This is a genomic window from Aeromonas sp. R5-1, assembly GCF_040908265.1.
Lineage (GTDB): Bacteria > Pseudomonadota > Gammaproteobacteria > Enterobacterales > Aeromonadaceae > Aeromonas > Aeromonas caviae.
Genome location: NZ_JBFODJ010000110.1, coordinates 1 through 53962, shown reverse-complemented (window position 1 = coordinate 53962; position 53962 = coordinate 1). Strand labels below are relative to the sequence as shown.

The 53962-nt window shown below is 62.5% G+C and carries 62 protein-coding genes and 1 other RNA gene (1 of these 63 cut by a window edge); 26 read left to right on the top strand and 37 right to left on the bottom strand.

Translation table 11 applies throughout. The features are described from left to right. A protein-coding gene (locus AB5Y64_RS15710; protein ID WP_368204205.1) for a hypothetical protein crosses the window boundary here: on the top strand, positions 1 to 124 show its 3' end. 533 nt of this gene lie to the left of the window's left edge; the window shows 124 of its 657 coding nt (coding positions 534-657); its start codon lies beyond the left edge, outside the window; its stop codon occupies positions 122 to 124. 70 nt (positions 125 to 194) lie between these two features. Here AB5Y64_RS15710 and AB5Y64_RS15705 read toward each other — a convergent pair whose 3' ends face one another. Together AB5Y64_RS15705 and dcuC are read right to left on the bottom strand one after the other, a co-directional pair. Continuing rightward, positions 195 to 1334 (bottom strand): M20 family metallopeptidase, encoded by a 1140-nt coding sequence (locus AB5Y64_RS15705; protein WP_368204204.1) that lies wholly within the window; start codon positions 1332 to 1334, stop codon positions 195 to 197. A gap of 140 nt (positions 1335 to 1474) precedes the next feature. Next, positions 1475 to 2851, bottom strand: a complete 1377-nt coding sequence (gene dcuC, locus AB5Y64_RS15700; protein ID WP_069652810.1) for a C4-dicarboxylate transporter DcuC — start codon at positions 2849 to 2851, stop codon at positions 1475 to 1477. Between the two features lie 285 nt (positions 2852 to 3136). Between dcuC and AB5Y64_RS15695 the strand changes: the two genes are divergently transcribed. The 7 genes from AB5Y64_RS15695 (at position 3137) to AB5Y64_RS15665 (ending at position 9334) form a co-directional block, all read left to right on the top strand. After that, a complete protein-coding gene (locus AB5Y64_RS15695) occupies positions 3137 to 3451 on the top strand; it encodes a hypothetical protein (RefSeq protein WP_010674057.1) in 315 nt (104 codons plus the stop codon). 375 nt (positions 3452 to 3826) lie between these two features. Further along, positions 3827 to 4177 carry an ArsC family reductase gene (locus AB5Y64_RS15690; RefSeq protein WP_069652812.1) on the top strand — a complete coding sequence of 117 codons (351 nt, stop codon included), beginning with the start codon at positions 3827 to 3829 and terminating at the stop codon, positions 4175 to 4177. Between the two features lie 22 nt (positions 4178 to 4199). Continuing rightward, complete coding sequence (gene dapE / locus AB5Y64_RS15685) at positions 4200 to 5327, top strand: succinyl-diaminopimelate desuccinylase (RefSeq protein WP_368204203.1); 1128 nt, start codon at positions 4200 to 4202, stop codon at positions 5325 to 5327. A 29-nt stretch (positions 5328 to 5356) separates the two neighbouring features. After that, positions 5357 to 6043 (top strand): M15 family metallopeptidase, encoded by a 687-nt coding sequence (locus tag AB5Y64_RS15680; RefSeq protein WP_029314223.1) that lies wholly within the window; start codon positions 5357 to 5359, stop codon positions 6041 to 6043. Beyond that, positions 6043 to 6189 (top strand): hypothetical protein, encoded by a 147-nt coding sequence (locus tag AB5Y64_RS15675; protein WP_010674048.1) that lies wholly within the window; start codon positions 6043 to 6045, stop codon positions 6187 to 6189. The genes AB5Y64_RS15680 and AB5Y64_RS15675 overlap by 1 nt, the downstream gene beginning before the upstream one ends. Before the next feature lie 268 nt (positions 6190 to 6457). Next, on the top strand, positions 6458 to 8185 hold the full coding sequence (locus tag AB5Y64_RS15670) for a potassium/proton antiporter (RefSeq protein ID WP_368204201.1): 1728 nt from the start codon (positions 6458 to 6460) through the stop codon (positions 8183 to 8185). A 45-nt stretch (positions 8186 to 8230) separates the two neighbouring features. Beyond that, complete coding sequence (locus AB5Y64_RS15665) at positions 8231 to 9334, top strand: beta-N-acetylglucosaminidase domain-containing protein (protein ID WP_368204199.1); 1104 nt, start codon at positions 8231 to 8233, stop codon at positions 9332 to 9334. Positions 9335 to 9476: 142 nt separating this feature from the next. Here AB5Y64_RS15665 and AB5Y64_RS15660 read toward each other — a convergent pair whose 3' ends face one another. Further along, entirely contained in the window at positions 9477 to 10109 is a 633-nt protein-coding gene (locus AB5Y64_RS15660) for a LysE family translocator (protein ID WP_048207271.1), read from the bottom strand. A gap of 164 nt (positions 10110 to 10273) precedes the next feature. Between AB5Y64_RS15660 and AB5Y64_RS15655 the strand changes: the two genes are divergently transcribed. The 3 genes from AB5Y64_RS15655 to AB5Y64_RS15645 all read left to right on the top strand — a co-directional run bounded on the left by AB5Y64_RS15655 (position 10274) and on the right by AB5Y64_RS15645 (position 12898). Beyond that, entirely contained in the window at positions 10274 to 11896 is a 1623-nt protein-coding gene (locus AB5Y64_RS15655; protein ID WP_368204197.1) for a methyl-accepting chemotaxis protein, read from the top strand. A 178-nt stretch (positions 11897 to 12074) separates the two neighbouring features. Continuing rightward, complete coding sequence (locus AB5Y64_RS15650) at positions 12075 to 12605, top strand: DUF1523 family protein (RefSeq protein WP_010674042.1); 531 nt, start codon at positions 12075 to 12077, stop codon at positions 12603 to 12605. After that, the gene (locus tag AB5Y64_RS15645; protein ID WP_039039881.1) at positions 12602 to 12898 is read left to right on the top strand and encodes a helix-turn-helix domain-containing protein; all 297 of its coding nucleotides are present in this window, start codon (positions 12602 to 12604) and stop codon (positions 12896 to 12898) included. Before AB5Y64_RS15650 ends, AB5Y64_RS15645 begins: the two co-directional genes overlap by 4 nt. A gap of 96 nt (positions 12899 to 12994) precedes the next feature. Here AB5Y64_RS15645 and AB5Y64_RS15640 read toward each other — a convergent pair whose 3' ends face one another. Both AB5Y64_RS15640 and rihA read right to left on the bottom strand, forming a co-directional pair. Beyond that, entirely contained in the window at positions 12995 to 13471 is a 477-nt protein-coding gene (locus AB5Y64_RS15640; protein WP_045525252.1) for a hypothetical protein, read from the bottom strand. 29 nt (positions 13472 to 13500) lie between these two features. Then, the gene (gene rihA / locus AB5Y64_RS15635) at positions 13501 to 14436 is read right to left on the bottom strand and encodes a pyrimidine-specific ribonucleoside hydrolase RihA (RefSeq protein WP_043154549.1); all 936 of its coding nucleotides are present in this window, start codon (positions 14434 to 14436) and stop codon (positions 13501 to 13503) included. Positions 14437 to 14597: 161 nt separating this feature from the next. Between rihA and AB5Y64_RS15630 the strand changes: the two genes are divergently transcribed. After that, positions 14598 to 15362: an RluA family pseudouridine synthase gene (locus AB5Y64_RS15630; protein ID WP_368204195.1), complete on the top strand. Its 765-nt coding sequence runs from the start codon at positions 14598 to 14600 to the stop codon at positions 15360 to 15362. 121 nt (positions 15363 to 15483) lie between these two features. Here the strand turns inward: AB5Y64_RS15630 and udp are convergent, their stop codons facing one another. After that, a complete protein-coding gene (gene udp / locus AB5Y64_RS15625; RefSeq protein ID WP_010674037.1) occupies positions 15484 to 16239 on the bottom strand; it encodes a uridine phosphorylase in 756 nt (251 codons plus the stop codon). 392 nt (positions 16240 to 16631) lie between these two features. Between udp and yiaY the strand changes: the two genes are divergently transcribed. The 3 genes from yiaY (at position 16632) to AB5Y64_RS15610 (ending at position 18990) form a co-directional block, all read left to right on the top strand. After that, a complete protein-coding gene (gene yiaY / locus AB5Y64_RS15620) occupies positions 16632 to 17783 on the top strand; it encodes an L-threonine dehydrogenase (RefSeq protein WP_041212682.1) in 1152 nt (383 codons plus the stop codon). 132 nt (positions 17784 to 17915) lie between these two features. Continuing rightward, positions 17916 to 18254, top strand: coding sequence for an outer membrane protein assembly factor BamE (locus AB5Y64_RS15615; protein WP_029314185.1), 339 nt, complete (start codon positions 17916 to 17918; stop codon positions 18252 to 18254). A gap of 100 nt (positions 18255 to 18354) precedes the next feature. Then, positions 18355 to 18990 carry an NAD-dependent epimerase/dehydratase family protein gene (locus tag AB5Y64_RS15610; RefSeq protein WP_041212681.1) on the top strand — a complete coding sequence of 212 codons (636 nt, stop codon included), beginning with the start codon at positions 18355 to 18357 and terminating at the stop codon, positions 18988 to 18990. A gap of 68 nt (positions 18991 to 19058) precedes the next feature. Here the strand turns inward: AB5Y64_RS15610 and AB5Y64_RS15605 are convergent, their stop codons facing one another. Then, on the bottom strand, positions 19059 to 19415 hold the full coding sequence (locus AB5Y64_RS15605; protein WP_102948158.1) for an RnfH family protein: 357 nt from the start codon (positions 19413 to 19415) through the stop codon (positions 19059 to 19061). After that, positions 19408 to 19842, bottom strand: coding sequence for an SRPBCC family protein (locus tag AB5Y64_RS15600; protein ID WP_010673974.1), 435 nt, complete (start codon positions 19840 to 19842; stop codon positions 19408 to 19410). The genes AB5Y64_RS15605 and AB5Y64_RS15600 overlap by 8 nt, the downstream gene beginning before the upstream one ends. A gap of 248 nt (positions 19843 to 20090) precedes the next feature. Between AB5Y64_RS15600 and smpB the strand changes: the two genes are divergently transcribed. Together smpB and ssrA are read left to right on the top strand one after the other, a co-directional pair. Continuing rightward, positions 20091 to 20579, top strand: a complete 489-nt coding sequence (gene smpB / locus AB5Y64_RS15595) for an SsrA-binding protein SmpB (protein ID WP_010673973.1) — start codon at positions 20091 to 20093, stop codon at positions 20577 to 20579. A 122-nt stretch (positions 20580 to 20701) separates the two neighbouring features. Continuing rightward, positions 20702 to 21061: a transfer-messenger RNA gene (ssrA, locus tag AB5Y64_RS15590) on the top strand. A 280-nt stretch (positions 21062 to 21341) separates the two neighbouring features. Here ssrA and AB5Y64_RS15585 read toward each other — a convergent pair. After that, on the bottom strand, positions 21342 to 21617 hold the full coding sequence (locus AB5Y64_RS15585; RefSeq protein WP_225160059.1) for an FCD domain-containing protein: 276 nt from the start codon (positions 21615 to 21617) through the stop codon (positions 21342 to 21344). On the opposite strand from AB5Y64_RS15585, the gene AB5Y64_RS15580 reads away from it, so the two are divergent. Together AB5Y64_RS15580 and eda are read left to right on the top strand one after the other, a co-directional pair. Next, positions 21573 to 21923 (top strand): PfkB family carbohydrate kinase, encoded by a 351-nt coding sequence (locus AB5Y64_RS15580; RefSeq protein ID WP_307773820.1) that lies wholly within the window; start codon positions 21573 to 21575, stop codon positions 21921 to 21923. The genes AB5Y64_RS15585 and AB5Y64_RS15580 overlap by 45 nt on opposite strands. 78 nt (positions 21924 to 22001) lie before the next feature. Next, on the top strand, positions 22002 to 22526 hold the full coding sequence (gene eda, locus AB5Y64_RS15575; protein ID WP_234823660.1) for a bifunctional 4-hydroxy-2-oxoglutarate aldolase/2-dehydro-3-deoxy-phosphogluconate aldolase: 525 nt from the start codon (positions 22002 to 22004) through the stop codon (positions 22524 to 22526). A 133-nt stretch (positions 22527 to 22659) separates the two neighbouring features. Here eda and AB5Y64_RS15570 read toward each other — a convergent pair whose 3' ends face one another. Then, positions 22660 to 23100, bottom strand: coding sequence for a GNAT family N-acetyltransferase (locus AB5Y64_RS15570; protein WP_042880882.1), 441 nt, complete (start codon positions 23098 to 23100; stop codon positions 22660 to 22662). Positions 23101 to 23282: 182 nt separating this feature from the next. Here AB5Y64_RS15570 and AB5Y64_RS15565 point away from each other — a divergent pair, with 182 nt between their 5' ends. Continuing rightward, positions 23283 to 23783, top strand: coding sequence for an SRPBCC domain-containing protein (locus tag AB5Y64_RS15565; protein ID WP_010673967.1), 501 nt, complete (start codon positions 23283 to 23285; stop codon positions 23781 to 23783). Between the two features lie 72 nt (positions 23784 to 23855). On the opposite strand, the gene AB5Y64_RS15560 is transcribed toward AB5Y64_RS15565, so the two are convergent. Together AB5Y64_RS15560 and AB5Y64_RS15555 are read right to left on the bottom strand one after the other, a co-directional pair. Continuing rightward, a complete protein-coding gene (locus tag AB5Y64_RS15560) occupies positions 23856 to 24362 on the bottom strand; it encodes a GNAT family N-acetyltransferase (RefSeq protein ID WP_010673966.1) in 507 nt (168 codons plus the stop codon). A 152-nt stretch (positions 24363 to 24514) separates the two neighbouring features. Then, on the bottom strand, positions 24515 to 25705 hold the full coding sequence (locus AB5Y64_RS15555) for a GNAT family N-acetyltransferase (RefSeq protein ID WP_368204192.1): 1191 nt from the start codon (positions 25703 to 25705) through the stop codon (positions 24515 to 24517). Between the two features lie 260 nt (positions 25706 to 25965). On the opposite strand from AB5Y64_RS15555, the gene AB5Y64_RS15550 reads away from it, so the two are divergent. From AB5Y64_RS15550 to AB5Y64_RS15540, 3 genes are read left to right on the top strand one after another with little or no spacing between them, the layout of a single operon-like run. Beyond that, complete coding sequence (locus tag AB5Y64_RS15550; protein WP_368204190.1) at positions 25966 to 26784, top strand: DUF3100 domain-containing protein; 819 nt, start codon at positions 25966 to 25968, stop codon at positions 26782 to 26784. Then, positions 26781 to 27230 carry a hypothetical protein gene (locus AB5Y64_RS15545; RefSeq protein ID WP_042016367.1) on the top strand — a complete coding sequence of 150 codons (450 nt, stop codon included), beginning with the start codon at positions 26781 to 26783 and terminating at the stop codon, positions 27228 to 27230. Before AB5Y64_RS15550 ends, AB5Y64_RS15545 begins: the two co-directional genes overlap by 4 nt. Further along, a complete protein-coding gene (locus AB5Y64_RS15540; RefSeq protein ID WP_368204188.1) occupies positions 27230 to 28411 on the top strand; it encodes a M20 family metallopeptidase in 1182 nt (393 codons plus the stop codon). Before AB5Y64_RS15545 ends, AB5Y64_RS15540 begins: the two co-directional genes overlap by 1 nt. 66 nt (positions 28412 to 28477) lie before the next feature. Here AB5Y64_RS15540 and AB5Y64_RS15535 read toward each other — a convergent pair whose 3' ends face one another. The 4 genes from AB5Y64_RS15535 to AB5Y64_RS15520 form a co-directional block, all read right to left on the bottom strand. Next, positions 28478 to 29437, bottom strand: coding sequence for a LysR substrate-binding domain-containing protein (locus tag AB5Y64_RS15535; protein WP_010673960.1), 960 nt, complete (start codon positions 29435 to 29437; stop codon positions 28478 to 28480). After that, entirely contained in the window at positions 29437 to 30075 is a 639-nt protein-coding gene (pdxH, locus tag AB5Y64_RS15530; protein WP_134996668.1) for a pyridoxamine 5'-phosphate oxidase, read from the bottom strand. The genes AB5Y64_RS15535 and pdxH overlap by 1 nt, the downstream gene beginning before the upstream one ends. A gap of 157 nt (positions 30076 to 30232) precedes the next feature. Beyond that, positions 30233 to 30556: a hypothetical protein gene (locus AB5Y64_RS15525; RefSeq protein WP_010673958.1), complete on the bottom strand. Its 324-nt coding sequence runs from the start codon at positions 30554 to 30556 to the stop codon at positions 30233 to 30235. Beyond that, on the bottom strand, positions 30553 to 32520 hold the full coding sequence (locus AB5Y64_RS15520; RefSeq protein WP_319883289.1) for a reprolysin-like metallopeptidase: 1968 nt from the start codon (positions 32518 to 32520) through the stop codon (positions 30553 to 30555). Before AB5Y64_RS15520 ends, AB5Y64_RS15525 begins: the two co-directional genes overlap by 4 nt. Before the next feature lie 211 nt (positions 32521 to 32731). On the opposite strand from AB5Y64_RS15520, the gene AB5Y64_RS15515 reads away from it, so the two are divergent. Further along, positions 32732 to 33943, top strand: coding sequence for an RsmB/NOP family class I SAM-dependent RNA methyltransferase (locus tag AB5Y64_RS15515; RefSeq protein WP_368204186.1), 1212 nt, complete (start codon positions 32732 to 32734; stop codon positions 33941 to 33943). Between the two features lie 67 nt (positions 33944 to 34010). On the opposite strand, the gene AB5Y64_RS15510 is transcribed toward AB5Y64_RS15515, so the two are convergent. Further along, the gene (locus AB5Y64_RS15510; protein ID WP_010673955.1) at positions 34011 to 34355 is read right to left on the bottom strand and encodes a Grx4 family monothiol glutaredoxin; all 345 of its coding nucleotides are present in this window, start codon (positions 34353 to 34355) and stop codon (positions 34011 to 34013) included. A gap of 287 nt (positions 34356 to 34642) precedes the next feature. Here AB5Y64_RS15510 and sodB point away from each other — a divergent pair, with 287 nt between their 5' ends. After that, complete coding sequence (sodB, locus tag AB5Y64_RS15505; protein WP_010673954.1) at positions 34643 to 35227, top strand: superoxide dismutase [Fe]; 585 nt, start codon at positions 34643 to 34645, stop codon at positions 35225 to 35227. Between the two features lie 109 nt (positions 35228 to 35336). Here the strand turns inward: sodB and AB5Y64_RS15500 are convergent, their stop codons facing one another. The 20 genes from AB5Y64_RS15500 to cheY form a co-directional block, all read right to left on the bottom strand. After that, the gene (locus AB5Y64_RS15500; RefSeq protein ID WP_029314176.1) at positions 35337 to 36149 is read right to left on the bottom strand and encodes a VacJ family lipoprotein; all 813 of its coding nucleotides are present in this window, start codon (positions 36147 to 36149) and stop codon (positions 35337 to 35339) included. A 78-nt stretch (positions 36150 to 36227) separates the two neighbouring features. Then, positions 36228 to 37490: a c-type cytochrome biogenesis protein CcmI gene (gene ccmI / locus AB5Y64_RS15495; RefSeq protein WP_103243520.1), complete on the bottom strand. Its 1263-nt coding sequence runs from the start codon at positions 37488 to 37490 to the stop codon at positions 36228 to 36230. Continuing rightward, positions 37487 to 37969: a cytochrome c-type biogenesis protein gene (locus tag AB5Y64_RS15490; protein ID WP_103243521.1), complete on the bottom strand. Its 483-nt coding sequence runs from the start codon at positions 37967 to 37969 to the stop codon at positions 37487 to 37489. Before AB5Y64_RS15490 ends, ccmI begins: the two co-directional genes overlap by 4 nt. A 10-nt stretch (positions 37970 to 37979) precedes the next feature. Next, positions 37980 to 38510, bottom strand: a complete 531-nt coding sequence (locus AB5Y64_RS15485) for a DsbE family thiol:disulfide interchange protein (RefSeq protein ID WP_103243522.1) — start codon at positions 38508 to 38510, stop codon at positions 37980 to 37982. Continuing rightward, positions 38507 to 40462 carry a heme lyase CcmF/NrfE family subunit gene (locus AB5Y64_RS15480; RefSeq protein ID WP_109112098.1) on the bottom strand — a complete coding sequence of 652 codons (1956 nt, stop codon included), beginning with the start codon at positions 40460 to 40462 and terminating at the stop codon, positions 38507 to 38509. The genes AB5Y64_RS15485 and AB5Y64_RS15480 overlap by 4 nt, the downstream gene beginning before the upstream one ends. A 79-nt stretch (positions 40463 to 40541) precedes the next feature. Next, on the bottom strand, positions 40542 to 41033 hold the full coding sequence (gene ccmE / locus AB5Y64_RS15475) for a cytochrome c maturation protein CcmE (protein ID WP_052815847.1): 492 nt from the start codon (positions 41031 to 41033) through the stop codon (positions 40542 to 40544). After that, positions 41030 to 41236: a heme exporter protein CcmD gene (ccmD, locus tag AB5Y64_RS15470; RefSeq protein ID WP_039039901.1), complete on the bottom strand. Its 207-nt coding sequence runs from the start codon at positions 41234 to 41236 to the stop codon at positions 41030 to 41032. The genes ccmE and ccmD overlap by 4 nt, the downstream gene beginning before the upstream one ends. Before the next feature lie 2 nt (positions 41237 to 41238). Then, positions 41239 to 41979 carry a heme ABC transporter permease gene (locus tag AB5Y64_RS15465; protein ID WP_010673946.1) on the bottom strand — a complete coding sequence of 247 codons (741 nt, stop codon included), beginning with the start codon at positions 41977 to 41979 and terminating at the stop codon, positions 41239 to 41241. Between the two features lie 166 nt (positions 41980 to 42145). Then, positions 42146 to 42814 carry a heme exporter protein CcmB gene (ccmB, locus tag AB5Y64_RS15460; RefSeq protein WP_010673945.1) on the bottom strand — a complete coding sequence of 223 codons (669 nt, stop codon included), beginning with the start codon at positions 42812 to 42814 and terminating at the stop codon, positions 42146 to 42148. Positions 42815 to 42817: 3 nt separating this feature from the next. Then, positions 42818 to 43453, bottom strand: coding sequence for a cytochrome c biogenesis heme-transporting ATPase CcmA (gene ccmA / locus AB5Y64_RS15455; protein WP_039039903.1), 636 nt, complete (start codon positions 43451 to 43453; stop codon positions 42818 to 42820). Between the two features lie 219 nt (positions 43454 to 43672). After that, complete coding sequence (locus AB5Y64_RS15450) at positions 43673 to 44059, bottom strand: DUF2802 domain-containing protein (RefSeq protein WP_010673943.1); 387 nt, start codon at positions 44057 to 44059, stop codon at positions 43673 to 43675. A 71-nt stretch (positions 44060 to 44130) separates the two neighbouring features. Beyond that, positions 44131 to 44619, bottom strand: coding sequence for a chemotaxis protein CheW (locus AB5Y64_RS15445; RefSeq protein ID WP_010673942.1), 489 nt, complete (start codon positions 44617 to 44619; stop codon positions 44131 to 44133). A 69-nt stretch (positions 44620 to 44688) separates the two neighbouring features. After that, complete coding sequence (locus AB5Y64_RS15440; RefSeq protein ID WP_134996663.1) at positions 44689 to 45555, bottom strand: chemotaxis protein CheW; 867 nt, start codon at positions 45553 to 45555, stop codon at positions 44689 to 44691. Continuing rightward, positions 45552 to 46346 carry a ParA family protein gene (locus tag AB5Y64_RS15435; RefSeq protein WP_010673940.1) on the bottom strand — a complete coding sequence of 265 codons (795 nt, stop codon included), beginning with the start codon at positions 46344 to 46346 and terminating at the stop codon, positions 45552 to 45554. Before AB5Y64_RS15435 ends, AB5Y64_RS15440 begins: the two co-directional genes overlap by 4 nt. 4 nt (positions 46347 to 46350) lie before the next feature. Next, the gene (locus AB5Y64_RS15430) at positions 46351 to 47259 is read right to left on the bottom strand and encodes an OmpA family protein (protein ID WP_319894986.1); all 909 of its coding nucleotides are present in this window, start codon (positions 47257 to 47259) and stop codon (positions 46351 to 46353) included. A gap of 2 nt (positions 47260 to 47261) precedes the next feature. Continuing rightward, a complete protein-coding gene (locus AB5Y64_RS15425) occupies positions 47262 to 47999 on the bottom strand; it encodes a flagellar motor protein (protein WP_319894984.1) in 738 nt (245 codons plus the stop codon). A gap of 2 nt (positions 48000 to 48001) precedes the next feature. Beyond that, positions 48002 to 49117, bottom strand: a complete 1116-nt coding sequence (locus tag AB5Y64_RS15420) for a chemotaxis response regulator protein-glutamate methylesterase (protein WP_368204182.1) — start codon at positions 49115 to 49117, stop codon at positions 48002 to 48004. 31 nt (positions 49118 to 49148) lie between these two features. Further along, the gene (locus tag AB5Y64_RS15415) at positions 49149 to 51299 is read right to left on the bottom strand and encodes a chemotaxis protein CheA (RefSeq protein WP_124244013.1); all 2151 of its coding nucleotides are present in this window, start codon (positions 51297 to 51299) and stop codon (positions 49149 to 49151) included. Positions 51300 to 51310: 11 nt separating this feature from the next. Continuing rightward, entirely contained in the window at positions 51311 to 52051 is a 741-nt protein-coding gene (locus tag AB5Y64_RS15410) for a protein phosphatase CheZ (RefSeq protein ID WP_171865497.1), read from the bottom strand. A 12-nt stretch (positions 52052 to 52063) separates the two neighbouring features. Continuing rightward, on the bottom strand, positions 52064 to 52447 hold the full coding sequence (gene cheY, locus AB5Y64_RS15405) for a chemotaxis response regulator CheY (RefSeq protein WP_010673934.1): 384 nt from the start codon (positions 52445 to 52447) through the stop codon (positions 52064 to 52066). Positions 52448 to 52800: 353 nt separating this feature from the next. Between cheY and AB5Y64_RS15400 the strand changes: the two genes are divergently transcribed. After that, positions 52801 to 53937 (top strand): ISAs1-like element ISAs12 family transposase, encoded by a 1137-nt coding sequence (locus tag AB5Y64_RS15400; protein WP_021141311.1) that lies wholly within the window; start codon positions 52801 to 52803, stop codon positions 53935 to 53937. Positions 53938 to 53962 lie beyond the last annotated feature (25 nt).

The following is a 53962-nucleotide window of genomic DNA, read 5'->3' as shown; positions in this document are numbered from 1 at the left end:
CGAGCAGGGGGAGTACCACACCATGGTGACCGACGGCCCCGGGTTTGCGGCGCCGCTGACACTCGGCCACTGGCAGGTGGCGCGCCAGGAGCACCTCGCCTATCTGCTGGAGGACGAGGAATGACGTCTCACGAGGGCGACACATAAAAAACGGGAGGCGCTGGCCTCCCGTTTTGCTTGTCCTTAACGTTGACCTAGTTGGCCAGCTTGCCCAGCACCCGCTTAAGCAGGCGGATGCGCGGCTCGATGCTGTCCAGCAGCAGGAACTCCGCCTCCGAGTGAAAGCCACCCCCCATGGGGCCGAAGCCATCGAGGGACGGCACCCCGGCCGCCGCGGTGAAATTGGCATCGGAGCCGCCACCGGCCTCCAGCCAGGTGAAAGGGACTCCCTCCTCCCTGCCTGCCGCCTCCACCAGTGCCATCAGGGCCTCGGTGTCGCCGCTCGGGCGCATCGCGGGCTTGAAGCTCTGGCGCGCCACCTCGACCCGGCAACCGGCGAGGAAGGGGTTGTTGGCCATGAAGGTGAGCCGGTCGTGCACCGCCTGCGCCTCTTCGTTGCGCCAGAAGCGCAGATCCACGATCGCCTCGGCAAAGTCGGGCACCACGTTGACGCCGGTCCCCCCCTGCACCACCCCCACGTTCATGGTGGTACCGGTTTCCATGTTGACCTGCTGGTTGATGGCGAGCACCCAGTGGGCCAGCTCCGTGATGGCGGAGATCCCTTGTGCCAGGGCCGAACCGGCATGGGAGGCCTTGCCGTGGAAGGTGATGCGGTACTTGGCATTGCCCTTGCGGGCGCTGATGAGATCCCCGCTCGGGCGGGCCGCCTCGGCCACCAGCACGCAGCCGCTCTGTCTGGCCCGCTCCACCAGCCACTCTTTGGACCAGGGGGAACCAATCTCCTCGTCGCAGTTGCAGCAAACCAGCACCTTGAGCCTGGCCAGCACGGCCGGGTCCAGCTCTTTCAAGGCATACCAGGTAGAGAGCAGGCCGCTCTTCATGTCCGAGACGCCGGGGCCAAAGGCCTGATTGCCTTCGATTTTCAGCGGTCGCTTGGCCGCCGTCCCCTCGGGGAAGACGGTGTCCATGTGGCCCACCAGCATGACGTCGTAGTGATCCGCCCCCGGGGCATTGGTTGCCTCGAGGCAGGGGCCGCACTCGGCGGCGAACTGGTGGCGGGTCACCTGCCAGCCGATGGCCTCATATTTCTCGGTCATGATGTCGGCGACCCGGGCCACCCCGGCCGGGGTGCGGGTGCCGCAGTCGAGGTTGATGAGCGGGGCGAGATCCGCCAGATAGGTATCGAGGGAAAACGGGCGCGTGAGGTCGTTCATTGTCTTCTCCATGGAACAATCTGCGTAAAACACAGACTGTTTTTGCAACGATAAGAGTGGGCGGGCACTCGACGCCGTCTCGTCAACGGCGGTCGGCCAGCGTGGATCAACTGGCCGCCGCCTCTACTACACCAGAGCCTTTACATGAACAGCAGATAGTTGAGGAGCAGCGCCGTCACCAGGGCCCCCGCCATGGGCACGCTGGTGCGCTTGACCACCACGAAGGGAGAGACCTTGGCGATGCCCGCACAGGCGATGAGCACCGCCGCGATGGGGGAGACGGTGCGGCCGATGCTCGAGGCGAGCTGCATCGGCAGCAGCATGGTCACCGCTGGCACGCCAAACTTGGCTGCCACCGCGGGGGCCAGGGAGGAGAAACTGAGGAAGGCTGCGTTGCCCGAGCCCATGATGACCGCCGCCACCATGATGAGCCCCACCATCACCAGGGTCATCAGGCCGCTGCCGATGCCGGCATTGCTGGCAGAGTGCAGCAGGGTGTCGATGGCGCCGATGGCCTTGAGGGATTCGGCGAAGAGCTCGGCACAGACGATGAGCGCCACCACGGGGCCGAACACCTTGCCCATGCCGTCGAGGAAGCTGGAGAGCCCCGCGAAGGCGGTGCGCACCGAGCGGGTGCGCAGCAGCTCGCACAGCATGCCGATAAAGACCGACAGCAGCATGGCCACCTCCACGCTGACGCTGATGCTGGTCACCAGGAGCTTGGAGAAGGTCATCATCAGTACGAAGGGGATGATGGGCAGCAGGCCGTACCAGGTTGGCGCGGCCACCTCGTCCGCCCCTTTTTCGTCAAGCTCCGCGTGCTCGCCGCGATGCAGGGCCGGATCCCAGCCCTCCTGACGGTCACAGTGCCGCTGCCAGAAGAAGTGCAGCACCATGGTCACCAGCAGCATGGGGGCCACCAGCCAGATCTGGTAGTCGACGAAGTAGCTGGTGGGATCCATGCCGGATTGACCGGCGGAGAAGATGGCGTTGGTCTGGGTCGGGCCGATTTCGAACGCCTGGGAGGTGGCGATGACGCCGCAGGCGGAAGCCGGGCTGATGCCGAGGTTGCGCATCACAGGGTACATGGTGACCATCAACAGCAGGCCAAGGCCGGTGGCGGAGGTGACGAACAGGGAGACGAAGACCGCCACCAGGTAGCAGATGGCCAGCATCAGGTAGCTGGACTGGATGCCCGCCACCGGTTTGACCGCCACCCGCACCAGGGCCTGGGAGGCGCCGATATGGGACATGTAGGTGGCAAAGCCCGCCACCGCCATGATGGTGAGGCCAAGGCCCGCCGCCCGGTAGGAGAAGATCCCCTTGAACACCTCGAACAGGTCGAACAGGGCGAAGCCGGTGCTCTTGTCAGCGGGCAGAATGGGGTGCAATCCCAGCCAGTAGGCCACCGCAAAGAGGGCCATGCCCGCCAGCGCCAACACCGCCTGCGGGTTGTAATCCTTGATGATGCCGTAGACCACGGCGATCAGCACGAGCAAGACGAAGACGAGTTCCAAGGTGCACTCCTGACAAGATTATCGAGAAGCGCAATTTAGTGGGGGATCTCCCCTTTCCTCTTGATCACCATCAATAAAGATGGAAAAAGCAAACGGTTGTAGATTTTTATTCCGAAAATAAAATTAAAAACGACATTTAACATCAAGGAACTGGATCTAGAATGCTCCCCAGGGTATCCCTGACCAACAACCGCCACTTTGTTTGCGTTGGATCAACATCCCGCCGGGGTGAACTGGCCAAGATGCCCGTCGACACAGAGCGACCATTTCGCACCGGAGAGAGTTATGACAAACCAAGCCACCGCAGGCACCCCGACCTGCGACTGCAAGCTGTGGGACATCCTCGTCGAGTCTGCAAAGGAACGCACCACCATTCGTTACTCCAAACTGGCCAGGCAGGCCGGGCTGGAGCAGTGCCAGGATGAACTGCGTACCCTGCTGCAACGCATCCGCATGTATTGCACCGAAAATCACCTGCCCATTCTCTCCGCCATCGTGATGGATGACGTGGGCAAGTACGCCGGCCTCTCCTCCAGCCTGCCGGATGCCCCCTGGGAGCGGGCACGGGTCTTCGATCACGAGTGGACCACCCTGCACTGAGTGCCGCCCCCTGAATCCGGAACGCGCCCAGACCAGCAGGCGCGTTCTGGTTTTTGGCCCCCGCCGTTTCTTCCCCGGCCCCAGCGGCCCCATCCGGCCAGGTGTGCTTCCCTGTGAGGCGCCCTGCCCCCTGTCGTTCTATCCGGCCAGGTGTGCAGCATAAGGGCCTCCCGCCCCCGGTCTCCCCCTTTGATGCCGCAGCGCATCCCGTCACAGACCAGCGTGTGCTGGCGCGCGGCCCCCTCCCTTCTCCACTCGGCCTGACTGGTAAAACCAGCCCATCCGGCCATGAGCGTTGCCATGGGGAGACCACAATGCCAGAATCGGGCCCTTGCACGATTTCAGGGCCGCCGGCCCGCAGACAAAGGATCCCCCATGGCCACCACCCTCTATGGCATCAAGAACTGCGACACCATCAAGAAGGCCCGCAAGTGGCTGGAAGAGGCGGGTATCGATTACCGCTTTCACGATCACCGCGCCGACGGTCTGAGCCCGGAGCAGCTCGATCTCTGGCTCGCCAAGCTGGGCTGGGAAGCCCTGCTCAACACCCGTGGCACCACCTTCCGCGCCCTGCCGGAAGCAGAAAAACAGGGGCTCGACACCGCCAAGGTCCGTGACCTGCTGCTGGCCCACCCGGCCATGATAAAGCGCCCGCTGCTGGACCAGGACGGCACCCTGACCCTGGGCTTCAAGGCAGACCTCTATCAATCCCTCTTCTCCCGTTAACTTTTTCTGTTAAGGAACACCGATGTCGGACGTCATCACACTGGCCAAGGATCTGATCAGCCGCCCCTCCGTGACCCCCCTGGATGAAGGGTGCCAGACCCTGATGGCGGAGCGCCTCGCACGCCTGGGGTTCGTCATCGAACCCATGGTCTTTGAGGACACCACCAACCTCTGGGCACGCCGTGGCAGCGAGGGTCCCCTCTTCTGCTTCGCCGGCCACACCGACGTGGTACCCGCCGGCCCCCTGGAGAAGTGGGACACCCCGCCATTCGAGCCGACCATCAAGGACGGCATGCTCCATGGCCGGGGCGCCGCCGACATGAAGGGATCTCTGGCCGCCATGGTGGTGGCGACCGAGCGCTTCGTGGCCGAGCACCCGGACCACAAGGGCTCCATCGCGTTTCTCATCACCTCGGATGAAGAGGGGCCCTTCATCAACGGCACGGTGCGCGTCATCGACACCCTGGAGGCACGCAACGAGAAGATCCGCTGGTGCATCGTCGGCGAACCCTCCTCCACCGCCCAGGTCGGGGACGTGGTGAAGAACGGCCGTCGCGGCTCCATCACCGGCGATCTGCTGGTGCGCGGGGTGCAGGGCCACGTCGCCTACCCCCATCTGGCGGACAACCCTATCCACAAGGCGGCCCCGGCGCTGGCGGAGCTCGCCGCCATCGAGTGGGACAAGGGCAACGCCTACTTCCCCCCCACCAGCTTCCAGATCGCCAACATCCAGGGCGGCACCGGCGCCTCCAACGTCATTCCGGGGGAGTTGCAGGTCCAGTTCAACTTCCGCTTCAGCACCGAGCTCACCGATGCGGCTATCCGCGAGCGGGTCGAGGCGCTGCTGACCCGTCACGGCCTGGACTTCGAGCTGAAGTGGACCCTCTCCGGCCAGCCCTTCCTGACGGACACCGGCGCCCTGCTGGACGCCACCGTCGCCGCCGTGGCGGCAGTGAACGGCCAGCAGCCGGCCCTGCTCACCACGGGGGGCACGTCCGATGGGCGCTTCATCGCTCCCACCGGGGCGGAAGTCATCGAGCTCGGCCCGGTCAACGCCACCATCCACAAGGTGAACGAGTGCGTGAAGGCGGACGATCTGGATCTGCTGGCGGACATGTACCAAGGGGTGCTGGCACGACTGCTGGTATGAGCGGTGCTCCGGACAAGAGAGACCAGACCATGAATCAGGATCAACTTCTTGGGCTGGATGAGAGCCACCTCATCCTGGTGGGGCGCGGCCCCCATCGTCTGACCGCCGCCACCGCGGCGGCCTTCAACGACATGCAGGTGGCTGCCGCCCATGCCGGTTTCAACCTGCAGGCGGCCTCCAGCTGGCGCGGCTTCGAGCGCCAGCTCGCCATCTGGAACGGCAAATGGCGCGGGGAGCGCCCTCTGCTGGATGCGCACAACCAGCCCCTCGATGCCCTGCAACTGGGCGAGACCGAGCGACTGCACGCCATCCTGCACTGGAGCGCCCTGCCCGGCACCAGCCGCCATCACTGGGGCACGGATCTCGACATCTACGATCCGGACTGCCTGCCCGCCGGCACCCGGCTCGCGCTGGAACCCTGGGAGTACGAGGCGGGCGGCTGGTTTGCCGATTTGCGCGAATGGCTGGACGATCACATGAACGACTTCGGCTTCTTCCTGCCCTATGCAAAAGGGGAGCAACCGGATCAGGGGGTGGCCTACGAGCCCTGGCACCTGAGCTTCGCGCCCGAATCCGACGGGCTGGCCCTGGATCCGGCGGCGCTGGCGCTTTGTCTGGAACGGGCGGATATTGAAGGCAAGGAGTGCATCCTGGCTCATCTCGACGAGATCCTGGCCCGCTATGTCACCCCGGCACACCACGAAAGGAGATTCTGATGAGCTTGTGGTTATGGATAGGCTTGCCGCTGCTGTTTTTGCTCGGCCTGTTTCTCAACGCCATCAAGGACATGAAGCAGCTCGAGAAACAACTGCCCAAGTACAAGGACAAGATCCGGGAGGTCAAGGACGACGAGGACGACTGACCCTCCTCGCAGGAGCCCGTCGGCGCTCCTGCCCCCTTCCCGTCCACGGCATTTTTCCGCCCTCTGCCGCCCCCTGAGCCGGCCCTGAAAGCCCCATCCATTGCCCCCTTTCCCTGCGCTTTCCCGCGCGGTCACTTCGCCCTCGCCCTGCTTGAAAACTGCGCAACAAACGTAAAAAACTGCAAAACAATGCACAATTAAGCCACACAAAGGGGGTCAATCTGCATATAATGTGCCTGTTTTGCAGCCCGCCATAAGGAGTTCGCCATTGGATGCCACCACCGTCAACAGTTTCTTCTTCATCGGTGCCCTGTTGGTGGGCGCCAGTGTCCTGTTGAGCGCACTCTCCTCCAGAGTCGGCATCCCCATCCTGGTCATCTTCCTCGCCGTCGGCATGCTGGCGGGTGAGGATGGTCCCGGCGGCATCCACTTCGCCGACTACTCGGTCGCCTACCTGGTGGGCAACCTGGCACTGGCCATCATTCTGCTGGACGGCGGCATGCGCACCCGGGTCTCCTCCTTTCGGGTCGCGCTCTGGCCCGCGCTCTCGCTGGCCACAGTCGGGGTGGCCATCACCACCGGCCTCACGGGCCTCGCCGCCGCCTGGCTGTTCGACCTCAACCTGATGCAGGGGATGCTCATCGGTGCCATCGTCGGCTCCACCGATGCGGCGGCGGTCTTCTCCCTGCTCGGCGGGCGCAGCCTCAACGAGCGGGTCAGCGCCACCCTGGAGATAGAATCGGGCAGCAACGACCCCATGGCGGTCTTTCTCACCGTCACCCTGATCGAGGTGCTGGCCACCGCCCAGCAGGGGCTGGATGCCGGCTTCCTGCTGCTGCAACTCGTCAAGCAGTTTGGTCTGGGCGCAGGCATCGGCCTTGCGGGAGGCTGGCTGCTGTGGAAACTCATCAACACCGCTCGCCTCGCCCCCGGTCTCTATCCCCTGCTCACCGTGAGCGGCGGCCTGCTCATCTTCGCCCTCACCACGGCGGTGGGGGGCAGCGGCATCCTGGCCATCTACCTCACCGGCCTGCTGCTTGGCAACCTCTCCCTGCGCAGCCGCAGCACCACCCTCTCCGTGCTGGACGGCCTGACCTGGCTCAGCCAGATCGGCATGTTCCTGGTGCTGGGGCTGCTCGCCTCTCCCCACAAGTTGCTGCCCATCGCCCTGCCGGCGCTGGCCCTGGCCATGTGGATGATCCTGTTTGCCCGTCCGGTGTCGGTCTGGATTGGACTGCTGCCGTTCAAGAACTTCGCGCCCCGCGAGCGCTGGTTCATCTCCTGGGTGGGGCTGCGCGGCGCCGTGCCCATCATCCTGGCGGTCTTCCCCATGATGGCGGGGCTGCCCAATGCCCAGCTCTACTTCAATGTCGCCTTCTTCGTGGTGCTGGTTTCGCTCATCCTGCAGGGCAGCTCGCTGCCACTGGCATCAAAGCTGGCGCGAGTGGAGGTGCCCGCCCCGCCCTCTCCCATCAACCGCTCTGGGCTGGAAATCGATCTCGACAGCCAGTGGGAAACCTTCGTCTATCGCCTGAACGCCGAGAAGTGGTGCATCGGTTCTCCCTTGCGGGAGCTGCGCATGCCCCAGGGCACACGCATCTGCGCCCTGTTCCGCGGCCAGGAGTTGCTCCACCCCTCGGGCAGTACCTGCCTGCAATCCGATGACATCCTCTGCGTCATCGGCCACGAGCACGACCTGCCCGCCCTCGGTCAGCTCTTCAGCCAGGCGCCGGAGCAGGATCTGGGCCCGCGCTTCTTCGGTGACTTCCTGCTGGAGGCCAACGCCAGGCTGGTGGATCTCGCCCCGCTCTACGGGCTGGATGTGAGCGAGGTGGCGGATCAGAGCCTCGGCGATTTTATTGCCCATCAGTTGGGCGATAATCTGGTGGTCGGTGACCATGTCGCCTGGCAGGGACTGCTCTGGACGGTGGCGGAAATGGAAGAGGGTGAACCCCGCAAGATAGGGGTACGCTTCCTGGAAGAAGACCCCGTCTAGGCGCCGGCCATCGTAGCCCGCATTTGTGTGAGAAGGGAGTGAACCATGCCTTATCAAACCCTGTTGTCCGGTCTGTATCCTCCCTCGCCCAAGCTGGGCCTCATCGAGGGTTTCTTTGGCAAGGGCTGGAGCTGGGAAGCCCGTGCCCGCTACGCCCAGTGGCTGCCCCGCCACGGCTATGGCTTCTACCTCTACGCCCCCAAGGAAGACGGCTACCTGCGCAAGCACTGGGCCACACCCTGGCCCGCCGACCAGCTTGAAGCCCTGTGCCAGCTCGCCCGCCAGTGCCGGGAGAACGGTCTGGCCTTCGGGGTGGGCCTGAGCCCCATGGGGGCCCATCACGACTATGCCCGCCAGCGACCCGCCCTGCTGGAGAAGGTGAGGCTCATCGAAGAGGCGCTCAAGCCCGATATCCTGGCGATCCTGTTTGACGACATGAAGGGGGACACCCCGGATCTCGCCCACTGGCAGCTCACCATCGCCCACGACATCGCGGCCCACACCGACGCAGGCCGCCTGCTGTTCTGCCCCAGCTACTACAGCACGGATCCGGTGCTGGAGAAGGTGTTCGGTGCCATGCCCCCCCACTATCTGCAGGATCTGGGTCAGGGGCTCGACAGGCGCATCGATGTCTTCTGGACCGGCCCCAAAGTCTGCTCCACCGAGTATCCGGCTCCCCACCTCAAACAGGCCGCCGACTGGCTCCATCGCAAGCCCTTCCTGTGGGACAACTATCCGGTCAATGACGGCAGCAAGGCGAGCAGCTTCCTGCACCTGCGCGCCTTCGAAAACCGTCCGGCAGAGCTGGCGGATCTCGTGAGCGGCCATGCGGTCAATCCCATGAAGCAGGCGGCCCTCTCGGCCCTGCCGCTCGCCACCCTGCCCATGAGCTACAAGCTCGGCAAGCAGTACGATCCTGACAAGGCGCTGCACGCCTCCCTCAACGCCACCTGCGGGCCGCAGATCTCCGCCATGATCCAGGCCGACCTGCCGCTCTTCCAGGACATCGGTCTGGCCCAGCTCACCCCCGAGCAGGTCATCCATCTCAAGGGCCGCTACCTGCCGTTCCAGGATCAGGCCTGCGTGAACGAGATCCTGCGCTGGCTGGCCGGGGAGTACGTGTTCGATCCGGACTGCCTGACCGACTGACCTCATGAGTCCATGAAAAGTGGGGTCATGAAAAAACGGGCCCATGTAAAAGGCCACCTCCCGGGCAGGGAGGTGGCCTTTTTGCATCATCTCTCTTCAGGTGCCCCATGGCGTCACATAGGGCGGCAGATTGAGCGGGTGTTTAGCCGAGGGCCAGCCAGACCCCGACAAACAGCATGAGAGAGCCCGCGATCCGGTTCATCAGAGTGACATTGCCGCTCTTGGCGAGGAAATGGCGCAAGGTGCGGCCACCGCTGGCATAGAGCATCAGGCAGGAGAACTCGATGACCAGGATGAGCGCGACCAGGGCACCTATCTGGGGTGCCATCGGCTTGGCTGCATTGATGAAGGGGGGCAGCAGGGAGACCATGAAGGCCCACCCCTTGGGGTTGGCGATGGCGGTCACGAACCCCTGCACGGCCAGTCCCATGGGGCTGGTCTGCTGGCCCGCCGAGAGATCCGCCGGGATGGCCATCTTGCCCTTGGCCTGCCACATCTGGATGCCAAGCCAGACCAGGTAGGCGCCACCTACATATTTGAATGCAGAGAACAGGGCCGGGTAGTTGAGCATGACTGCCGCCACCCCGACCACCGACAGCACGGAGACCAGGCCGACGCCGACAAGCTCCCCCCACATCATGTGCAGGGTACGGCGCACCCCCAGACTCATGCCCAGGGTCATCGCCAGGGTCATGCACATACCGGGGGTTACTGAGACAAAAAAGAACGTGGGAATAAAGAGCGCCAAGATGGCGGGATCAATCCAGTCGGACACACTACACCTCCAGGGTAACAAGCAGACGATCTTGCCTATCACACTCTTTTAACACAAGAAAAACCTTTTCATTCAGCAAGAATTCAGCATTAAAAACCCTGTGACAAGGATTGTCGCGCCTGTGTAAGATGCCGCCTCACTCCTCTTTCGGGTTAGGATCTTTCATGTCATTGAATAATCTGTCCATTCGTCTTCAAGTGCTTATCCCTCTCCTGCTCGCCAGCCTGTTGATGCTGCTGATGGCCGTGATCAGCAAACAGGAAATCGACGGTGCCATTCAGGACATGAATGAAACCACCGCCAGCGTCACCCGCCACAAGGACGACATCGCGGCCCTGATCCACGCCACCTACCGGCTGCGCACCAACGCCATCTACGGCCTGTACGATGAGGCCCTCTTCGCCCAGTTGCCGGCCCAGCTCTCCGCCGCCGAACAGGAGATTGGCGCCATCCTGACCAGACTGGTTGTCACCGGTGCCGAGCAGGACAACCGTCAGGTCGCGGCCGCCCTGCAGGCCTACCTCGGCCATACCCGCAGCAGCATGCTGCCCCTGCTGACCGCCAAGTACCAAGGCAGTGGCGATCCCGCCGCCTATGAGCAGGCCCGCCTGCACTTTCGCGATCTGGGGGAGGCGCTCATCAAGCAGATCGATGCCATGTCCGTCCACATCAATCAGCTGACCCAGACTGAGATTGCCGAGGAGCAGGCCCACTACCGCGCGACCCTGCTGCGCACCCTGCTGCTGATGGGGGGCACCCTGATCGCGGCCCTGCTGGGTGGCTGGTGGATCTCCGGGCGCATCGTGCAGCCCATCGGCCAGTTGCAGGAGGTGATGCACGCCGTCGCCCTCGGCCGCTTCAACGTGCGTGCCAATGCCGAAGGCAACAACGAGCTGGGCCAGCTCGCTAGGGATATCAACCGGACCCTGAGCCAGCTTGCCAACACCATCCAGACCCTGACCGGCATCAGCGGCAATGTGGCCTCCGCCGCCACCGAGCTTGCCGCTGTCATGACCCAGGCAGAGGTCAACGCCCAGCAGCAGCGCGGTGAGACCGAACAGGTGGCCTCCGCCGTCACCGAGCTGGCCAGTACCGCTGACAACGTCAACCACAATGCCGCCCTGGCCGACGAGCTGGCCCGGGATGCCAACAGTCGGGTCGAGCAGGGGCTGACCCTGTTTGCCGAAAGCATCGAGGCCAACGGCCGCATGGCGGGCAGTCTGGAGAACGCCGCGACTGTGGTGGCCAGGCTCAAGTCCCAGTCCGAGCAGATCGGCAAGGTGATCGAAGTCATTCAGAGCATTTCGGAGCAGACCAACCTGCTGGCCCTCAACGCCGCCATCGAGGCGGCCCGCGCCGGTGAAAGCGGCCGCGGCTTTGCGGTGGTGGCCGACGAAGTGCGCCTGCTGGCCGCCCGTACCCAGGACTCCACCAAGGAGATCCAGGCCATCATCGAACAGTTGCAGAGCCAGTCCCTCTCCGCCAACAGCGGCGTGCAGCAGACCCTGGAGATCCTCGGCCACAACCAGCAGCTCTCCGCCGAGGTACAGGCCTTGCTGGGGGGCATCACGGACGCGGTCAACCAGATCAACGGTGCCAACGCCCAGGTGGCGACCGCGGCAGAACAACAATCCTGCGTCACCGCCGACATCAGCCGCAACCTCACCAACATCCACGAGATCGTGAACCAGAACGCTGTCGGCATCAGCCAGAGTGCCGCCGCCAGTCACGAACTGTCACAGCTCGCCGAGCAGCAGCGCAGGCAGCTCGCCCAGTTCCAGCTCTGATCCCGAGAGGGTCTCTTCGATACCGCGGGGCCCGGCGCAGGCCCCGCACTTGCTCCTCCCCCTTCACGCCTCCTGTTTAAAACGGGTTTTTGCCATCAAGGTGTCATTGGGGGCTGGGCTGCCTTCGCAAATGTGGGTATGGTAGAGGCACGTCACTCCCCCTCATCGAGAGATCATCATGAGCCTGAAGTTCAAGAAACCCGCTTTTATCATGCTCGGCCTCATCGCCCTGCTCTCCGCACTCTGGCTCGATTTCTATCTGCCGGAGCACACCATCGCCACCATCACCGGGGTGGAGGTGAAGCGCACCGACAAGGATGGCCCCATCAGCCAGAAGAACCCGGCTGACGGTCCCACCACCGACGTCTATTACATCTACACCGAGCGCCCCGGCGAGAAGATCCGGGTGTTTCGCAATGAAGACACCGAATGGGGCTGGCCCTTCTACTTCAAGTTCAACGCCGCCGACGTCCAGGCCAAAGCCAAGTCCATGGAGTTCGAAAAACGCCTGGCCATCATCACCTCCTACGGCTGGCGCGTGAACATGTTCTCCATGTTCCCCAACGTCACCAAGATCGCGAGCACCGAGCCCGATGCCTCCACCTGGAGCTTCTTCCGCTGGTTCTGGTTCGGTGTCTGGGCCCTGGTGATGGGCAAGGCGGCCATCGCCACCTGGCGCTACTTCGATCGCCTCGAGGACGAGATATGAGCGAGCCGAGCAAGACCCGCACCAGCTTCTATCGCCGGCTCTACGTGGCTCACCTCATCAGTCAGGGCACGGACACCGTGCCCGCCATCATGGAGGCGACCGGCATGCCGCGCCGCACCGCCCAGGACACCCTCAGCGCCCTGGCGGAGCTCGATATCCAGTGCGCCTTCGAGCAGACCGAGGGGGCTCGCCATCTGCAGGGGCACTACCGCATCAGCGACTGGGGGCCCATCAATCCGGCCTGGATTGCTGCGCAGCTTCCCGTCATCAGGCAGACCCTGGGGTATCCCTGACACCCCGGACCCGGGTCTGCTCCCATAGAGAAGGGGCCAGCCTTGCGGCTGGCCCCTTTCTTGTCTGGCCTGATATCCCGTTGCCCTCCCCCGGGCTCACTCCCCTTCGCCGAAAGACGCTTCCGGCAGCGGCTCCGCCGACTCACCCCGGGTACAGTCGATGATGGAGCGCTTGGGATTGTTGGGGTCGCGCAGCAATAGGGGGGCCATCCCCTCGTCATGCAGCCTCTCGTCGGAAAATTCGCTGCCATAGGCGTTGTGGGTCAGCCTGCGGGCATTGGCGATGGGGGTATCCACGAAGAGGGCATGTACCTCGAAGGTGGAAGCTGGCACCAGGAAGCCGACGATGGGCAGGCCGTGCAACTCCTGATGGACCTTGTACCAGGCAAAGCCCTCGCTCACCTTGTCAGGGGTATACATGGCGAGCTGCGGATTGGCCGGGCGCCCGGTCTCGATGTCGAGATGAAGGGTGTCCAGCTCGCAGGTCGCCAGCCCCTGCCACATCTTCTCGAACGGGGTCGCACAACCCGTCAGTTGCATGCATGTCAGCAGCGCCAACGTCCCTTTCCACATTCCCAACCCCTTATCCGATGTCCAGGATGTCAACCAAATGAGCGCAGTCGCTGCACCAGCAACTCGATGAAACCGACCCTGTCGAGCCCCAGCAGCACCAGGGCATTGGCCGGTTTGCCGGTCAGGTCGTAGCGATCCACCACCGTCATGCCCAGGGTATGGGTTCCGCCGGTTTCGATATCGACCCGGCACTCCACCCCGTGAAACAGGGAGGGCGCCAGCAGCCAGGCGATGGTACAGGGGTCATGGAGCGGCGCGCCAGCAAATCCCCACTTGGGATCCCGATGATAGATCATGAAAAAGTCGAGCAGCTGTGCCACGCACTGCGCCACCGGGTTGGGAATGGCGCGTACCCGCTCGATATCCTCGTCCATCACCTGGGCCTCGTGGGTCACGTCCAGCCCGCACATGGTGATGGGCAGCCCCGACTTGAAGACCATATCGGCCGCTTCGGGATCCACATAAATATTGAATTCCGCCGCGGGGGTCCAGTTGCCTGCACCGGCGGCGCCCCCCATCAGCACAATGCGGGCGATCTTCTGCTTGAGCTCGGGGTGGGCCGCCAGCAAGAGGGCAATGTTGGTGAGCGGCCCGGTCGGCACCAGGGTGACCGGCTCCGGGCTCTCGCGCAGACATCTTGCCATCAGTTCAAGGGCGCTCATCGCCCAGGGAGCAAAGGCGGGATCCGGCAGCTCTGGGCCGTCCAGCCCCGATTCGCCGTGGACGTTGTCGGCGATGATGAGCTCACGGGCCAGGGGCTTGGCTGCCCCCGCCGCCACCGGGATGTCGTCGCGGCCGAGCAGGGTCAGGATGCGCAGGGCATTGTTGAGGGTCTTGTCCGGGGTCTGGTTGCCCGCGCTGGTGGTGACCGCCAGCACCTTCAGCTCGGGGCTCGCCAGCGCCAGAATGAGGGCGATGGCATCATCGTGGCCAGGATCGCAATCGAGAATAACGGGCAACGCCATGGACAGACTCCTTACAACATGACAGGGAGCCATACCTTAGCAAGAGATGGCCAGATGAACTCAGGAGGGAGTCACAAAACGCCTCAACCAACGAGATCAAGTACTTGGCGATATGCTTCGGGAGCGGACATCCAGATTCGCCGCGCCACCATCGTTCGGGTATGATCCCTCTCCCTTCATCGTCCGGTTGCCCCATGTCCGCCATCATCGACACCTTTGTTGCTCCGCTCTGCGCCGCCACCATCGAGATCCTGTTTGAGGATGCGCATCTGCTGCTCATCAACAAGCCGAGCGGCCTGCTGAGCCTCTCGGGCAAGAACCCGCAGAACCTCGATTCGGTCCATTACCGGCTGGTACAGGATTACCCCGGCTGCACCCTGGTGCACCGCCTCGACTTTGGCACCTCGGGCGTCATGGTGGTGGCCAAAAACAAGAGCATCAACGCCCTGCTCTGCCACCAGTTCAGCCAGCGCACCGTGAGCAAGGCTTACGAGGCACTGCTCTGCGGCCATCTGGCGGTGGATGAGGGCGTCATCGACGCATCCATCGCCAAGGATCCGGCGCTGTTCCCGCTGATGAGCATCTGCGCCGCCAGCGGCAAACCCGCCCGCTCACGCTATCGGGTAATGGAGCGATTCACCCTGGAGGGGGCAGGCCAGCCGGTGCCATTGACCCGGGTCAGGCTGGTACCGGAGACCGGGCGCACCCACCAGCTGCGCATCCACAGCCTGTGGCTGGGCCATCCCATCCTGGGATGCGATCTCTATGGCGGCCTGCTCCCGCCCGGCTGCGAACGGGCCCCCAGACTGATGCTGCACGCCAGTGAACTCGGTTTTGTGCACCCGGTGAGCGGCGAAGCGGTACAGATCCGCTGTGAAGCGCCCTTTGCGCAGGCACTGGCGGCCATGACGGTGCAACAGGGGTAACGAAGAAGGGGGAAAGCAGGACCAGGAAGGCAAAAGGGGCAAACGGCGGATAAAGATAGGGGCCGCGCTTTCGCAACGGCCCCCACCCCCCACTCGGTACTCTTTGTTACAAAGAGGGCTATCAGATCAGCTTGCGGGCGGCGCCCAGCACGATCTTGATGGCATCAGATTCGGTTTTCGCCATGGTTTCGGCGTTCGGGATTTCCTGCTGGGTACGGTTCACGATGACACCGGCCACCATGCCCGCACGCAGGCCCTGGCTGGTACACATGGTCAGCAGGGTCGCGGACTCCATCTCGTAGTTCAGCACGCCCATGGCTTGCCACTCTTTCATGGAACCCTGGAAACGTTGTACCACGCGACCGGATACGGTGTCGTAACGCTCCTGACCCGGGTAGAAGGTGTCAGAAGAAGCAGTGACGCCCACATGCAGCTTGGAGCCCAGCTCCTTGGCGGTGTTCACCAGGGCGGTGGTGCAGTCGAAGTCGGCCACGGCCGGGAACTCCATCGGCGCGAAGTGCAGGCTGGCACCGTCGAGACGCACGGAACCGGTGGTGACGATCACATCGCCCACGTTCAGGTGCGGCTGGATGGCGCCGGTGGTGCCGATGCGCAGGAAGGTACGGATACCCAGCTGGGCCAGCTCTTCCACCGCGATGGAGGTGGACGGGCCACCAATACCGGTGGAGCAGATGATCACGGCCTTGCCGTCCATCTCGCCGCGCCAGGTGGTGAATTCACGATGGCTGGCCAGGTGCACCGGGTTGTCCAACAGTTCTGCGATGCGCTTCACGCGCTCGGGGTCACCGGGGACGATCGCCAGGGTGGCGCCTTGCAGATCCGCTTTTTTCAAACCCAAGTGAAATACATCAGACATAGTGGACTCCTGGTTGCGCCCCGCCGTATGGCAGCCGAGTGCAGTTAAGGTGATTCTTTACGGTACTTTCAAGCCGATATCCCCTCATCCGGGGAGGCGCCAACTATGGTCGAAAGCGCTTTCCAATTCCTTGACGCGCCTCACACTTCTGCGCTTCAAAGCTGACAAAAATGGCGCGAAACGTTTGCTAAGATGATGAATTTCTTGAAAAACGTTTTTACGTTCCTTTTGCACTCCCATCCCTTGTCAAGCCTTGAGCGACCGTCCATTTAAAGAGCGCGATCGAGTCCACAAAGTTGCAAACGAGATACCATTGACCCCTTCTCATCCCCTCCGACGCTGTTATGTTGGCGCCCGCATACCACTTAATGGCTAATCATACGGAGTCCATCATGGCGACATTCAAGTTCTACATTCCCGCAATCAACCTGATGGGGGCGGGCTGCCTGCAGGAAGCGGCAGCGGATATCCAGGGACATGGCTATCGCAAGGCGCTCATCGTCACCGACAAGATCCTGGGCCAGATTGGCGTGGTGGGCCGGCTTGCCGCCCTCCTGGCCGAGCACGGCATCGGTGCCGTGGTGTTCGACGAGACCAGACCCAATCCCACCGTGGCCAACGTCGAGGCGGGTCTTGCGATGATCCGGGCCCACGGCTGCGACTGCGTCATTTCGCTCGGCGGCGGCTCACCCCACGACTGCGCCAAGGGCATCGCCCTGGTGGCCGCCAATGGGGGCAGCATCAAGGATTACGAGGGGGTGGATCGCTCCGCCAAGCCGCAGTTGCCGCTCATCGCCATCAATACCACGGCCGGCACCGCCTCCGAGATGACCCGTTTTTGCATCATTACCGACGAATCCCGTCAGGTGAAAATGGCCATCATCGACAAGCACGTCACGCCGCTGATGTCGGTCAACGACCCGGAACTGATGCTGGCCAAGCCCGCCGGCCTCACCGCCGCCACCGGCATGGATGCCCTGACCCACGCCATCGAGGCCTATGTCTCCACCGCCGCCACCCCGGTCACCGATGCCAGCGCCGTGATGGCCATCGCACTGATTGCCGAACACCTTCGCACCGCCGTGCATCAGGGGGAGGATCTCCATGCCCGTGAGCAGATGGCCTATGCCCAGTTCCTGGCCGGCATGGCCTTCAACAACGCAAGCCTGGGCTATGTGCACGCCATGGCTCACCAGCTCGGCGGCTTCTACGACCTGCCCCACGGGGTGTGCAATGCGGTGCTGCTGCCCCATGTCCAGGCCTACAACGCCCGGGTGTGCGCCGGTCGGCTCAAGGATGTGGCCCGTCATATGGGGGTGGATGTAAGCGCCATGAGCGATGAGCAGGGTGCGGCGGCAGCCATTGACGCCATCCGGCAACTGGCTCGCGACGTCAAGATCCCCGCCGGTCTGGAGCAGCTCGGGGTCAGGGCCGACGACCTAGACGTGCTGGCCACCAATGCGCTCAAGGATGCCTGTGGTCTCACCAACCCCAGGCAGGCGACTCACGCGGAGATCGTCGCCATCTTCCGCGCCGCCATGTAAGGGGGCAAGATCTGCCAGGGCCGCCACGCGGCCCTTTTTATTGGCTGATGGATCAATGGCTTTTTACTTCCGCACGGGGAGTGGGTATGATTTGCCGAGCTAAAAAGACTGTATGGATGATCTGAACCCGATATGCGGATGAAACACCTGATTGCCGCGGCCCTGACCGCCCTCACCCTGTCCGGTTGCAGCCTGGTCTATCGCATCGATATTCCCCAGGGCAACTATGTGGAACAAAAGCAGGTCGACAAGCTGCGCCAAGGCATGACCCGCGAACAGGTCGAGTTCGTGCTGGGTTCTCCCATGTTGCGCGACAGCTTTGACCCCAACACCTGGTACTACCTCTATGAGTTCCAGCCCGGTCGGGGCGACAAGGAGCGCAAGGAGCTGACCCTCAACTTCGTGGGTGACAGACTGGCCACCGTGACCGGTGATTTCCCTCTCCCTGCCGCCTTCACCACACCGCTCTAGATGACACCACAAAACCGGCTTCTGCCGGTTTTGTTCTCTCTGGCCCCGGTGATGTCTCCGGGCCACACTCTGGATGCCTCATTGCCCCGAGGAGATCATCATGAGTCGATTCCTGATTGCCGGCGCCACCGGTCTGATTGGCAAAGCCTTGCTGCGCGAGCTGGGGACGGAGCACGACCTCCTCCTGCTCTGCCGCAAACCGGGCGACCCCGCTCCGGGACGCACCTGGCTGCCCACCTCGTTCGACGCGCTGGACAGATTGACGTTGCCCTCCCCTGTGGATATTGCCTTCTGCTGCCTTGGCACAACCCGCAAGGATGCCGGCTCGGCCGAGGCATTTCGCCGGGTCGATCTCGACTATGTGCTGGCCTTTGCCGCACTCGCCCGTCGCCACGGCTGCCGCCGCCTGCTGGTGGTCTCCAGTCTGGGCGCCAACCCGGGTTCCCCTGCCCTCTATCCCCGCACCAAGGGCGAGATGGAGCAGGCCCTGCTGGCCCAGGAGTGGCAGCGGCTTGTCATCCTGCGCCCGGCCATGCTGCTCGGCCATCGCGAACCTGCGCGCCGTTCGGAACAGATCATCCAGGCCATCTATCCGCTGGTAAAGCCCCTGCTGCGCGGGTCGCTGCGCCGCTGGCGTGCCATCGAGGCCAGTCAGGTGGCGCACGCCATGGCGCGCCTTGCCATCCAGGAGAGCGGGATAGAGACGGTGGAAAACGAGCGCCTGCTCACCCTGTGATGCCCCGTGTCGGGCGAGACGATCACAAAGGGGCGCCACGGCGCCCCTTTGTCACAACCCATCACCCGTCAGGTGCCGGCATCGTCTCGCTTGCGGTGCACATCGGGCCGCCCGCCGGTGACCACATCGGCACGCCCCTCTTCCTTGGCTTTTTCCGCACGCTTCTTGCGCATCTCCTTGGGGTCGGCGATGAGAGGGCGGTAGATCTCGATGCGATCCCCCTCCTGCACCGGCTCTGCGCCCTTAACCGGACGGCTGTAGATACCGAACTTGTTGACCGACAGGTCGATCTCCGGGTGCTTTTGCAGGATGCCGGATTGTTCGATGGCCGCCAGCACGCTGGTCTCGGGCGCGACCCGGATGCACAGCACCGTCTGCCGCTCGGGCAGGGCATAGGCCACTTCGATATTGAGGAGCTCAGACACCGTAAACCACCTTGGCACGATTGGAGAAGGCAAGCACCATGGAGCTCACCAGCTCGCGGAAGATCTGGCCAAAGGCCAGCTCAATGAGCTTGGAGGTGAACTCGAAGTCGAGATCGAACTCCACCTTGCAGGCATCCACGTCCAGGGGTGTGAAGGTCCACCATCCCGCCAGCTTGCTGAAAGGCCCCTCCACCAGCTCCATCTTGATGGTGCGATTGGCATCGAGCTGGTTGCGCGTGGTAAAGGTCTTGGCGATACCTGCCTTGGCCACATCGACCGAGGCCATCATGTAGTCTTCACCCGACTCATGAACACGGCTGCCGACACAGCCGGGCAGGAACTCAGGATAGGCATCAACATCATTGACCAGCCGGAACATCTGTTCCGCGCTGAACATCACCAGGGCACTGCGAGTAATACGGGGCATGGGTTTTCCTCATCCAATCGGCCCGATTTTATCACCTTGTCAGCCAAAATCACCGCCGAAACTGTTCGCGGGTCACCAAGCAGGGCAATCGCACACTTTCCGGACAGTGTGGTCCGCTCTCGCCCCGCCCTTCCCTCAAAATCGTCATCGAACTGCTCACAAAGCCGCCACTCGGAGCGCTGTGCGTTTTACAGCCGCCGCCACCCACGTATAATGCGCCTTCCTAAACATTGCCTAAGGCCCCCGTCATGAGCAAAAAAAACAGTAAAAACAAAGCCGGGTCCAGCACCATTGCACTCAACAGAACCGCCCGTCACGAGTACTTCATCGAAGAGCGCGTGGAAGCCGGCCTGTCCCTGCAAGGGTGGGAAGTGAAGTCCCTGCGGGCGGGCAAGGCCAACATCAGCGAAGCCTATGTCATCTTCATGCAGGGGGAAGCCTTCCTGTTCGGCTCCAGCTTCCTGCCGCTGAACGCCGCCTCCAGCCACGTGGTATGCGATCCGACCCGCACCCGCAAATTGCTGCTCAGTCGCCGTGAACTCGACAAGCTCGAGAGCCTGACCGCTCGTCAGGGCTACACCATAGTGCCGCTGGCCCTCTACTGGAAAGCGTGCTGGGTCAAGGTCGAGATCGGCCTGGTGAAGGGCAAGAAAGAACACGACAAACGTGAAGATACCAAGGCCCGGGAATGGGATCGGGAAAAAGCCCGCATCATGAAAAACAAACACCGCGGTTGATCGTGCGCCGCCGGCCCCCATGCGGCGACCAATAAACCAGCAATCGACCGGCCAAGGCCGGTCGATTGCCATCAACGCCTTGCCATGACAGGATTTTTGCGTACAATCCCTTTTGACAACTTGGGGCTGATTCTGGATTCGACAAGATTCACGAAACCCAAGGTGCATGCCGAGGTGCGGTAGGCCTCGTTAATAAACCGCAAAAAAATAGTCGCAAACGACGAAAACTACGCACTCGCAGCTTAATAACCTGCGCTGAGCCCTTCTCCCCTAGCTTGCCTGTGTCCTAGGGAAATGGAAGGTCATCCTTCACAGGATCGTGTGGAAGTCCTGCTCGGGGCGGAAGCATTAAAACCAATCGAGCTAGTCAATGCGTGGCGTGTCTCTCCGCAGCGTGTTGGCGAATGTAAAGAGTGACTAAGCATGTAGTACCGAGGATGTAGTAATTTTGGACGGGGGTTCAAATCCCCCCAGCTCCACCAAACGTTTGGAAAGGGCCACTTCGCAAGAAGTGGCCCTTTTTGTATCCTTTTTCTCACCTTGAGAGGATGTATCCGCCCCACGAGCGCAGCACATCTCCAGATCAGGCCAAAGGCTCTGCGGGGGGTGGCTACATTTGACATGGGCCAGCTCCAGGTGGCGTCGCCAGCAAAAACCGGCGAGTGGAGCAGCAATTTGCCCGGGCGCTGTGGGCCACGCCATCAGCCCAGCGCCTCCATGGGGTTGAAACAACCTCGAGGGTTCGCCCCCGAGAATCTTCCACTAGCCGTTGGCAGTGGAAGGCTGGGTCAGATGAACGACGGGATTTTCGGAGAAGAGGTAGCGGTCATCCTCCATTTCGTCATCGAAGATGGTGGCTTGGAAGAGCATCTGCTTGGTGTTCTCCAGGTGCTGCCACATGGCCAGCTTGGCCGCCTGCGGATCCTTGCGCATCAGGGCCTTGAGGATCTGGTCGTGATCGTCGCACCAGCTGGAGATGGCCTTGTCGTCGATATGCTCGTGGAGCTTGCGCCAGTAGGGGTTGCGCTCGCAATGCAGCCAGGGAGCCAGGGCTTCGGGGTGGGCGAGATCGTCGTCAAGCGCGGCTCTGAGCCTTGCCTGGTGGTCACGGCAGCGCAGCAGATCGAAATCGCCGCCCTGCGGTTGTCCCCCGAACAGGTGATCGACACCACGGCGGCGGGCGACTCCTTCAGCGCCGGTTATCTCGCCGCACGCCTGCAAGGGGCCGACGTCGCCGACGCCGCCCGGGCAGGCCACAGCCTGGCGGCGGCCGTCATCCAGTATCCGGGGGCCATCATTCCCCCCTCCCACATGCCATCACTCAAGGAAACGCACCATGTCTGATCTCATCGCCCGCCTCGAAGCCCCCCCGTCATCGCGCTGAAAGATGCTGCCCAGGCCGTCCCCCTCGCCCGGGTGCTGGTGGAAAATGGCCTGCCCGCCGCCGAGGTGACCTTCCGCACCCCCGCCGCCGCAGAGGCCATCCGCCAGATGCGCGCGGCCTACCCGGATCTGCTGATCGGGGCCGGCACCGTGCTCAACCGCGAGCAGGTGGATGCGGCCGTTGCGGCGGGCGCCGACTTCATCGTCAGCCCCGGCTTCAACCCGACCACGGTGCAGTACTGCCTGGTCAAGGACGTCACCATCATCCCCGGGGTCAACAACCCCAGCCTGGTGGAGCAAGCCATGGAAATGGGCCTGCGCCACCTCAAGTTCTTCCCGGCAGAGCAGTCAGGCGGCACCGCCATGCTCAAGGCCCTGGGCGCCGTCTATCCGGTGCGCTTCATGCCCACCGGCGGCGTGACGCCGGCCAATCTGAAAGAGTATCTGGGGCTGAATGCCGTGATCGCCTGCGGCGGCACCTGGATGGTGCTGGCCAAGCTCATCGACGAGGGCAGGTGGGAAGAGCTGGCCGCCCTGGTAAGAGAGGCCGTGGCGGCCCTGTGATCATCGGTTGAGCGAGGGAAGGTCTGCCCTCCCCCGGATGTGTTGAAGAGCCACTTCCCGCGAAGTGGCTTTTTTATGCCCTGCCAGGGCTGGAGATCAATGTGCGGTGCGGTTGCCGCAGTCTGCCAGCGGCTTATTCCCCTGCGGCATCGGGCGTCAACACCAGCCTGCGCCAGGGGCCCGTGATGTCGCAATGACCCGTCTCTTCGGTGTTCTCCCAGCCCAGGCGATGATAGAAAGCCATCGCCGTGGTGTTGCGCATGGCCACCTTGAGGGAGGCCGGGGAGGGGTACCCGGCCAAGCCGGCGGCAAGCAAGGCCCGCCCCATGCCCTGCCCGTGCCAGTCCGCCACCACGTAGAGATGATGCACGAAGCTCTCGGCCCCCCAGATGGAGACGAATCCGCACGGGCTGCCCCCTTTCTCCGCCACCCAGATCTCCTCGCCCCGGGTCTGCTCGGCAAAATCCTCGAGCCGGAACAGGGCGGGATCAACCCAATGGAAGGCCTGGCGCCTTCCCTTGAGGAAGAGCTGCGCCAGCATGGGCTCATCAGCTTCCGTCATCATTCTGATCATGACACCATCCTTGCGTTGCGTGCTTGTCGCTTCCCACTCTCGATGGATCCCGCCGTGCTGTCAAATCGGCAATGTGGACCCTCTTGAATACGTAACCGTGTGACACAGGGCTGCCTATTTTATCGCCTCAGAGGCTATACTGCCGAGGTCCCGTCCATGACTGGTTTGAGGTTCACTGATTTATGGATAACAAGCAAATTGAAGGCAGTATTCTGGTACCCGCCCACATTGACGATGTCTGGCGGGCCTGGACCACGGAGAGCGGGCTGCGCAGTTTTCTGGCGCCGGAGTGCCTCATGGTCCCGGAACCCAACGGACCGTTCGAGATCTATTTCAGACCCGATGCTCCCCTCGGCGAGCGTGGCAGCGAAGGGTGCCGGGTGATGGCGGTCATGCCCCATGATCTGCTCAGCTTCAGCTGGAATTTCCCTCCCCAGTTTCCCCACATTCGTCAGCAGAAGACCCAGGTCAGCCTGCGCTTCGTGCCGGAGGGCCAGGGCACCCGGCTCCACTTCCTGCAGACCGGCTGGGCGCAGGATCCGGACTGGGACCAGGGCTATGCCTACTTCCGGGAGGAGTGGCTGGAACTGAGTCTGCCGAGGCTTCAGTACCGTTTCACCCACGGCCCCATCGACTGGAACAACCCGCCGGGCAAGCAGCAGCTGAAATCCCTGGCCCAGTGACGTCCGTTCAAGCGATGGGCATGGCATGAAAAAGGACCCGCTAAGGGTCCTTTTTCATGGATGGGCAGGCGGTCACTCCACCGGCTCTTCATCGAACAGGGGGTGATAGAGCACCTCGCCCCTTACCCCGTCAAGCCCGCCGGGTTGCAACTCCATCGCCATGAAACACTCCGTCGGCACCTCGTAGATGCAGTGCAGGCCGAAGTCGCTGGCAGGCCGAAAGCCGAAACGGGCGTAGTAGGCGGGATCCCCGAGCACCACCACCGCCTTCCAGTCCATCTCCAGTGCCGTGTCCAGCCCTTCCCGAACCAGATCCGAGCCAATGCCCTGCCCCTGCCAGTCGGGATGCACGGCCACGGGTGCCAGTCCCAGCCAGGGCCCTTCCTGTCCCTCAATGGTGATCGGGCTCAGCATCAGGTGCCCCATGAACTCGTACTCTTCCTCCTCGACCATGGTGACCACGGCGGCCCCACATTCGCGCAGGCGGTTGACCAGTTCGGCCTCGTCGGGACGACCAAAGGCGGCACTCACCAGCTCATAGACTGGCAGCATGTCGCCGGGACGCTCGGTTCTCAACATACAGCGTTACTCCTCGTACAGCAGGGCGGCCATTATTCCACAGAAGTGGGGCGCCTCTTCACTGCCTTTGTCTGAAAATGGGAGGACGGACTCAGGAAAACACCTGACAGACCCCGCACCAGGCTTCGCGATGAACGCCCTTGCGCAAGCCATCAGCGTCCGTCGTCAGGCTGTCGCAATCGCCGCAGATAGGCGAGGCCCAGATCCCCGCACTCCTTGAGCAGGGCGCCACCACCATGGGCCTGCACCCCGGGTGCCTCTGGCGCCAGCATGGCCAGGGGATAGCGCCGCACCGTCAGCCCGCTGAGTGTCTGCTCGCCCTCTGTCGCCTCCCCCGCCATGAAGAGCGCCACCCCCTCATCGTGCAGTATGGCCACGACCACCTCCTCGTCATCCAGCCAGGGGGCCAGCGCCTCTTTGCGCGCATCCGTCAGGCGCGCCGGGCGATCCAGCCGCCAGTGATCGAGCTCGAGGGCGCCATCGGCCGGATCTGGCCGACGCCCGTCATGGTGCATGCCAGTCTTTTCCATCACCCGGCCTGAGGCGAGGTTGCCCGGCATGTGGCGGGCGGTGAGGGCAGGCAGGTGCCACTGTTCGAAGGCAAACGCCCTGACCAGGTTCGCGGCCCGGGTGGCCAGCCCCCTGTTCTGCCAGGGCACGCCGACCCACCATGCCAGCTCCCCGTGCCAGTGCAGGGAGAGGGTGCCGACCAGGGGAGCGGGCTCGTCTTCACGCCCCTGGGGCAGAGTCAGGGCCCAGGTGCATCCCAGCCCGAGAGCAGCCTTGCGCCCGCTCAGGGCAAGCCAGTCCCGCGCCGCCTCCGGCGAATAGGGGTGGGGGATGTTGAGGGTATAGCGGGCGAGCGCCGCATCCGAACAATAACGCAGGATGGCGCTCTCATCGCCGGGCAGCAGGGGGCGCAGCACCAGCGCGTCCTGCCCGCCAGGCTCGCGCAGCACCGGGCTCATCAGGCGGCGGGCAAGCAGGCGTTGCAGGGCAACCCCAAGGTCGTCATCGGCACCGAGGCGGTGATCCGCCCCCGCGGGCCCCAGGGTGAGCAGGCCGCTCTCTCTGGCCAGGGTCAGCAGGGAGCCGGAGGCAGCGATCAGGATCTGCCGGTCCGGCTGTGTCGCCATCAGCGGGGAGGCGGCCTCACCCAGCCAGGCGGCAAGCAGGTTGCGGGCACGGAGAATGCCATCTGGCGGGCTGACCGACCAGGGTGCCATCTCCCTCGCCTCCCCTTTGCCAAGCAGCAGCCACCAGCGGTTTCCCCGGTGCTGCCAGGCCTGCAACGCCGCTTGCCAGGAGGGGCGCCAGAGCGCACCCTCGATCAACAGATCCATTCCTTCCCCCACATCCCCCCCCGGATCAGACACCGGGTGCCCGGGCGGCACCACACTCCTGTCTGAGGCAGCATAAGCAGCTGCCAATGAGTTGTTAAACCATATGTTTACCATGGTTAAACGGCATACCCCATGAAAAAATGCCATATGGCTGACTTGATGGCGGTCACATTCCTTCCCCTCCTCGCTTCCTATCATGCCCCCATCATGGCGTGACCAAAGACGCCCATGAAGGACAACGGATAACAAGAGAACACACTATGCAGCCAACCAGCCCACTCAAAACGGTAGTAGTCAGTACCCTGGCGACCACCCTGCTGATCTTCGTGGCCCAATCCCTCATCGGGAAGCAGGAGATCAGACTCGGCATCGCCATCATCCCCATCCTGCCCATGCTCTTTGCCGTCATCATCGGCATGATCGTCTCCGCCAAGCCCGTCAAGGATCGCATTCCCGGCTGGAAGAGACTCTTCACCGAGCGAGAAGAGGGCTTCTGCGGCAAGATGGTGGGTTTCAGCCTGCTGATCCTCGGGACCCAGTATGCGGGGATGATCATCCCCAACCTCAAGATGATCCTGAGCGTCGGCGTACCGCTCTTCCTGCAGGAGATAGGCAACCTCCTGCCCATCCTCATCGCCATTCCGCTGGCGGTGAAGTTCGGCTTTGGCCGCCGCGCCATCGGGGCCTGCTCCTCCATCAGCCGTGAACCCTCGGTCGCGGTGATCCAGGGCAAGTTCGGCACCGGCTCCCAGGAGTACATCGGCGTGCTCGCCATCTACCTGTGCGGCTCCGTCATCGGCACCCTTTGGTTCAGCGTGCTCGGCAGCATCGCCCCCCTCACCGGACTGCATCCCCTGGCCCTGGCCGCCGGTTCCGGCGTGGGATCCGGCTCCATGCTGAGCGCCGCCTCCGGTGCCCTCATCAACGGCCTGGACGAGGCGATGGCCCAGCAGGTGCTCAGCATCGCCGCCGCCTCGAACCTGCTCTCGTCGGCCCTGGGGGCGCTCTCCCTCACCTATCTGGGTCTGCCGCTCGCTGAAAAAATCTATGCCCTGACCGCCAAAGGAGAGAAAGCATGAAAAGCATCGTGATGGATATGCGCTTCGTCTTCCTGGCGATCCTGCTGGCCATGTTCACCCAGACCCTGACCTCGGGCCTGCCGCTGTGGCAGATGGGGGACAGCTTCGTCGCCATGTCCCTGGTGGTGTTCGCCTCCCTGGTGACCAAGCGCTATCTGCCCTCCTCCCTGCCGGCCTTTGCCTATGCCACCATCATCGGCATTCTCATCTGCCTGCCCGAGACCCCGGTGCGCGGCCTCTTCATCGATGCCGTGGCCAAGATCTCCTTCCTCTCCTGCTGCGTGCCGCTCCTGGCCTTCGCCGGCCTCTCGGTGGGCGGTCAGCTGGAGGAGCTCAAGAAGATGTCGTGGAAGGTGATCCTCATCTTCATGATCGTCTCCACCTGCTGCTTCTTTGGCGCCTCCCTGGTTGCCCAGCTCGGTTTCTCCATTCAAGGGATCATCTGATGAACCACTACCATATCGAACCTGACCTGTTGGCCCTGCGCGACTTCAGCTACGAAGTGCGCCACCACCTGCACCGCATCCCGGAATACTCGGGGGCCGAGTTCAAGACCTCTGCCTACTGCCGTGGGTTGATGGAAGAGTTCGGCTACAGGATCACCCTGTATCCCGGTTTCACCGGTTTTCACGGGGATCTGGCGGTCGACCCTGCCCTGCCCACCATTGCCTTTCGTGCCGACATGGATGGCCTGGAGATGCACGACATGAGCGAGGTGGCGTTCAAATCCACCCATGAGGGGATGGCCCACAACTGCGGCCACGACTCCCACATGGCGATCGCTCTGACCGCCGCCAGGTTTCTGGCCGCCAACCGCGAGCGCCTGCGGTACAACGTCCGCTTCATCTTCCAGATGGCGGAAGAGGACATGCGCGTCCCCGGTGCCGAAAAGATGGTGGAGCTTGGCTGCATGAAGGGGGTGGACGAGGTCTATGCCCTGCACAACGACGGCGCCATGGAGACGGGCACCATCAAGTTCAACCAGGGGGTCATGTCCTCCTGGGGGTCTGCCTGGACGCTCGATGTGCACGGCATCTCCGCCCACGGCTCCACCCCCCACAAGGGGCTGGATGCCATCCGGGAGGCGGTGCGGATCATCGAGGACATGGACTACATCGTCGCCAAGCGCACCAGTCCGTTCAGCCCGGCGGTCTTTGGTTGCGGCATGATCAACGGCGGCACCATTCCCAACACCATCGCCGATCATGTGCAGGCCCGTGGCACCATCCGCGCCATGGACGCCGAAACCGACCAGATCCTGAAAAACAGCTTCAGGGACATCATCGCCCAGAGCGAGCTGCGCGGCTTCAAGACCACCATGGTCTATGCCGGCTACCCGGCAGTGGAGAACCACCCCCAGGCCTGCGAGCGCCTGCAACAAGCCGCCTCGAATGTGTTGTCCAGCGACGGGATCAACGCAAAGGGCCAGCCCATGACCGGCAGCGAGGACTTCAGCTACATGATCAACGCCACGCCAAGCCGCATGGGGGCCATGTTCTTCCTCGGCAGCGGCAATCAGGCCAAGGGGATCTGCAACTACCTGCACGCGAACCCCTATTACCTGGACGACGACTGCCTGCTGGTGGGAGCCCAGATCTTCGTCAATCTGGCGACCCGAGCCGCCTGAGGGATCAGTACAAGGGGATAGCAATGCAAAGAGAGGCCGACGGCCTCTCTTTTTTATGTCTCGGCGTCAGAGCCAGGGCAGAGTCGCAGACGGAGCGGGCGTTCCCTGGTTGAGCAGCGCCAGCTGCACCGTCTCCCGGCTCACATGGGGGGCATAGAGGTGGATGAAGTCGTACATGTAGTCCCGCAGGTGGGCGTGCCTGCGCAGGCACACATGGGCCACGCTCGAGGCGATCAGATGATCGATGTTGAGGCAGACCAGGCTCTCCCTGTCCCCTTCGTCGAACGCCGAGGTGGCAATCACCCCGACTCCCATCCCCAGGCGCACATAGTGCTTGATGATGTCGCTGTCGGTGGCTGTCAGCACGATGCGGGGGCTGAGACCATGGCGACCGAACGCCTTGTCCATCTTGGAGCGGCCGGTGAAACCGAACACATAGGTGATGAGGGGATACCGGGCCAGATCCGCCATGGCCAGCGGCTGGCAGTCCAGCAGCGGATGGCCGTGGGGCACCACCACGCTGCGCCCCCAGCGATAGCAGGGCACGGTCGCCAGCTCGTCGAACAGGTGCATGGACTCGGTGGCGATGGCCATCTCCACATCCCCGTTTTGCGCCATCTGCGCCAGTTGGGCAGGGGCTCCCTGATGCAGCTGGATGCTCACCTCGGGGTAGCGGCGGGAGAATTCGGTAATGACCGCCGGCAGCTTGTAGCGGGCCATGGTGTGGGTGGTGGCGATGCGCAGCACCCCGCTGGTGGCCAGCTGATCCCCGAGGGAAAGCTGGCCAATCTGCTCCACCTGGGCCACCACTCCCCTGGCCAGCTCCATCACCTGCTCCCCCATGGGGGTCAGGCCCGCCAGGTTCTTGCCCTTGCGGGTAAACAGCGCCAGCCCCAGCTCCTCTTCCAGCATCTTCATCTGCTTGCTGAGGGTCGGCTGGGAGGTATAGAGCTTCTCCGCCGTCGCCGAGATGTTGAAGTTGTTCTTCACTATCTCGGTGAAATTCTTGAGCCGGGCGATGTTCATCAGGGCGCCAGGCGCTCGATGTGCCAGCCGTCCCCCTCGCGGGTGTAATAGAAGCGATCGTGCAGACGATGCTCCCCGCCCTGCCAGAACTCGACGGTGTCGATGCGCACCCGGAAACCACCCCAGAAGCTCGGCAGCGGCACTTCGCCATTGGCAAACTTCTGCTTGAGTTCGAGGAACTTGGCCTCCAGCACGCCACGGGCCGAGATGCGGGTCGACTGTTTGGAGACCCAGGCGGCGATCTGGCTGTCCTTGGGACGGCTGTGGAAATACTTCATCACCTCGAAGGTGCTCATCTTCTCCACCCGGCCGGTCACGTGCACCTGTCTGTCCAGGGTGTGCCAGGGGAAGAGCAGGCTGATGCGGGGGTTGCCCTCCAGCTGATGCGCCTTGCGGCTGCCCATGTTGGTGTAGAACACCATGCCTTCGGCATCGTAGTGCTTGAGCAGCACGGTGCGCTGCCAGGGCTGGCCATCAGCATCCACGGTGCCCACCACCATGGCGGTGGGATCGGTCAGTCTGGCCTCGCACGCCTGGGCCAGCCACTTCTCGAACAGGGCGAGGGGCTCGGCCGGCAGATCGGCCCGGTGCAGTCCACCCCTGGTGTATTCGCGACGCAGATCAGCCACATCCATCATCTTGATTTTCCTTCTCTCTTTCTCTGCCGCCCGTGCGGCGATGGGTGCAGGCATTGTGCGACGAGCGCGCCATGGGTACAAGCCTCGGGGCGGCCAAATGGCGGAGCAAAAAGAGAGGGAGGCTCATGCCTCCCTCTTTATGCCGATGACCGTCAGCCTACTGCTTGCCGTCAACCGGCGGGCAATGGGCCAGCATGCGCCGGTTGTAGTCCGCCGCATAGGCGCTCAGCCTGGCGTGGGCCTCCTTCTGATCCGGCTTGATGACATCCCCGAATCCGTCGAGATAGCGCACGCCGCAGCGCGCCTTGGCCGCCGCCTGCTGATCCGCCGCGATCCCGGGCGCCACCTCGCCGCGCCCGGCCCGCACGATCAGCCGGTAATCCTGCCTGGCGAGGCTGGCGCTGACCGCCTGCTCCAGGGTGTCTGCATCGGCCTGACAACCGCCGAGCAGGGTGAGCAGCAGCACCCCGGCCAGTCTCATGCCCGCCTCCGCTGCCAGCCCAGCAACGCCAGGGCCAGGGTCCAGAAGCCGAGGGCACCGCCGCCACCGCTTCCCCCCTCTTCACCGCGTTGGGTGACCGAGAGCTTGAGGGGACTGATGGCGAAGAAGATGTTGTCACTGCACGCCACCTTCAAGCGGGCAGTGCCATCCTTGCCCGCCGGGATGGTGACGCTCGCCGAGCCCGAGTTGGGTTTGCCGCTGGCAAGGGAAGTCCAGTTTGCCCCCTCGTCCCGGGTCATGAAGAGATCCACCTTGCTGCAGTTGATGGGGGCTACATTGGTGCCGGCCACTTCCCAACTGATGGTCTGCGTCTTGCCCGCCCCCAGGGGGGTCACCACCGGGCTGGTCAGGGCAAAGGCCTTGCCGGTGTTGACCACCTGGATCTTCATGTCATCGCTGGCGACACCGCCCTTGCCGTCCCGCGCCGTGAGGCGGAAGTTCAGGTCCCGGTTGGTGGCAGGCCAGGCCTCCCCTATCGCCAGGGTGTTGGTGAGCAGGGAGGTGAGACTCGGCAGGGTGCGCTCCGGCAAGCTGGTCGGCGCCACGAAACGGAACAGCGGGCGGCTGCCGTCGTCCACCATGGTGGCCGGGCTGCTCGACTCCGTCCCCAGATCGATCTGCTCCCAGGTGTAATTCAGCGGATCGCTGTCAAGATCGGCCCCCGCCCCCTTGAGCACGAAGGGGGTGTTGGCAGGGATGACGTAGTCATTGCCTGCCGCCACCTGGGGCGCATTGTTGACCAGCGCCAACGGGGTGCCGCATTTTGGCACAGTGGCCATGTGGGCCCGCATCTGCTCGATGGACTTGCTGTGGAAATAGGGCTCGCTGTGGGGCTGCAGATCTTCGTCTCCGCAGATCCCCGCATAGGCCATGATGGAGCTGCCGCTGCCCGGCTCCCAGGCCTGGCTTGCCTCCCGGTTGCCGCCACCACAGCTGCCTGTGGTGCCGTTGAAGGTGTGGTCTGCTCCGAACTGGTGACCAATCTCGTGGGCTACGTAGTCGATGAAGAAGGCATCCCCCACCGGCTCGGAGGAGCCCGTCATCCCCGCCGATTTGTCAGGGGTGCAGAGTACGCCCAGTCCCGCCAGACCGCCGCCACCGGTATTGACCACATGGCCGATGTCGAAGGCCCCCAGCCCCTTGGTCAGGGCATCGGCCTGCACCTGCATGTTGGCATCGATATCGCCGTCATCATTGTTGAAGGGATCGTTCGCCACGTCGGTGAAGATGATGGTGTCGTTGCCGCTGGCCAGCTGGAATTCGGCCGCCACGTCACGCTGGTAGACCTCGTTGACCCGGTTGAGCAGGGTGGTGATGGCGCCAAGACCCGCCTCCACGGTGCCGCCGTGATACTGGGTGTACTCCCCCGCCGCCGAGATGGCGATGACATAGCGCTTGCGCTCGTTGCCATCCACCAGCACCTGGCGGGCCAGCTTCTTGGCCTCGCCCCCGATCACCTTGTCCGCCTCTTCTTCCAGCCGGCTGTGGGCATCCTGCTGGTAATAGACGGCATAGCCTTCCCCATTGCGAAGGGGATCGACGAACACCATCTTCCCTTCATGGCTGAACATGGCGTGGAATCCCTGGGGACCGAGATCGAAGCGCCCGGTCTCGCCCGGCGCCGCTTCGTTGTACCCCTTGAAGGCCAGGATATCGGGATATTTGGCGGCCAGATCCGCTGGCAGCAGATCATAGGGTTGCAGACTGAAGGTCACCTCCTTGCCATCCGGCAGAGGCAAGGTCAGGCGGCGCTCGCCCCCCTTCAGGGCAGCCAGGTAATCGGTGGAGACGGTGACGATGCGATACTGGCTGGCCCTCACCTCGTACCCATCGGCGGCGGTGGCCCGCGCCGTGACCGTATGCCACTCGCCGGCCATCAGGTTGCCGGACGTCATCAGACCCGCCACCAGCACCGCCAGCGGAGAATATTTCATCAACTGCATCTTTTTAATTCCTTTTTAAACGGATTCACCTGAACTGCCACGGCATCATTTGCCCGCTGGTCCGATTAGTCCAGCAACATCCTCTGTACATTCCCCGAATGGGGAAGGTTGCACCAATGCAGACTAGCCCCTATCATGGCGCGGATTTGTCCGTTCCAGAACCCCTCTTCGACGGGGCCGGTTCACTCTTTCTTTGGCCAAGGTTAATCTCATGCTCAAGTCCCCACTGTTGCCCCGTTTCGGGGATCTGGTCGTTGCCATTGTTGACGATGTGCTGGGTCAGGGTCTTACCCTCGACCGCGCCTATGCACGTCACTTCTCCGGCATCGAACTCAAACCGCCAGAACAGGCAAGGATTGCCCTGGTCACCGGCGATCTGCTGCGCCGCCTCAGCCTCTACTGCTTCCTCACCGGCATCCAGGTCCGTCAGGCGGAGAAGAATGTCTGGCCGCTGCTGCACAGCTGGCACGCCTTCCACAAGATAGATCAGCCCAACCACCCGACCCTGGATCGCTTCAACGAGGAGGCGTTCCGCCGCCGCCTGACCGAGGCCAAGAAGAACCCCGTGCTGATGGACGGCTGCCCTGCCTGGCTGGAAAAGCTCGGCAGCGAGCAACTGGGCGACGCCTGGCCGGCCGAGCGTGCCGCCCTGGCCTGGATGCCCAAGCGTTACCTGCGGGTCAACACCCTCAAGTGCACCCGGGACGAGCTGCAAGCCATGCTGGCCAAAGAGCATGTCACCACAGTGCCCGTCGACGGAGTGGAGACCGCCCTGCAAGTGACCTCGGACGCCGCCCTGTTCCGTACCCAGGCCTTTGCCGATGGCTGCTTCGAGCAGCAGGATGCCGGCTCCCAGCTGGTGGCCGCGGCCCTCGACGTCAAGCCCGGCATGCGGGTCATCGACGCCTGTGCCGGTGCCGGCGGCAAGACCCTGCACCTGGCCGCCATGATGCAGGGCAAGGGCCGTCTGCTGGCCATGGACGTGGAAGAGTGGAAACTGGAGAACCTCAAGCAGCGCGCCCGCCGCGCCGGTGCCCACAACGTGGAGACCCGGGTCATCACCAGCAGCAAGACCGTCAAGCGCCTTAAAGAAAGCGCCGATCGCGTGCTGCTGGACGTCCCCTGCTCCGGCCTTGGCGTGCTCAAGCGCAACCCGGATGCCAAGTGGCGCGACACCGCCGAGCGCCTGCCGGTGCTGGTCGTCCTGCAAGAGGAGATCCTGCAGCGCTACAGCCAGATGGTGAAGGTGGGCGGCCTGCTGGTCTACGCCACCTGCTCCATCCTGCCCGAGGAGAACCGCCAGCAGGTGGACAAGTTCCTCGCCGCCAACGAGCACTTCCGCCTGATCGGCGATCACAACGTCAGCCCGGCCGAGACCGGCTTCGACGGCTTCTACATGGCGCGCCTCGAACGCATCGCCTGATGTCTGTCGTGGGCACAAAGAAAAGGGGAGCCAGTGGCTCCCCTTTTTGCATGGTATGGATGCGGCCTTACTCGGCAGCAGCGTCATCCTGCTTGTGCTTGGCGGCAGTTTCCTTGATCAGGGTCTGCAGCTCGCCGGCCTGGAACATCTCGATCATGATGTCGCAACCACCGACCAGCTCGCCCTCGACCCACAGTTGCGGGAAGGTGGGCCAGTTGGCGAATTTCGGCAGCTCGGCGCGGATGTCCGGGTTCTGCAGGATGTCGACATAGGCGAAAGGCTCGCCGCAGGACATCAGGGCCTGGGAGGCCTGGGCAGAGAAACCGCAGCTGGGCAGCTTGGGGGATCCCTTCATGTAGAGGATGATGGGATTCTCAGCCAACTGCTGTTTGATCTTTTCAATAGTTTCCATAAATGCCTCACTGGAGCGATTTCGGCGGCCATTCTACTGCAATCCGGGCAGACCACAAACTGGCAAACCGTTGCGAATGAAAGAAGTCATGCATCAATACGCCGCAGCTTGATCCGGATCATGGCAAGAATCAAGGGTTGTTCGCCCATCTTTGATACTGCTACAATCGACGGGCTTTGGGCCGTCTGGCCCCCTCATTTCAAGAACAATTCTTTTCAAGATAGAAAAGAGTACGCAATGTCTTGCAACCGTCGCCTTCGCACGGACCAGCCAATGGAGAGTAGAAAATGGCTTTCGAACTTCCCGCTCTGCCCTATGCAATCAATGCTCTGGAACCGCACATCTCCCAGGAAACTCTGGAATACCACCATGGCAAGCACCACAACACCTACGTGGTCAACCTGAACAACCTGGTGCCGGGTACCGAGTTTGAAGGCAAGTCTCTGGAAGAGATCATCAAGACCTCCACTGGTGGCGTCTTCAACAACGCTGCCCAGATCTGGAACCACACCTTCTACTGGCACTGCCTCTCCCCGAACGGCGGTGGCGAACCCACTGGCGCCCTGGCCGATGCCATCACCAAGGCCTTCGGCTCCTTCGCCGAGTTCAAGGATGCGTTCACCAAGTCTGCCATCGGCAACTTCGGCTCCAGCTGGACCTGGCTGGTGAAAAAGGCTGACGGCTCCCTGGCCATCGTCAACACCTCCAACGCCGGTTGCCCGCTGACCGAAGCCGGTACCACCCCGCTGCTGACCGTCGACCTGTGGGAACACGCCTACTACATCGATTTCCGCAACCTGCGTCCGAAGTACATGGAAACCTTCTGGGCCCTGGTCAACTGGGAATTCGTGGCCAAGAACCTGGCTGCCTGATAAGCCTTTCTTGCCAAAACGCCCCGCACTTGCGGGGCGTTTTTTTATGTCGAATACCTGCCATCGACAACAAAGGCGCCCTCAGGCGCCTTGTGGAAGATGACCGTGCTTACTGGTCTATCTCGTCCATGTAATCGTCGAGGTTGCCATCATCCGCCGCCTCTGGCTTCTGCTCCTGGAGCTCGGGTTTGCGGCCCGTCACCTTGCCATCGTTGTACTGCAAGTAGAAGTCCTTGGTCAGGGCGTAAGGATCCAGCGCGTTGTCGATGATACGCTCCTGATCGATCAGCTTGGAGCGGGTACCGAGGCCATCCAGTGCCCAGTGCACCACCTTCAGCGGGAAGGTCAGCAGGGCATAGGGGAAGTAGATGGTATCGATGGTATCCCCTACCAGTTGCCGGGTGGTGGTGGGACCGTAGACCGGCACCATCAGATAGGCGCCATCCCCGATGTCGGCCTTGCCGAGCACGGTATCCATCTCCAGCGTGTTGCGAGCCAGGCCCGCATGCTTGGCCACGTCGAACAGACCGAGCAGGCCCACAGTGGTGTTGAGGGTGAAGCGGCCCAGGTTGGTACCGGCCCCTTTCAGATCACCCACCAGCAGGTGGTTTACCATGCTGCTCGGCTCGTCGAAGTTGTCCACGAAATTCTCGATGCTGTCCCTCACCCCTTGCGGGACATAGCGGGCATAGCCGTGTACCACGGGGCGCGCCACATAGGGCTCCAGCACGTCATAGTTGACGGCCCACATGGCACGGTTGGGCCCCTGGAAGGGGTCGCGAGGATCGCTGGCCGTGCTGGATGCCCCGGGGCGGCTCGGGGTCTCGCCGAGATCCAGGCTCTCCGGGCCCGGCTTGGGAGGGCCGCCCGCACAGCCCGCGAGCAGCAATGCCACCGCCAATGCTCCTGAACGCAGATACATATGAAAGTCCTAAGATTTTTTTGGGTATTGATATGAATTATACAGGGGGCCCACCCCAAGGGGTGGGCCAAAAGCGTATTAGAGGGCGTGATCGATGCGGATGTCAATCGGCGCTGTGGGGATGGTGCTGGTCGGCACGGTGACCGAAACCCCTTCAAAGGCGCCTTCCTTGTTCATGACGTTGCCACCTCGGGAGAGGCGCGCCTTGAACTGCAGCTCGGCATGGGCCACCAGCTTGCTCCCCTCCATCATGGCATCCCCGTCCCCCAGGGAGAGGGTGAGCGGGAGATGCGGGTCTGCAATGCGCTTGACCGCGATGGGCATGGGCGGACCGTTGGGGATCACCGCAAAGACGAACAGATGGGCATCTTCCGGCATCTTGATGCCCGGCGCCAGGGTGATGTGCAGGGGGAACTCCCCCTCTTTCACCGCCAGCACCTCGGCTTGTGCCTGGCCTTCGGCAGACGGGGTGGTCACGGCGATGCCACGCTGGCCAAGCTGCTGCCTGGCGTACTCCATGGAGCGCTCCACCATGGTGTAGCGGGCCGAGCCCGGCTCCAGCAGCGGCAACATCCCCTGCCAGCGGTCGAGGGCGGTCTGGAAATCCTCTTTTTGCAGGGCCATGAAGGCGTGGACGGAGCGGGCCTCGATGTTGGCCGGGTCCTCGGCAATGACCGCCTGCAACAGCTGATCCGCACGGGCTTCCTCCCCCGTCATCATCAGGGCCTGGGCATAGGGCACCGCCACCATGGCCTTCTGGGGCGCGAGGGCGTAGGCACGCTCCAGCGCCTCGCGGGCCATCTCGGGATCATTGCCATCCAGGGTCAGGCGCCCCAGCAGCAGCCAGCCGCGATAGTCGTTCGGTTCTTCTTTCAGCCGGGTTCGCAGGGCCAGGGTGAAGTCCAGCAGATCCTGCTCGGTCACCCGGGTGTCGCGCTCCACCAGGATGCGATTGCTGAGCTCCCCCAACCGGCTGCTGGCATCCTGCCAGCGGCTCACCTCCTGCCAGGCGCCGAGCTTGGCGTAGAGGCCGATGCTCACCACCGCCAGCACCAGCACACCGGGGATCCAGATCAGGCTCTTGCCGCCACGGGCGGTCTGCTCCACGTCGGGAATATCGTCCAGGAGGCTGCGCTGCAGCTCCACCAGGGATTCCGGCTCCTCCGCCAGTATCCCCTGCTCCCGCTCTTCCCCTATCTCCAGCAGGCGCTGCCGATAAAGCTGCTTGTTGAGGGCCGAGCGACTGATGCTCTGCCGGCCCTCGCCGCGCCAGAGCGGCACGATCAGCGCCAGGCTCGCCAGCACCAGCAGGGCCGCACCCAGTATCCAGAATGGGGTCATGGTTTCTCTTCCTCTTTGAGCAGGGCGGACAGCCTGGCCTGCTCTTCTGCACTCAGGGTGCCTTCAGGCTGTTGAAAGGGAGCAGGGGCATGGCGGCGGCTTCGCACCACCACGGTGACGACGCCAATCACGATGACCAGCAAGGGGCCAAGCCAGAGGATCAGGGTCGAGGCCATCAGGGGGGGATCATAGAGAATGAAGTTGCCGTAGCGGGCCACCATGTAGTCCACCACTTCCTGCTTCTCCTTGCCCTCGCGCACCATCTGGTAGGTCTTGTCCCGCAGATCCTTGGCGAGCCCGGCGTTGGAGTCCGCGATATCCTGGTTCTGGCACTTGGGGCAGCGCAGCTCGCGGGTCAGCTCGCGAAAGGTCTGCTCCTGGGTGTCGCTCTCGAAGGTGTAGACATCGATGGCGGCGCGGGCCTGTCCGGCGCAGACGAGACCGGCCAGCAGCAACAGGGATGCAATCAGTGTTTTCATCGAGGAGGCCTCACTTCATGGCATCGAAGATGGGTTTGAGGGTACTGGCCCAGACGTCTGGGTTGATGTCCCCCACGTGGCGATAGCGGATGATGCCCTGGCTGTCGATGAAGAAGGTCTCGGGCGCGCCATAGACACCGAGATCCAGCCCCAGCATGCCGTCCGGATCGTAGAGGTTGACCTGGTAGGGATTGCCAAGCTCCGCCAGCCACTTGATGGCCTTGTCACGCTCGTCCTTGTAGTTCATGCCGACGATGTAGATCCCCTGCCCCGCCAGCTCCTTGAGGTAGGTGTGTTCCCCGTAACAGGTCGGGCACCAGGTGGCCCAGACGTTGAGCAGCATGGGGCGCCCCTTGAGGATGCTCCTGTCGTGCTGCTTGCCCAGGTCATAGATGTCCTGCAGGGTGAACACGGGCACCTCCTTGTCCACCATCACGGATTCGAGCTTGGTGGGATCGGAGTAGAGCCCCTTGAACAGAAACACGGCCCCCATCAGGAAGATGATGAAGGGCAGCAGATAGAGCCAGGTCTTCTTGTTCATGCCTTGGCCTCCTCGTCACGACGTCCGAAGCGGTAGCGCTTGTCCAGCATGGCCAGCACGCCGCCGAGGGCCATGAAGACGCCGCCGAACCAGATCCAGCGCACGAAGGGCTTGTAGTAGATCCGTACCGCCCAGGCGCCGTTGTCGAGCTGCTCGCCGAGCGCCGCATAGAGATCCCGGGTAACACCCGCATCGATGGCCGCCTCGGTCATCGGCATGCGGCTCACGGTGTACATCCGCTTCTCGGGTTTGAGCAGGGCTACCTGCTTGCCATCCCGGTGCACTTCCAGCACGCCCTTGAAACCGTCGTAGTTGGGGCCGTTCTTCTCCTTGATGCCGGTGAAGACGAACTCGTAATCGGCGAACTGGACGCGATCGCCGGCCTGCATCCGCAGGTCCTTCTCGATGCTGTAGTTCTGGGTGCAGGCGATGCCGATGATGCTGACCGCGAGCCCCACGTGCCCCAGGATCATGGCCCAGTGGCTGTTGCCAAGCTTGCGCACGCCGGTGGCAAAACCGTGTTTGTGGGTGGCCCGCGCCCAGGTCTCCTGCACACTGGTGACGATGATCCAGACGCCAAGGCCGATACCGAGCGCAGCCCAGGGTTTGAACGCCTCGGCAAAGAGTTTGGGCAACAGCAGAGCCGCGGCCAGGCTCAGCACCAGGGCGAGCATCACCTTGCCCTTGAGCTCACCGAGATCCTGGCGGCGCCAGCGGAACAGGGGGCCCACCCCCAGCAGCAGGGCGAAGGGGATGATGAGCCAGCTGTAGATGTGGTTGAAGAAGGGGGTGCCGATGGAGATGCTGCCAAGCCCCAGCTCCTTGTGCACCAGGGGCAACAGGGTGCCGAGCAGCACGGTGAGCAGACCCGCCACCAGCAGGATGTTGTTGCCAAGGAGCAGGGTCTCGCGGCTCCACAGCTCATGCTTGCCGTGGCTCTTCACCTGGGAGCCCTTGAAGGCGAACAGCAGCAGGGAGCTGCCTATCACCGCCAGCAGGAAGCCCAGGATAAACAGACCCCGGGTCGGGTCCGAGGCAAACGCATGGACCGATACCAGCACGCCGGAACGCACCAGGAAGGTGCCGAGCAGGCTCAGGGAGAAGGCCGAGAGCGCCAGCAGCACGGTCCAGGCCTTGAAGGTGGCGCGCTTCTCGCTCACCGCGAGGGAGTGGAGCAGGGCCGTGCCCGCCAGCCAGGGCATGAAGGAGGCGTTTTCCACCGGGTCCCAGAACCACCAGCCGCCCCAGCCGAGTTCGTAATAGGCCCACCAGGAACCGAGCACGATGCCCAGCGTCAGGAAGACCCAGGCCGCCATGGTCCAGGGACGGGACCAGCGCGCCCAAGTGGCGTCCAGACGCCCCGTCATCAGGGAGGCGATGGCGAAGGCGAAGGCCACCGAGAAGCCCACGTAGCCCATGTAGAGCATGGGGGGGTGGAAGATGAGACCCGGGTCCTGCAGCAGCGGATTGAGATCCCGCCCGTCCACCGGGAAATACGGCAGGGTGCGGGTGAAAGGATCCGAGGTGAACAGCACAAAGGCGGTGAAGCCCACCGAGATAAGGCCGAGCACCCCGAGTACCCGCGCCACCGCATCGAGCGGCAGGCGACGGCTGAAGAGGGCCACCGCCGCCGTCCAGCCCCCCAGGGTCAGCACCCAGAGCAGCAGCGAGCCTTCATGGGCTCCCCACACCGCCGAGATGCGGTATTGCAGGGGCAGCAGGCTGTTGGAGTTGGTGGCCACGTACTGCACGGTGAAGTCGTTGTCGATAAAGGCCCAGGTGAGGCAGATAAACGACAGCAGCAGCAGCAGGAACTGGCTGTAGGCGAGCGGGCGGGCCGCCGACATCATGCCAAGACGACCGAGATGGGCCCCGATCAGCGGGTAACTGCCCAGCAGCAGGGCGGTGGCGAAGGCCAGGATCAGTGAGAACTGCCCTAATTCCGGGATCATTGACTATTCCCTCTCGATTGCACGGAGAAACCTGCCGATTTGGCGGTATAAAGAAGTGAATTCTTGGCGCATACCGGCATCATTGCTTGGCTCCCTGCAACTGTGCCTCTGTGTATTCGGGCTTGAAGTGCATGCCGTTGGTGGCGTCGGCCACTTCCGGCGGCATGTAGTTCTCGTCGTGCTTGGCCAGCACCTCGAAGGCGGCGACCGTGGTGGCATCCTTGAGGGTGCCCTGGGCGACGATCCCCTGCCCTTCCCGGAAGAGATCCGGCAGGATGCCGTCAAACTCCACCGTCACCAGATGGCCGCCGTTGTCCACCAGCTTGAAGGCTACCTTGAGGCTCTGGGGATCCCGCACCACAGACCCCGGCACCACCAGGCCACCGATGCGCAGGCGCTGCCCCTCCTCGGGCTTGATCTTCTCCGGCCCCTTCCCTTCCACCAGCTCGCTCGGGGTGTAGAAGAGGTCGATGTTCTGGCTCAGGGCATAGAGCACCAGGCCAGTCACGCTGACAAGGCCCAGGCTGATGGCCAGGATGATGGTGAGGCGTTTCTTGCGGCGCGGGTTCATAGGGTGTTCTCCATCTGCTGGGCCGCCTTGCGGCGTGCCTCCCGAGCCTGCTTGTTGCGCAGTTCGCCGAGCAGGCTGCGGGTCTTCAATCGGGTGGAAATGACGATGCCGACCAGGCAGAGCAGGGTCAGACCGAAGGAGAGCCAGACGTAGAAGGCATAGCCTCCCATGGCCATGAAATCACTGAACGAGGCAAAGTGCATGCTTACTTCTCCTGCCTGGCGATGTCGGCGACCCAGGGGCGGTGCCACTCCCGCATCAGCAGCTCATTGCGAAAACGCATCAGGGTCAGGGCACCGAGAAACGCGGCGAACGCCAGGATCATGATGAGCAGCGGCCACAGCATCTCGGGGGAGATGGAGGGTTTGTCAAACTTGGTGATGGTGGCCCCCTGGTGCAGGGTGTTCCACCACTCCACCGAGTAGTGGATGATGGGCAGGTTGATCACCCCGACCAGCGCCAGGATGCCGGCGGCGCGGCCCGCCACCACCTTGTCGCTGAAGGCGTTGTAGAGGGCGATGACACCCAGATAGAGGAACAGCAGGATGAGCTCGGAGGTGAGCCGGGCATCCCACACCCACCAGGTGCCCCACATGGGTTTGCCCCAGGCGGCGCCGGTAAAGAGGGCAATGAAGGTGAAGACGGCCCCCACCGGGGCGATGGCCGCCACCGTCATGTCTGCCATGCGCAGTTGCCACACCAGGCCAATGAAGGCGGCCACCGCCATGGTGGAGTAGGCGCCCATGGAGAGGATGGCGGAAGGCACATGGATATAGATGATCCTGAAAGAGTCGCCCTGCTGGTAATCGGCGGGTGCAAAAGCCAGCCCCCAGACGGTGCCGATGATGAAGGCAAGCAGGCTTGTCACGGCAAACCAGGGCAGCAGGGTGCCGGCCAGCCCATAGGCGCGCTCGGGTTTGGCATAAGGGTGCAACCATTTCCACATAGCTCACGAAACCTTTCAGTTATTAATTTTTAAGTGGCGAGGGCTACCATACCCATGGGGGAAAAACATCATATCCCCCGAAAGCAATAAGCAGCCATCCCCTTGATCTATCTCAACTATCTCGCCCCTAACAAGGCTTCAAACGAAAATCTTTTCACCAAATCAATCAGTTGACACTCACCCGCAGCGCCGCCGAGATAGCCAGGGGCGTCAGGGTCAATGCCCCCACCAGCATGGCCCCCAGGATGGCGAGCTGACCGGCATAGGGCAGTCCCATGCTGGCCGCGTCGATGGCGGACGTGGCGAAGATAAGCACCGGAATATAGAGCGGCAGCAGCAGCAGGCTGAGCAGCACGCCCCCCTTGCGCAGCCCTGCGGTCAGCGCTACTCCGACCGCCCCGAGCAGGCTCAGCACCGGTGTACCGAGCGCCAGGGTGGCCACCACGGCCAGATAGGTCTTCAGCTCCAGGGAGAGCAGGATGGCGAGCAAGGGGGAGACCAGCAACAGCGGCAGACCGGTCAGCAACCAGTGAGCGATCACTTTGGCCAGGGCCAGCAACCCCAGGGGATGGGGCATCAGCATCATCTGCTCCAGGGCGCCGTCACTGAAGTCGTCACGAAACAGCCGCTCCAGGGAGAGCATGGCCGCCAGCAGGGCCGCCACCCAGATGATGCCGGGAGCGATGCGGGCCAGCAACTGGGGCTCGGGCCCGATCCCCAATGGAAACAGGGTGATGACGATGAGGAAGAACCAGAGCGGGTTGAAGATGTCGGCGCGCTGGCGCAGGGCCATCAGCAACTCGCGGTGAATAAGGTGTATGACGGCGCGCAGCATGGGCTACTCCTGCAACAGCGAGGTCAGAGAGAGGGTCTTGAGCCGTCCCTGCATCAGGGTCAGATCCTGGTGGGTCGTAAGGACCACCATGCCCCCCCTGTCCGCGTGGGCGAGGAACAACTGCTCCAGCACCCTGACCCCCTGCTTGTCGATGGCGGTGAAGGGCTCGTCCAGGATCCAGAGCGCCGGTCGCTCGCTCAGCCACAACCTGGCCAGCGCCACCCGTCGCTGCTGCCCGGCGGAGAGCTGCCCCGCGGGATAGTCTTCGAAACCGGCGAGGCCGACCTGGGCCAGCACCCGCCAGAGATCCACGCCGTCCCCGGCAGGGCCATGAAGCTTCTGGTAGAAGGAGAGATTCTCAAGGGGGGTCAGGGTCGCCTTGACGCCGGGCTGATGGCCCAGGTAAAGCAGGCTGGCGTGGTATTCATCCCGGCAATGGCGGATATTCTCCCCATTCCAGCACACCTCGCCAGCAAAGGGCTGGGAGAGGCCGGTGAGCAGGCGCAACAGGCTGGTCTTGCCCACCCCGTTGGGACCCTCAATCTGCATCAAATCCCCGGCACGCACCGCGAAGGAGAGATGTTCAAACAGGGTGCGATCTTCACGCACGCAGCTCAGATTGTTCGCTTGAAGCAGCATGGGGATGTAATCGTTGAAAATGAGGCGGCCTGCATCTTAACACAGGATCCGGAGGCGTCTTTTCAAAGATGCCAATAATCAACAGGATTTGTGGGGAAGATCGCGCCCCCACCAAAGAGATTGATGCCAAAGGACTATCCACCGTCCCGGCATCATGAAAGAGGTGGCCACGGGCCGAACAGAAAGCGGGGAGGCACCGGCCTCCCCGCGACACATCCGTCAGCTGCGTCCCTTTCGCAAGGAAATAAGCAGCTCCGCTTCCGCCTGGGGCAACTCGCACTCGCTCATCACCTCGTCCAGATCGGCACCAAGCTCCACCATCTTGGCGGCGCGGCTGTAGAGGCGGCGCTCCGGATCCTGCAACGTCAGCTCCTGCTGGCTGTCGTGGATCTTCTGCATGGCCCCTTCTGCGGCTTGCAGACGCTGACCCATGCCGATGGCACCCGTGTGCAACTCCATCATCTGCTTGCGCAGACTCTCGAGCTGCCCCTGCAGCGCTTCCACCCTGGCCTCGGACTCTCGCTGGCGACGACGGTGCCCCAGGATCCCGTAAAGGGCCAGCACCAGTGCGAGCAAGGACAACCCCAAGGCTGCAAATTCAATCATCAAACCATCACCTTACCGTCACAGGGAGGCGGACAGGTGCCATCGCCCCCGTCCGCACGTTCCCGTCCCTGTTACAGGGAACCAATGTCTTCCCACTCTTCGTCGGAGAGCAGCTTGTTGAGATCCACCAGGATCAGCAGTTGGCCGTCACGGTTGCTGACGCCCTGGATGAACTTGGCGCTCTCCTCGGTGCCCACCGCCGGGGCGGCATCGATCTCGGAGGAGCGCAGATAGACCACCTCGGCCACGCTGTCCACCATGATGCCGATCACCTGCTTCTCCGCCTCGATGATGACGATGCGGGAGTTCTCGCTCACGTCCCCGGCCGGCAGGCCGAAACGGGAGCGGGTATCGATGACGGTCACCACGTTGCCACGCAGGTTGATGATGCCCAGCACGTAGTCAGGTGCACCCGGGACCGGTGCGATCTCGGTGTAGCGCAACACTTCCTGAACCTGCATCACGTTGATGCCATAGGTCTCGTTTTCCAACTGGAAGGTCACCCACTGCAGCACTTCGTCTTCGGCCAGATTCTGTGCAATATTGCGCTTCTCTGTCATCTTCTTGATCCTTGTATGAACCCGTCAACGGGTAAAATTAGCAATAAAACCATGGCGATGCCGACGTTGTCAGCGGCCTTCGATGTTCACGCCCCGTCCTAGCAGCAGCAAGAGCTCCCTGACGTGCAGCAGGGCACACATCTTCTCCTTGACCATGCCGGCCAACCAGGGGCGCTTGCCCTCCTGATGGCGCCACTTCACCTGGTCCCGGTGCAGCAGTTCTGTGCCCTTCAACTGGTGACAGGCCAATCCCCAGGGTGATTCTCCCAGCATAATCAGATATTTGTAATCGTCCATCTCCAGATGCTGGCCCGGCATGACCCACTGGGCCGTGTCCACCACGTTCATCTTCTGCTCGCGGGAGGTCATGATCCCCTTGTACCAGCCCGGCTGGCCGAAGAGAGAGGTCACCTCCCCCAGTTGATGGATGCCCCCCAACTCGGTCAGAGGCACCGCAAACGTCACCCCGGCCACGTCGAAGAAGAGCGCCTGAAACTCGTTGCCGGTATCCAGGTTCTCCCAGGTCGACGGTGCGGGCGCCGCTTCGAGGGCGGGCGCGGGTTCTGCCACCGCGAGGGCGACGGGCTCGACTTCCTCCGCCACAGCTTCCACCACCGGCTCTGCCAGGGCGACCAGAGGCTCACTGTCAACCACCTCCGCCTCGAGCTGGAATGGCTCGACATGCACCTCTTCGTGGCTCAGGGCATCCATCTCGAACTGGACCTGTCCCACCTGGGCAAGCAGCTCGCTCAGCTGGGCCAGTCGGGTATCGGCTTCAAGATAGGGGGTGGCAGCCACCTCCGGCACGGCGACGGTCTGACGTTGCAACGCAGGGGCCGGTGCTTCGTCTTCGGGATCTTCCCGCAGCAGGGCATCGTCCAGCAGCAGGGAGTGGAAATAGTCGTCCATGGCCCGAACCTGGGTGGTCTCTCTCACGGCATCACCTCCTGGGTCCGTTGACGCTCCAGCGCGTCGAGATGGTTGAGCAGGGTCTCATAGGCATAGGTGCCCCGGCTGCCCGGTGCATAGATGGAGGGAGGAATGTGCACCAGACTGGCATCCCTGAATTTGGTGTCGATGGGAATGACCGCATTCCACACCGCCTCCCCATACTGCTCCTTGATGGACTGCAATGTCATCAGGGAGGCGCGGGTACGCTTGTCAAACATGGTCGGAATGATGGTGTAGCGGAACTTCTCCCGCTTGGAGCGCTGCATGATCTCGAAGGTCTTCATCATCCGCTCCAGCCCCTTGAGGGCCAGGAATTCAGTCTGCACCGGCACCAGGATGCGATCGCAGGCCGCCAGCGCGTTCACCATCATGACCCCCAGCACCGGCGGACAGTCGATGAGCACGTAGTCGAACTGATCCTGCACCCGCAGCAGAGCGCGCTTGAGCACCAGCCCCATCCCTTCCCGGTTGCCCATCACCCGATCCAGCGTGGCCAGGGTAATCGAGGCGGGCAGCAGGCTGATGTTCTCGAATCGGGTCTTGAGGGTCATCCGGTTGACCAGCTCGGCGCTGGGTTTGGCCGCCTGGAACAACTCGTACAGGGTGCCTTCCAGCCTGTCCGAGTCGAAATCGAGATAGGAGGTCAGGGAGGCGTGTGGGTCGGTGTCGATCAGCAGTACCCGCTGGCCACGCTGGGCCAGAATGCCCGCCAGGGAGACGACCGTGGTAGTTTTACCGACTCCACCTTTCTGATTGGCAACCGTCCAAACAATCACTGTATCAATCCTGCCTTGTTGTTATGCGTATGCCCCCACCGGGCAGCGCGATCACCCTGATCTTTTCACTGTCGACACTCTGCGGTGCGTCCTGCACCGGTGCCGCCGTCAGCGGTTTGACGGGGACTGGCGGCACCCAGGCGAACCTGGATATGGCGACCACCACCTTGCGATTCTGTAATCGTCCCTGCTCGGTGCCATTGTCGACGAAGGGGGAAAACTCTCCGTACGCCTCGTAGGCGAGCCGACCGGGAGCCACCCCCTTGCCCACCAGGGCATTGAGCACTGCCTCGGCGCGGGCCGCTGACAATGTCCAGTTGGAGCGGAAAATTTCGTTGTTTATCGGTTGGTTATCCGTGTAGCCCCGCACCCTGACATAGTTATCGACCGGTTTGAGAATACCTGAAAGCGTATCGAGCACGGGTGCGGCATTGTTCCCCAGAAAAGCGCTGCCACTGTTGAACAGGAGACCTGAACTCAGCTCCACCGTCAGCCAGTTGTCATCCTGCGCAAGCTTCACCACCCCCGCATCGACCAGGGCGCCCATGGACTCCTGGATCTGCATGTCGATCTGCGCAAGAGCCGTGCCATCTTGCGAGACGGGCGTGCCCGTGATGGGGGCCCGCGAAGGGGACGCAGAGGCCTGGCTCTCCAGCAGGCTGGGGGCGGCCGAGACCGGGTTGTCCAACAAGGAATTGCCCCGCCCTTCCAGCAGGCCATCGCTGCGCGGCGCCTGGTTGAAGGCCTGGGTCATGCCCTCGATGACGGCGCGGTACTCCTCCTTGTTGACGATGGCAACGGAGTAGAGCACCACGAAAAGGGCGAAGATGAGCGTCATGTAATCGGCATAGGAGACCAGCCAGCGATCGAGATGCTCTCGCCCTTGCAGGTGCAAACGATAGCGCTTGCGCATGGCTACTCCCCTTTCAGATAAGCCCGTAACCGCCTTTCAACCTGCGGGCCGTTCTCCCCGTGGGCGATGGCCAGAAGCCCCTCCAGGGTCATCTCCTGATAGAGGCCGTAATGGTAGTGGAAGGCGCGCAGCCGATTCGCAATCGGCAGATAGAGCAAGTTGGCAAAGCCCACCCCGTAGATGGTGGCGACGAAGGCCACGGCAATGCCTGCCCCCAGGGTGCCTGGCTCCTCCAGATGAAACATGGCCTGGATGAGGCCAATCACGGCCCCGATGATGCCGATGGTGGGGCTGTACCCCCCCATGGACTCGAACACCCTGGCCGAGTGCTCGTTGCGCTCCTGCTCGATGTCGATGTCCGCCTCCAGCAGGCTGCGGATATCCTCGATGGAGACGCCATCCACAATCATGGAAAGCCCCTGGCGGGTGAAGGGATCGGGCTCGGCATCGGCCTGGTTTTCCAGCGCCAGCAAGCCTTGCTGGCGGGCGAACTGGGCCCACGCCTTCAGGCGCTCGGCCTGCTCCGCAAGATCCAGCTGCGGCGGAAACAGCATCCAGGTTGCCTGCCTCAGGGCACTGAGCAGGTACCTGCGGGGAGTCTGCAAGATCACCGCCCCCCAGGTTCCCCCGACGACGATGACAAAGGCCGGGCCATCCAGCAGGGTCAGCAGGCTCCCGCCATGCCACCACTGGGCGATGGCGACGGCCCCCAGCGCCAGCACCAGGCCGAGCATGCCCATGGTCAGCGACCCAACTCGACCAGAATGCGCTGGGCCACCCGATCCAGCGGCAGGGATTCGCTTGCTATGCCCGCCTTGGCAACGGCCTGGGGCATGCCATAGACCACGCAGGAGGCTTCATCCTGCGCCCAGATGGTCGCCCCCTGCTCCTTGAGCAGACGGGCACCGTCGCGGCCATCCGCGCCCATGCCGGTCAGGACGATGGCCAGCACCTTGTCGCCATAGGTCTTGGCGGCGGAGGCGAAGGTGATGTCCACGCAGGGTTTGTAGTTGACTTTGTCATTGCCATCGATGATGCGAAGACGGGCACCGGGCCCGCGCCCTTCCAGCAGCATCTGCTTGCCACCGGGGGCAAGATAGGCCTGACCCGGCTTGAGCACGTCGCCGTCCTGCGCCTCCTTGACCCCTATCTGGCACAGCCCGTTGAGGCGGGCGGCAAAGGCAGCGGTGAAGGTGGCCGGCATGTGCTGGATCAGCAGGATGGGATGAGGGAAATCCCCCGGCAGCTTGGTCAGCACGTTCTGCAGTGCCACCGGCCCGCCGGTGGAGGTACCGATGGCAACCAGCTGGTAACTCTTGCCACTGCGCTTGAATGCGGCGGGAGCCGCCGCTGCCCGCGCAGGCTCGGGCTGGCGTTCGGCCAAGGGACGATTCAGGTTCCCTGTGACGGCGGGCCGGACGGCAGGCTCGGGGACACGGGGTCGGGTCGCCATCAGGAAGCGTTTGCGAGCGATCTCCTTGACCCGCTGCTGCAGCAGGTTGACGGCTTCGTCCTTGTCCCGGGCGATGTCTTCAAACTTCTTGGGCAGAAAATCGAGGGCGCCCGCATCCAGCGCATCCAGTGTTGCCTTGGCTCCCTCGTGGGTCAGGGAGGAGAACATCAGGATGGGGGTCGGACACTTGACCATGATCTCGCGCACGGCGCTGATGCCGTCGAGCACCGGCATTTCAATGTCCATGGTAATGACGTCGGGCCGCAACTGCTGCGCCTTGTCTACCGCCTCCCGCCCGTTCTGGGCCGTGTCGATCACCGTCATCAGGGGATCCTGATTGATGATTTCGCTGACCCGACGGCGGAAGAAACTCGAATCGTCGACCACTAATACCTTGACTGCCATTGTTATTCTTTTAACTCCTTGAGCCTGGCGCTCAGTGGCGACGGGCATAGGCCTTGAGCAGGCTGGGCACATCCAGAATGAGGGCGATGCCGCCGTCGCTGGTAATCGTGGCGCCGGCCATGCCGGGGGTACCTTGCAGCAGGTTGTCCAGGGGCTTTATCACCACCTCTTCCTGACCGATGAGGTTGTCTACCACGAAGCCCACCTGCTGGGTCCCTATCTGGACGATGACCACGTGGCCCTGGTCCTGGCGGGCCGTCTTGCCGGCACCGCGTACCAGCCACTTGTGCAGGTAGAACAGCGGAATCGCCTTGTCACGGACGATGATGGTGAGCTGGCCATCCACCACGTTGGCCTTTTTCAGATCCAGGTGGAAAATCTCATTCACGCAACCGAGGGGCAGGGCGAAGGTCTGTTGACCCACCTCCACCATCAGGGTAGGCAGAATGGCCAGGGTCAGGGGAACCTTGATCTCGAGACGGGTGCCCTTGCCCCAGGTGGAATCGATGTGCACCGAGCCATTGAGGCTGACGATGCTGGTCTTCACCACGTCCATGCCCACTCCACGGCCGGAGATGTCGGAGATCTCCGACTTAGTGGAGAAGCCGGGGGCGAAGATCAGGTTGTAGGCATCGTTGTCGCTCATGCGTGCCGCGCTGTCAGCATCGAGCACGCCACGGCTGATGGCGATGGACTTGAGCTTCTCCGGGTCCATCCCTGCGCCGTCATCCTCGATGCAGAGCAGAATGTGGTCCCCTTGCTGGGAGGCGCTCAGGGTGATGGTGCCCTGACGGGGCTTGCCCGCTTTCTCGCGCACGTCCGGCATCTCGACGCCATGGTCGCAGGAGTTGCGCACCAGGTGAACCAGGGGGTCGGCCAGGGCCTCCACCAGGTTCTTGTCCAGATCCGTGTCCTCACCCACCATCACCAGCTCGATCTCCTTCTTGAGGGTACGAGCCAGATCGCGCACCACGCGCGGGAAGCGGCCGAATACTTTCTTGATAGGCTGCATGCGGGTCTTCATGACCGCGCCCTGCAGATCGGCGGTCACGACGTCGAGGTTCGCGACAGCCTTGGACATCTCTTCGTCATTGCTGGCGATGCCGAGGCTCACCAGGCGGTTTCTCACCAGCACCAGTTCGCCCACCATGTTCATGATGACGTCCAGGGTCTTGGTATCCACCCGCACCGTGGTATCGCTCTGTACCGCGCTGCTCTCGGCGGGAGCGGCCTGCTTGGCAGGGGCGGCCCTGGCTGGCGCTGTGGGCTCTGCCGGCGCAGGTTTGGCGGCCACTGGCGCCTTGGGCGGCGTCACCGGGGCTGCGGGGGCAGCGGGTGCCGGAGCCTTGGGTTCGGGCGCAGGAGCAGGTGCCAGACTGTGCTGGGGCGCCTGGCCACGGCCGTGCAGTTCATCCAGCAGGCGCTCGAACTCATCGTCGTCGATGAGCTCGTCCACCTCTTTCTGGACCGACTGCAGGGGGGCCAGATCGGGGGCACCACCGTGCTGGCCCTGACCATGGAGCTGGTCGAGCAGAGCCTCGAATTCGTCGTCTGTGATGTCACCTGAACCGCTCAGCACGGGGGCGGCAGAGACCGTCGGCGCTTTGCCGACACCGTGCAGCTCATCGAGCAGGCGTTCAAATTCGTCGGCGGAGATCTCGTCGATGGAGCCACCGCCATTGACGGCGACAGGCGCCACCTCGGCGATGACCTCGGGTTCTGGTGCGGGTTCGGGCTCAGGCTCGGGTGCTGGCTGGGCCGCCACGCTGGCGGTACGCAGCTGCTCCTGCCCTTCCGGCTTGCACAGCTCGTGCAGATCGTGCAGCAGATCGGGAGAAGCGGGGCTTATCTCTTCGCGGTTCTGGACCTGGGCAAACATGACGTTGATGGCATCCAGCGCCTGCAAGATGACATCCATCAGCTCGGCACTGAGGGTCCGCTTGCCGTTGCGCAGCATGTCGAACAGGTTCTCGGCACCGTGACAGACATCCACCAGTTCGGTGAGGGAGAGGAAGCCCGCTCCCCCCTTGACGGTGTGGAAGCCGCGGAAGATGGCGTTCAACAGGTTCTTGTCATCGGGCCGCTTTTCCAAGTCGACCAGTTGTTCAGACAACTGTTCCAATATTTCTGATGCTTCGACCAAAAAGTCTTGCAGTATGTCTTCATCAACTTCGAAGGCCATGCGTCACTCCATTAGAATCCCAGGCTAGACAGCAGATCGTCCACATCATCTTGACCATTGACCACATCTGAGCGGGTCTGCGGGTTCATGATGGGGCCTTCCGCCTCGATGCCTCTCACTGGCAGGCTACGTGCCGAATTGTCGCTAACGCCCTCACCGAACATGGTCAGCATCTCTATCAACTTCGTTTCAACTTCCTGCACCAGTTTGATCACCTTGCGGATCATCTGACCGGTCAGGTCCTGGAAATCCTGAGCCATCAGAATTTCCGTCAGCAGTTGTCGTAACTTATCGGCATCCGTCTCAGAAGCCTTAATAAAATCATTCAGTTGATGGCACAGCGCCTTGAATTGACCCAGCTCGAGATCCCGGCTCATCAGGGCATTCCAGTTGGGCATGACCAGCTGAATGTTGTCGTTGAGTCGATCGGCGATGGGAAGGCTTGCCTCGACCGCATCCATGGTGCGATTGGCCGCCTTGTCCGTCATGTCGATGACATAGCTCAGACGCTCCCGGGCATCCGGGATTTCATGGGTGGCCAGGTCGGGGATCCTGGGATCCAGGCGAAAATCCTGCAATGAGTTGTGCAATTGGCGGGTCAGCTGCCCCACCTTGTCAAACAGGGCCGCCGCATTGGGGGCGCACACATCGGCGAGGATGGTATCGGCCTGTTCAAACTCTTCCCGCTCCAGGTGGGCAACCAGCATCCTTGCCTGGTCAAGCGAGATCATGGCACTCGTTTTGGCCTTCATCCCTGCCGCTCCTTAGCCGATACGTTCAAAGATTTTGTCGAGCTTCTCTTTGAGGGTGGCAGCGGTGAACGGCTTGACGATATAGCCATTGACCCCGGCCTGGGCGGCTTCGATGATCTGCTCGCGTTTGGCTTCGGCAGTCACCATCAGAACCGGCAGGTGCTTGAGCTTGTCGTCGAGGCGAATCGCCTTGAGCAGGTCGATGCCCTGCATGCCGGGCATGTTCCAGTCGGTGACCACGAACTGGAAGTCGCCATTTTTCAGCATCGGCAACGCCGTGTTGCCATCGTCTGCTTCATGGGTATTGTTGTATCCCAGGTCACGCAGCAAGTTCTTGATAATCCGGCGCATCGTTGAAAAGTCATCGACGATGAGGATTTTCATGTTCTTGTCCAAAGTTCCTCCTAAATAGCCGCCAAGACGGCTCACTTACATGATGCAGATCGCAGGTTTTATGGTGCGGATTATGCAGGGCGAGATCGTGAACATTTTGTTAAAAATTAAAAATAGTTTTTTGCCTACAAAACAAATACTTATAGGCCTGTGATATGCAGTTAACTTTATAGTCAGGATCGCCTTCACACTTTTTAATCGTCACTGCACGTCATTTCAGCTCAAAAAATGCGCATGAAATCCAAAAAATGATAATTTCCATGATTTCCATAGTTAACAATTTGCTCACATCCTCACCCTGAAATTTGACCTGGTGATCCGGCTGTGATCTCATGCTCCTTTTCAGGAGTGCTCTCATGTCTATTGATGCCGTTTTCGCTCAGTTCTTCGACAATATTCACGACCCTCGCCAGCATGCCAAGATTTATTATCCCTTCTACGATGTCCTGTTTCTCACCGTCTGTGCCGTGATCGGCGGGGCTGAGGGCTGGGAAGATATTGAGGATTTCGGCGAGGTTCATCTTCCCTGGTTTCAATCCAAGGGACTGTTTAAAAACGGCATTCCTGTCCATGACACCATTGCCAGGATCATCTCCGGCATCAAACCAGAGCCGTTTCAGGCCGCCTTTGTGCGGTGGACTCAAGCCATTAACCAGCACACCGATGGCGCCCTGGTCGCTATCGATGGCAAAACCCTGCGCAGTTCCTATGACCGTGAGGATCGAACGTCGACCATTCACATGGTCAGTGCCTATGCCGCCGCCAATAAGCTGGTGCTCGGACAGATAAAAACCGACGCCAAGTCCAATGAAATTACCGCTATTCCCGAGTTGCTGGCGCTGCTCGACATCAAAGGCTGCCTGGTATCCATCGATGCGATGGGGTGCCAGACCGAGATCGCCGAGACCATCCTTCAGCAAGGTGGCGATTACTTATTGGCCGTCAAAGGCAACCAACCCAAGTTGTTCGAGGCGGTTCGACAGGCCCTCGCCCCGCTGGCGGCCACCCCGTTATGCGCAGAGACGATGACGCTTGAGAAGGCTCATGGCCGCATCGATGGTCGTGAGTACCATGTCATGGCGGCGGGCGAGTTGGCCGCCCAGTTTCCTCATTGGAAACAGTTGCACAGCATTGGCGTGGCCATCTCCTATCGCGTTGAAAATATGCAAAAAATTACCATAGAGCAGCGTTATTTCATCAGTTCCAAAGCGTTGGTGCAGGATGAGTTTGCGCGAGCGGTGCGTGGGCACTGGGCCATCGAAAATAGCCTGCACTGGGTGCTGGACGTCACGATGGGCGAGGATGATTGCCCGATTTATCGCGGTGATGCCGCAGAGATTTTGGCGTGCATCCGGCACATGGGGCTGAACATGCTCAGGGCCGAGACTTCACGCAAGGCGAGCGTAAGACGGAAGCAAAAAATCGCAGGAATGAGCAGTGAATATCTGGAAACGGTACTCAATGCGGGTCTCAAAAAACTGGGTGAAATTTAACAAAATGTTCACGCTCTCACCCTGG

Coding starts and splice junctions, on each gene's coding strand:
- AB5Y64_RS15705 (WP_368204204.1), bottom strand. CDS start 1,334: ATGAACGACCTCACGCGCCCGTTTTCCCTCGATACCTATCTGGCGGAT.
- AB5Y64_RS15695 (WP_010674057.1), top strand. CDS start 3,137: ATGACAAACCAAGCCACCGCAGGCACCCCGACCTGCGACTGCAAGCTG.
- AB5Y64_RS15690 (WP_069652812.1), top strand. CDS start 3,827: ATGGCCACCACCCTCTATGGCATCAAGAACTGCGACACCATCAAGAAG.
- dapE (WP_368204203.1), top strand. CDS start 4,200: ATGTCGGACGTCATCACACTGGCCAAGGATCTGATCAGCCGCCCCTCC.
- AB5Y64_RS15680 (WP_029314223.1), top strand. CDS start 5,357: ATGAATCAGGATCAACTTCTTGGGCTGGATGAGAGCCACCTCATCCTG.
- AB5Y64_RS15675 (WP_010674048.1), top strand. CDS start 6,043: ATGAGCTTGTGGTTATGGATAGGCTTGCCGCTGCTGTTTTTGCTCGGC.
- AB5Y64_RS15665 (WP_368204199.1), top strand. CDS start 8,231: ATGCCTTATCAAACCCTGTTGTCCGGTCTGTATCCTCCCTCGCCCAAG.
- AB5Y64_RS15655 (WP_368204197.1), top strand. CDS start 10,274: ATGTCATTGAATAATCTGTCCATTCGTCTTCAAGTGCTTATCCCTCTC.
- AB5Y64_RS15650 (WP_010674042.1), top strand. CDS start 12,075: ATGAGCCTGAAGTTCAAGAAACCCGCTTTTATCATGCTCGGCCTCATC.
- AB5Y64_RS15645 (WP_039039881.1), top strand. CDS start 12,602: ATGAGCGAGCCGAGCAAGACCCGCACCAGCTTCTATCGCCGGCTCTAC.
- AB5Y64_RS15640 (WP_045525252.1), bottom strand. CDS start 13,471: ATGTGGAAAGGGACGTTGGCGCTGCTGACATGCATGCAACTGACGGGT.
- rihA (WP_043154549.1), bottom strand. CDS start 14,436: ATGGCGTTGCCCGTTATTCTCGATTGCGATCCTGGCCACGATGATGCC.
- AB5Y64_RS15630 (WP_368204195.1), top strand. CDS start 14,598: ATGATCCCTCTCCCTTCATCGTCCGGTTGCCCCATGTCCGCCATCATC.
- udp (WP_010674037.1), bottom strand. CDS start 16,239: ATGTCTGATGTATTTCACTTGGGTTTGAAAAAAGCGGATCTGCAAGGC.
- yiaY (WP_041212682.1), top strand. CDS start 16,632: ATGGCGACATTCAAGTTCTACATTCCCGCAATCAACCTGATGGGGGCG.
- AB5Y64_RS15615 (WP_029314185.1), top strand. CDS start 17,916: ATGCGGATGAAACACCTGATTGCCGCGGCCCTGACCGCCCTCACCCTG.
- AB5Y64_RS15610 (WP_041212681.1), top strand. CDS start 18,355: ATGAGTCGATTCCTGATTGCCGGCGCCACCGGTCTGATTGGCAAAGCC.
- AB5Y64_RS15600 (WP_010673974.1), bottom strand. CDS start 19,842: ATGCCCCGTATTACTCGCAGTGCCCTGGTGATGTTCAGCGCGGAACAG.
- smpB (WP_010673973.1), top strand. CDS start 20,091: ATGAGCAAAAAAAACAGTAAAAACAAAGCCGGGTCCAGCACCATTGCA.
- AB5Y64_RS15580 (WP_307773820.1), top strand. CDS start 21,573: ATGCTCGTGGAGCTTGCGCCAGTAGGGGTTGCGCTCGCAATGCAGCCA.
- AB5Y64_RS15570 (WP_042880882.1), bottom strand. CDS start 23,100: ATGATCAGAATGATGACGGAAGCTGATGAGCCCATGCTGGCGCAGCTC.
- AB5Y64_RS15565 (WP_010673967.1), top strand. CDS start 23,283: ATGGATAACAAGCAAATTGAAGGCAGTATTCTGGTACCCGCCCACATT.
- AB5Y64_RS15560 (WP_010673966.1), bottom strand. CDS start 24,362: ATGTTGAGAACCGAGCGTCCCGGCGACATGCTGCCAGTCTATGAGCTG.
- AB5Y64_RS15555 (WP_368204192.1), bottom strand. CDS start 25,705: ATGGATCTGTTGATCGAGGGTGCGCTCTGGCGCCCCTCCTGGCAAGCG.
- AB5Y64_RS15550 (WP_368204190.1), top strand. CDS start 25,966: ATGCAGCCAACCAGCCCACTCAAAACGGTAGTAGTCAGTACCCTGGCG.
- AB5Y64_RS15545 (WP_042016367.1), top strand. CDS start 26,781: ATGAAAAGCATCGTGATGGATATGCGCTTCGTCTTCCTGGCGATCCTG.
- AB5Y64_RS15540 (WP_368204188.1), top strand. CDS start 27,230: ATGAACCACTACCATATCGAACCTGACCTGTTGGCCCTGCGCGACTTC.
- AB5Y64_RS15535 (WP_010673960.1), bottom strand. CDS start 29,437: ATGAACATCGCCCGGCTCAAGAATTTCACCGAGATAGTGAAGAACAAC.
- pdxH (WP_134996668.1), bottom strand. CDS start 30,075: ATGATGGATGTGGCTGATCTGCGTCGCGAATACACCAGGGGTGGACTG.
- AB5Y64_RS15525 (WP_010673958.1), bottom strand. CDS start 30,556: ATGAGACTGGCCGGGGTGCTGCTGCTCACCCTGCTCGGCGGTTGTCAG.
- AB5Y64_RS15520 (WP_319883289.1), bottom strand. CDS start 32,520: ATGCAGTTGATGAAATATTCTCCGCTGGCGGTGCTGGTGGCGGGTCTG.
- AB5Y64_RS15515 (WP_368204186.1), top strand. CDS start 32,732: ATGCTCAAGTCCCCACTGTTGCCCCGTTTCGGGGATCTGGTCGTTGCC.
- AB5Y64_RS15510 (WP_010673955.1), bottom strand. CDS start 34,355: ATGGAAACTATTGAAAAGATCAAACAGCAGTTGGCTGAGAATCCCATC.
- sodB (WP_010673954.1), top strand. CDS start 34,643: ATGGCTTTCGAACTTCCCGCTCTGCCCTATGCAATCAATGCTCTGGAA.
- AB5Y64_RS15500 (WP_029314176.1), bottom strand. CDS start 36,149: ATGTATCTGCGTTCAGGAGCATTGGCGGTGGCATTGCTGCTCGCGGGC.
- ccmI (WP_103243520.1), bottom strand. CDS start 37,490: ATGACCCCATTCTGGATACTGGGTGCGGCCCTGCTGGTGCTGGCGAGC.
- AB5Y64_RS15490 (WP_103243521.1), bottom strand. CDS start 37,969: ATGAAAACACTGATTGCATCCCTGTTGCTGCTGGCCGGTCTCGTCTGC.
- AB5Y64_RS15485 (WP_103243522.1), bottom strand. CDS start 38,510: ATGAACAAGAAGACCTGGCTCTATCTGCTGCCCTTCATCATCTTCCTG.
- AB5Y64_RS15480 (WP_109112098.1), bottom strand. CDS start 40,462: ATGATCCCGGAATTAGGGCAGTTCTCACTGATCCTGGCCTTCGCCACC.
- ccmE (WP_052815847.1), bottom strand. CDS start 41,033: ATGAACCCGCGCCGCAAGAAACGCCTCACCATCATCCTGGCCATCAGC.
- ccmD (WP_039039901.1), bottom strand. CDS start 41,236: ATGCACTTTGCCTCGTTCAGTGATTTCATGGCCATGGGAGGCTATGCC.
- AB5Y64_RS15465 (WP_010673946.1), bottom strand. CDS start 41,979: ATGTGGAAATGGTTGCACCCTTATGCCAAACCCGAGCGCGCCTATGGG.
- ccmB (WP_010673945.1), bottom strand. CDS start 42,814: ATGCTGCGCGCCGTCATACACCTTATTCACCGCGAGTTGCTGATGGCC.
- ccmA (WP_039039903.1), bottom strand. CDS start 43,453: ATGCTGCTTCAAGCGAACAATCTGAGCTGCGTGCGTGAAGATCGCACC.
- AB5Y64_RS15450 (WP_010673943.1), bottom strand. CDS start 44,059: ATGATTGAATTTGCAGCCTTGGGGTTGTCCTTGCTCGCACTGGTGCTG.
- AB5Y64_RS15445 (WP_010673942.1), bottom strand. CDS start 44,619: ATGACAGAGAAGCGCAATATTGCACAGAATCTGGCCGAAGACGAAGTG.
- AB5Y64_RS15430 (WP_319894986.1), bottom strand. CDS start 47,259: ATGCGCAAGCGCTATCGTTTGCACCTGCAAGGGCGAGAGCATCTCGAT.
- AB5Y64_RS15425 (WP_319894984.1), bottom strand. CDS start 47,999: ATGGGCATGCTCGGCCTGGTGCTGGCGCTGGGGGCCGTCGCCATCGCC.
- AB5Y64_RS15420 (WP_368204182.1), bottom strand. CDS start 49,117: ATGGCAGTCAAGGTATTAGTGGTCGACGATTCGAGTTTCTTCCGCCGT.
- AB5Y64_RS15415 (WP_124244013.1), bottom strand. CDS start 51,299: ATGGCCTTCGAAGTTGATGAAGACATACTGCAAGACTTTTTGGTCGAA.
- AB5Y64_RS15410 (WP_171865497.1), bottom strand. CDS start 52,051: ATGAAGGCCAAAACGAGTGCCATGATCTCGCTTGACCAGGCAAGGATG.
- AB5Y64_RS15400 (WP_021141311.1), top strand. CDS start 52,801: ATGTCTATTGATGCCGTTTTCGCTCAGTTCTTCGACAATATTCACGAC.